The organism is Porphyromonas cangingivalis, assembly GCF_900638305.1.
In the GTDB taxonomy this organism is placed as follows: domain Bacteria; phylum Bacteroidota; class Bacteroidia; order Bacteroidales; family Porphyromonadaceae; genus Porphyromonas_A; species Porphyromonas_A cangingivalis.
Genome location: NZ_LR134506.1, coordinates 1556643 through 1614313, shown reverse-complemented (window position 1 = coordinate 1614313; position 57671 = coordinate 1556643). Strand labels below are relative to the sequence as shown.

At 49.4% G+C, this 57671-nt stretch carries 44 protein-coding genes and 2 tRNA genes (2 of these 46 cut by a window edge); 25 read left to right on the top strand and 21 right to left on the bottom strand.

Annotation, left to right across the window (positions count from 1 at the left end):
• A protein-coding gene (locus EL262_RS06675) for a phosphatase PAP2 family protein (RefSeq protein ID WP_078735678.1) crosses the window boundary here: on the top strand, positions 1-744 show its 3' portion. It extends 552 nt beyond the left edge of the window; only the last 744 of its 1296 coding nucleotides appear in the window; its start codon lies beyond the left edge, outside the window; the stop codon is at positions 742-744.
• Between the two features lie 74 nt (positions 745-818).
• Positions 819-3458: a DNA mismatch repair protein MutS gene (mutS, locus tag EL262_RS06670; RefSeq protein ID WP_025837305.1), complete on the top strand. Its 2640-nt coding sequence runs from the start codon at positions 819-821 to the stop codon at positions 3456-3458.
• A 170-nt stretch (positions 3459-3628) separates the two neighbouring features.
• Here mutS and mnmC2 read toward each other — a convergent pair whose 3' ends face one another.
• Positions 3629-4303, bottom strand: coding sequence for a tRNA (5-methylaminomethyl-2-thiouridine)(34)-methyltransferase MnmC2 (mnmC2, locus tag EL262_RS06665; protein ID WP_078735679.1), 675 nt, complete (start codon positions 4301-4303; stop codon positions 3629-3631).
• A complete protein-coding gene (locus tag EL262_RS06660; RefSeq protein ID WP_025837307.1) occupies positions 4300-4701 on the bottom strand; it encodes a MerR family transcriptional regulator in 402 nt (133 codons plus the stop codon). Before EL262_RS06660 ends, mnmC2 begins: the two co-directional genes overlap by 4 nt.
• Positions 4702-4817: 116 nt before the next feature.
• On the opposite strand from EL262_RS06660, the gene alaS reads away from it, so the two are divergent.
• Together alaS and EL262_RS06650 are read left to right on the top strand one after the other, a co-directional pair.
• On the top strand, positions 4818-7451 hold the full coding sequence (alaS, locus tag EL262_RS06655) for an alanine--tRNA ligase (protein WP_078735681.1): 2634 nt from the start codon (positions 4818-4820) through the stop codon (positions 7449-7451).
• A 24-nt stretch (positions 7452-7475) separates the two neighbouring features.
• Complete coding sequence (locus EL262_RS06650) at positions 7476-8546, top strand: 3-dehydroquinate synthase (protein WP_036853411.1); 1071 nt, start codon at positions 7476-7478, stop codon at positions 8544-8546.
• Here the strand turns inward: EL262_RS06650 and EL262_RS06645 are convergent.
• Entirely contained in the window at positions 8448-8831 is a 384-nt protein-coding gene (locus EL262_RS06645) for a hypothetical protein (RefSeq protein ID WP_126464387.1), read from the bottom strand. The two genes, EL262_RS06650 and EL262_RS06645, sit on opposite strands and share 99 nt — an antisense overlap.
• A 365-nt stretch (positions 8832-9196) precedes the next feature.
• Here EL262_RS06645 and EL262_RS06640 point away from each other — a divergent pair, with 365 nt between their 5' ends.
• From EL262_RS06640 to EL262_RS06600, 9 genes are all read left to right on the top strand, one after another.
• Positions 9197-10180: a polyprenyl synthetase family protein gene (locus EL262_RS06640; protein WP_025837314.1), complete on the top strand. Its 984-nt coding sequence runs from the start codon at positions 9197-9199 to the stop codon at positions 10178-10180.
• A 47-nt stretch (positions 10181-10227) separates the two neighbouring features.
• Positions 10228-10974 carry a 2,3-diphosphoglycerate-dependent phosphoglycerate mutase gene (gpmA, locus tag EL262_RS06635; RefSeq protein WP_025837316.1) on the top strand — a complete coding sequence of 249 codons (747 nt, stop codon included), beginning with the start codon at positions 10228-10230 and terminating at the stop codon, positions 10972-10974.
• 304 nt (positions 10975-11278) lie between these two features.
• Positions 11279-12172, top strand: coding sequence for an SGNH/GDSL hydrolase family protein (locus tag EL262_RS06630; protein WP_025837318.1), 894 nt, complete (start codon positions 11279-11281; stop codon positions 12170-12172).
• A 22-nt stretch (positions 12173-12194) separates the two neighbouring features.
• On the top strand, positions 12195-13643 hold the full coding sequence (locus EL262_RS06625; protein WP_078735682.1) for an MBOAT family O-acyltransferase: 1449 nt from the start codon (positions 12195-12197) through the stop codon (positions 13641-13643).
• Positions 13644-13761: 118 nt separating this feature from the next.
• Positions 13762-15132 (top strand): DHHW family protein, encoded by a 1371-nt coding sequence (locus EL262_RS06620; RefSeq protein WP_078735683.1) that lies wholly within the window; start codon positions 13762-13764, stop codon positions 15130-15132.
• Between the two features lie 166 nt (positions 15133-15298).
• Positions 15299-15372, top strand: a tRNA-Arg gene (locus tag EL262_RS06615).
• Positions 15373-15445: 73 nt separating this feature from the next.
• Positions 15446-15519 (top strand) — tRNA-Arg (locus tag EL262_RS06610).
• A 218-nt stretch (positions 15520-15737) separates the two neighbouring features.
• Complete coding sequence (locus EL262_RS06605) at positions 15738-17315, top strand: DNA/RNA non-specific endonuclease (protein ID WP_025837321.1); 1578 nt, start codon at positions 15738-15740, stop codon at positions 17313-17315.
• Positions 17316-17370: 55 nt separating this feature from the next.
• Positions 17371-18924, top strand: a complete 1554-nt coding sequence (locus EL262_RS06600) for a fimbrillin family protein (RefSeq protein ID WP_025837323.1) — start codon at positions 17371-17373, stop codon at positions 18922-18924.
• A gap of 301 nt (positions 18925-19225) precedes the next feature.
• Here the strand turns inward: EL262_RS06600 and EL262_RS06595 are convergent, their stop codons facing one another.
• Together EL262_RS06595 and EL262_RS06590 are read right to left on the bottom strand one after the other, a co-directional pair.
• Positions 19226-21082, bottom strand: coding sequence for a biotin/lipoyl-binding protein (locus EL262_RS06595; RefSeq protein WP_025837324.1), 1857 nt, complete (start codon positions 21080-21082; stop codon positions 19226-19228).
• Between the two features lie 69 nt (positions 21083-21151).
• On the bottom strand, positions 21152-22474 hold the full coding sequence (locus tag EL262_RS06590) for a PhoH family protein (protein ID WP_025837326.1): 1323 nt from the start codon (positions 22472-22474) through the stop codon (positions 21152-21154).
• A gap of 262 nt (positions 22475-22736) precedes the next feature.
• Between EL262_RS06590 and EL262_RS06585 the strand changes: the two genes are divergently transcribed.
• The 10 genes from EL262_RS06585 (at position 22737) to EL262_RS06540 (ending at position 30659) form a co-directional block, all read left to right on the top strand.
• Positions 22737-23321 carry a hypothetical protein gene (locus EL262_RS06585; RefSeq protein ID WP_025837329.1) on the top strand — a complete coding sequence of 195 codons (585 nt, stop codon included), beginning with the start codon at positions 22737-22739 and terminating at the stop codon, positions 23319-23321.
• A 326-nt stretch (positions 23322-23647) separates the two neighbouring features.
• Positions 23648-24208: an FHA domain-containing protein gene (locus EL262_RS06580; protein ID WP_025837331.1), complete on the top strand. Its 561-nt coding sequence runs from the start codon at positions 23648-23650 to the stop codon at positions 24206-24208.
• A gap of 41 nt (positions 24209-24249) precedes the next feature.
• On the top strand, positions 24250-24936 hold the full coding sequence (locus tag EL262_RS06575; protein ID WP_025837334.1) for a bifunctional nuclease domain-containing protein: 687 nt from the start codon (positions 24250-24252) through the stop codon (positions 24934-24936).
• Entirely contained in the window at positions 24929-25666 is a 738-nt protein-coding gene (locus tag EL262_RS06570) for an RsmE family RNA methyltransferase (RefSeq protein ID WP_025837335.1), read from the top strand. Before EL262_RS06575 ends, EL262_RS06570 begins: the two co-directional genes overlap by 8 nt.
• A gap of 26 nt (positions 25667-25692) precedes the next feature.
• A complete protein-coding gene (locus tag EL262_RS06565; protein WP_051522663.1) occupies positions 25693-27078 on the top strand; it encodes a DNA recombination protein RmuC in 1386 nt (461 codons plus the stop codon).
• A 54-nt stretch (positions 27079-27132) separates the two neighbouring features.
• Complete coding sequence (locus tag EL262_RS06560; RefSeq protein WP_078735684.1) at positions 27133-27798, top strand: hypothetical protein; 666 nt, start codon at positions 27133-27135, stop codon at positions 27796-27798.
• A gap of 23 nt (positions 27799-27821) precedes the next feature.
• Positions 27822-28490, top strand: a complete 669-nt coding sequence (locus tag EL262_RS06555) for a hypothetical protein (RefSeq protein WP_126464386.1) — start codon at positions 27822-27824, stop codon at positions 28488-28490.
• A gap of 237 nt (positions 28491-28727) precedes the next feature.
• Positions 28728-28907, top strand: coding sequence for a hypothetical protein (locus EL262_RS06550; protein ID WP_025837346.1), 180 nt, complete (start codon positions 28728-28730; stop codon positions 28905-28907).
• Between the two features lie 192 nt (positions 28908-29099).
• The gene (locus EL262_RS06545) at positions 29100-29750 is read left to right on the top strand and encodes a porin family protein (RefSeq protein WP_025837348.1); all 651 of its coding nucleotides are present in this window, start codon (positions 29100-29102) and stop codon (positions 29748-29750) included.
• A gap of 297 nt (positions 29751-30047) precedes the next feature.
• Positions 30048-30659, top strand: coding sequence for a nitroreductase family protein (locus EL262_RS06540; protein ID WP_051522664.1), 612 nt, complete (start codon positions 30048-30050; stop codon positions 30657-30659).
• A gap of 493 nt (positions 30660-31152) precedes the next feature.
• Here EL262_RS06540 and EL262_RS06535 read toward each other — a convergent pair whose 3' ends face one another.
• From EL262_RS06535 to EL262_RS06490, 10 genes are all read right to left on the bottom strand, one after another.
• Positions 31153-31551: a DoxX family protein gene (locus EL262_RS06535; RefSeq protein ID WP_025837351.1), complete on the bottom strand. Its 399-nt coding sequence runs from the start codon at positions 31549-31551 to the stop codon at positions 31153-31155.
• A 45-nt stretch (positions 31552-31596) separates the two neighbouring features.
• Positions 31597-32316: a pirin family protein gene (locus EL262_RS06530; protein ID WP_025837353.1), complete on the bottom strand. Its 720-nt coding sequence runs from the start codon at positions 32314-32316 to the stop codon at positions 31597-31599.
• A gap of 219 nt (positions 32317-32535) precedes the next feature.
• Positions 32536-33702, bottom strand: a complete 1167-nt coding sequence (locus tag EL262_RS06525) for a TlpA disulfide reductase family protein (RefSeq protein WP_036853417.1) — start codon at positions 33700-33702, stop codon at positions 32536-32538.
• A gap of 17 nt (positions 33703-33719) precedes the next feature.
• Positions 33720-35366, bottom strand: a complete 1647-nt coding sequence (locus EL262_RS06520; RefSeq protein WP_078735685.1) for a PKD-like family lipoprotein — start codon at positions 35364-35366, stop codon at positions 33720-33722.
• A 39-nt stretch (positions 35367-35405) separates the two neighbouring features.
• The gene (locus EL262_RS06515) at positions 35406-36227 is read right to left on the bottom strand and encodes a hypothetical protein (protein WP_025837361.1); all 822 of its coding nucleotides are present in this window, start codon (positions 36225-36227) and stop codon (positions 35406-35408) included.
• Positions 36228-36238: 11 nt separating this feature from the next.
• Complete coding sequence (locus EL262_RS06510) at positions 36239-37681, bottom strand: RagB/SusD family nutrient uptake outer membrane protein (protein WP_078735686.1); 1443 nt, start codon at positions 37679-37681, stop codon at positions 36239-36241.
• Between the two features lie 16 nt (positions 37682-37697).
• On the bottom strand, positions 37698-40859 hold the full coding sequence (locus EL262_RS06505) for a SusC/RagA family TonB-linked outer membrane protein (RefSeq protein WP_078735687.1): 3162 nt from the start codon (positions 40857-40859) through the stop codon (positions 37698-37700).
• Between the two features lie 554 nt (positions 40860-41413).
• Complete coding sequence (locus EL262_RS06500) at positions 41414-42496, bottom strand: hypothetical protein (RefSeq protein ID WP_036853419.1); 1083 nt, start codon at positions 42494-42496, stop codon at positions 41414-41416.
• 144 nt (positions 42497-42640) lie between these two features.
• Entirely contained in the window at positions 42641-44122 is a 1482-nt protein-coding gene (locus tag EL262_RS06495) for a RagB/SusD family nutrient uptake outer membrane protein (protein ID WP_025837368.1), read from the bottom strand.
• A gap of 23 nt (positions 44123-44145) precedes the next feature.
• The gene (locus tag EL262_RS06490; protein WP_078735688.1) at positions 44146-47370 is read right to left on the bottom strand and encodes a SusC/RagA family TonB-linked outer membrane protein; all 3225 of its coding nucleotides are present in this window, start codon (positions 47368-47370) and stop codon (positions 44146-44148) included.
• Positions 47371-47929: 559 nt separating this feature from the next.
• Here EL262_RS06490 and uvrA point away from each other — a divergent pair.
• Together uvrA and EL262_RS06480 are read left to right on the top strand one after the other, a co-directional pair.
• Entirely contained in the window at positions 47930-50752 is a 2823-nt protein-coding gene (gene uvrA / locus EL262_RS06485) for an excinuclease ABC subunit UvrA (protein WP_078735707.1), read from the top strand.
• 18 nt (positions 50753-50770) lie between these two features.
• Complete coding sequence (locus tag EL262_RS06480) at positions 50771-52036, top strand: DUF2851 family protein (protein ID WP_025837372.1); 1266 nt, start codon at positions 50771-50773, stop codon at positions 52034-52036.
• Positions 52037-52175: 139 nt separating this feature from the next.
• Here EL262_RS06480 and EL262_RS06475 read toward each other — a convergent pair whose 3' ends face one another.
• The 6 genes from EL262_RS06475 to EL262_RS06450 form a co-directional block, all read right to left on the bottom strand.
• Positions 52176-52811, bottom strand: a complete 636-nt coding sequence (locus EL262_RS06475; protein ID WP_126464385.1) for a hypothetical protein — start codon at positions 52809-52811, stop codon at positions 52176-52178.
• Between the two features lie 738 nt (positions 52812-53549).
• Positions 53550-53789 (bottom strand): exodeoxyribonuclease VII small subunit, encoded by a 240-nt coding sequence (xseB, locus tag EL262_RS06470; protein ID WP_025837374.1) that lies wholly within the window; start codon positions 53787-53789, stop codon positions 53550-53552.
• Between the two features lie 47 nt (positions 53790-53836).
• On the bottom strand, positions 53837-55306 hold the full coding sequence (gene xseA, locus EL262_RS06465) for an exodeoxyribonuclease VII large subunit (RefSeq protein WP_036853423.1): 1470 nt from the start codon (positions 55304-55306) through the stop codon (positions 53837-53839).
• Positions 55307-55355: 49 nt separating this feature from the next.
• Positions 55356-56204 (bottom strand): DNA damage-inducible protein D, encoded by an 849-nt coding sequence (gene dinD / locus EL262_RS06460; RefSeq protein WP_025837376.1) that lies wholly within the window; start codon positions 56202-56204, stop codon positions 55356-55358.
• A gap of 244 nt (positions 56205-56448) precedes the next feature.
• Positions 56449-57033 (bottom strand): RdgB/HAM1 family non-canonical purine NTP pyrophosphatase, encoded by a 585-nt coding sequence (rdgB, locus tag EL262_RS06455; protein WP_036853424.1) that lies wholly within the window; start codon positions 57031-57033, stop codon positions 56449-56451.
• Positions 57033-57671 carry the 3' portion of a YitT family protein gene (locus EL262_RS06450; RefSeq protein ID WP_036847841.1) on the bottom strand. The gene runs 246 nt beyond the window's last position, so the window shows 639 of its 885 coding nt (coding positions 247-885); the start codon falls outside the window, past its right edge; the stop codon is at positions 57033-57035. Before EL262_RS06450 ends, rdgB begins: the two co-directional genes overlap by 1 nt.

Genomic DNA, 57671 nt, shown 5'->3' with positions numbered 1-57671 from the left:
GGGATAGGTTATGGCGTGGCGACCCTCACGGGGATGTCACGCATCGCCAACAACCGTCATTGGGGTACCGATGTCCTTGCCGGTGCTTCGGTAGGGCTTTCGTCCGTGTACTTGGGCTACTTCCTCTCTGATTGGATTTTTGGGCGAAAGAGAGTTTGTCTGACGAAGCCCTTTGCTCTCGGCGAATCCTCTCCTTTCCTATTGAGTCTGGACAACGCACGGACCGGACTCTTCAAGAGGGTCGGAGCTTTTTCGCCCGACAGGCCGATGCTATCTCTTGGTCTTTCGGCTCGTGTGCCGGTGTATAAGAACCTCGGTACGGTGGTGCAGGCCAGGATCTTCAGAGGCGAAAACAGCGAACGCCACGAACACCTCAATGCCCATGCGCTCCTTGTCGGTCTGTCGTACATGAGACCCATCCTCGGCGGACGGATGTGGTGGGATCTGGAGACCGGTGCAGGCTATCTCTCTGCAGGTCGTGTAGGCAAGATCTTGACAGTAAGTGCCGATGGGATGGAGATCGAGGACTATACCTGTGCATCGGCCATTGTCAAGATCGGTGGAGGACTGACCCTCGTCACCCACCGTACCTTCGGGATGAGGGTGGGGGCAGGTTATCTCTTCGCGCCCTCGGCTCTCCCTGCCGAAGGGCTCCTCGGACGGCACAACAACGGCTATGAGGTCGGGCTCAGTCTATCTTACCTGCTTGACATCCATTCCCACATGGCCAAACGGACGAAGTAGACCCTACGAAAAAAGGTTGTACAACTTTCTTTTCAACACATTATCGAGAATACAAGAAGAAAAAACATATACTTATGTGTGCTAAGATCGCAGAGACACCGATGATGTCTCAATACAATGCCATCAAACAACGACATCCGGATGCCATCCTTTTGTTTCGTGTCGGGGACTTCTATGAGACCTTCTCTACCGATGCGATAGAGGTGTCGGGGTTGTTGGGGATCACCCTCACGAAGCGCGCCAACGGCTCTGCCAGCCATGTCGAACTCGCAGGCTTCCCTCACCATGCCTTGGACACGTATCTCCCTAAGCTCGTCGCCCTCGGCAAACGTGTCGCCATCTGCGATCAGATGGAAAACCCCAAGCTCACCAAGAAGCTCGTCAAACGTGAAGTCACAGAGCTGGTGACTCCCGGCTTGACGATGAACGATACCGTCCTCGTCTCGAATACGAACAACTTCCTTGCGGCCGTTGTCCTCGGAGCCGGCAAGGCCGGTGTGGCATTCCTCGATCTTTCGACGGGCGAATTTCTCACCTCTCAAGGTTATGTCGACGACATCGACAAGCTCATCCACAACTTCAATCCCAAGGAGGTTCTCATCAAGCGTGGCACGGAGCATGAGATCACTCGCCACTTCGGTGACAAGCTCAACATCTATCCCCTCGAAGACTGGGTCTTTACCGAAGATTATGGTCGAGACCGTCTGATGAAGCACTTCGAGCTGCACCACCTCAAAGGGCTCGGCATAGAGACCAACACCCTCTCCATCATCGCCTGCGGTACGATCCTCTACTACCTCCAAGCCACTTGTCACGAAGAACTCGGACACATCACCTCTCTTCGTAAGATCGAAGAGGACCACTTCGTCCGTCTTGATAAATTTACCCTCCGCAACTTGGAGATCCTCAACCCCATCTCTGACGAAGGGGTCTCTCTCATCAATGTGCTTGATGCCACTCGCACCCCCATGGGGGGGCGGCTCTTGAGGCGTTGGACGGTATTTCCGCTGCTCGATCCTGTCGAGATATCGAAGAGGCAGACGGCAGTCAGAGCACTCCTCGACATGCCCGAAGAGGCAGCCCGACTCGATGATCTCCTTTGTGGTATCGGGGATATTGAGCGTCTCTCCTCGAAGGTTGCCGTATCTCGCATCAACCCTCGTGAGATGCTTCAGATGGCGACAGCACTTCGCATCATGCGCCCCATCAAAGATATGCTCCAGGCTTCCACAGTCTCTTCGCTCAAGGATCTCGCCATCACGCTCGACCCTTGTGACGAGTTGGCACAGAAGATAGAGGACTACATCAATCCCGATGCACCCATAGCCCTTGGACGTGGTGCCGTCATCCGTGATGGTGTCAATGCCGAGCTCGATGCCCTTCGCGAGATCTCCGGTGGAGGTAAGGATTATCTGATGCAGATCCGTGCACGTGAGTCGGAGCGTACAGGCATCCCCAACCTAAAGATTGCCTTCAACAATGTCTTCGGTTACTTCATCGAGGTCCGCAACACCCACAAAGACAAGGTCCCCGAAGATTGGATCCGCAAGCAGACTCTCGTCAATGCCGAGCGTTATATCACACAAGAACTCAAAGAGTATGAGCAAAAGATCCTCGGTGCGGAAGAAAAGATCCAAGCCCTCGAAGCCGAGATCTTCGCAGGCCTTATGAACACCCTCGGAGGGTATATGCGCATCCTTCAGAGCAATGCCATGGTGATCTCCACCATCGACGTGCTCAATAGCTTTGCAAAGATTGCGAAGGCCAACGACTATCACTGCCCCATCGTCGACAACAGCGAAGTCATCGACATCAAGGAGGGGCGTCACCCTGTCATCGAACGCCTCCTCCCTGCCGGTGAGGTTTATGTCCCCAACGATGTCTATCTCGACACCGACGGCACTCAGATCATCGTCATCACGGGGCCCAATATGTCGGGTAAGTCAGCACTCTTGAGACAGACTGCTCTCATCACCCTCATGGCTCAGATCGGTTCGTTCGTCCCTGCACGCTCGGCAAGGATAGGTATCGTCGATCGCATCTTCACCCGTGTAGGAGCTTCGGACAACATATCCCGAGGAGAGTCCACATTCATGGTCGAGATGACCGAGTCTGCCGCTATCCTCAACAACCTCACACGTCGCAGTCTCATCCTCATCGACGAGCTCGGTCGTGGTACCAGCACCTATGACGGCATCTCCATCGCAAGAGCCATCGTCGAGTACCTTCACGAGCATCCCAATGGTCGTGCCAAGACCCTCTTTGCGACCCATTATCACGAACTCAACGAGCTCGAAAGCATCTATCCTCGTATCCACAACTTCAATGTCTCGGTCAAGGAGAGTGACGGTAAAGTCATCTTCATGCGCAAGCTCATCCCCGGTGGTAGTGAACACAGCTTCGGTATCCATGTCGCACAGCTTGCAGGGATGCCTCGCCCCATCGTCTCTCGTGCCGAGGAGATCCTTGAGACCTTGGAGACAGCAGCGGCTAAGATGCGTTCGGAAGAGTCTCTGTCGATCACGAAGATACCCTCGACCACAACCCCGGCGGCCGAACAGCCCTACCAACTCAGCTTCTTCCAGCTCGATGACCCTGTCCTCGGGCAGATACGCAGCGAGATCACAGACATAGACATCAACAGCCTCACCCCGCTCGAAGCCCTTAACAAACTCAACGAGATCAAGAAAGCCCTCACCGGCAAGAGCAACTGATTATCGACCTCCTGCCCACATGAAAAAAAGTCGTAGGACTTGATGAGGAAAGTCGTACGATTTGGTGGCGAAAGTCGTAGGACTTGATTTCGGCACTTGTACGAGTTGATTTGGGATGCGTGTAGGAGGTCTCTGTGGGGAGACGAGAGGGCGGATGGCGAATGTGGAGACTATGGTTTGTGACAGACGAGGATCTCGCGCTTGCCTCCCGGAGGACCGGGCGTGCGGAAGACCTCGAAGCCTACCGACTGAAAGGCTCTGCGGACTGCCCCCTTGGCGCAGTAGGTGGAGAGGTAAGCACCCGAAGCACAACAGTCGTAGAGACGTCGGAGCTGTTCGATTTCCCAAAGTTCGGGACACTTCTCGGGCGAGAATGCATCCATATACACGGCAGTGGCGAGAGGTGTGGGAGGGGTGACCGAGCGTGCATCGGCTTGGATCTTGTGGAGTCTGAACCTTGGGGTGATCTCCACCACTTCGCCCCAAGGAGCTGCATGGAGTCTGCGGAGCCATGACCTTTCGGTTTCGTCAAAGGAGTTGGCAAACGCCACTGCGAGTTCGTCCGAGATAGGGAAGAGTTCGTATGTCGTGTAGAGGACCTCGTAGTCGGGATGTCGCTCGGTATGGAGGAGTGAGAGCAGGGCGTTGAGCCCTGTGCCGAAGCCTATCTCAAGGACACTCTTGGGGCTTGTCTCGCCACGAACGAGCGCATTGTCTATGAAGACATGGAGTGACTCGGCTCTTGCACCGAAGCAGGAGTGATAGTGTTCGTCGAGGGCTTCGTTGTAGAGGGTAGTACTGCCGTCTTGGGTGCGCTCGATCTTGTGTGTCGGGGATGCGGTCATTGGGTGCTGTCAGATGGACGTGTGGGCTTCTGTTCCATGAGGAGTGTGGCACTTTCGGAGATCTTTCTCAACCTCTCGGCGATGTTTTTGAGGTGATCGATGACTTTGACCTCGATTTCGGTGGTGTCCACGTGCAGACGAGAGAGGGCTGCCTTGAGGGTGAAGCCTTTGTCATAGATGAGATAGTTCAGTTTGTCGATGACGATGAGATGCTCACGATGATAGTAGCGAGTGCCCGAAGCCGAGCGTCGGGGTTTGAACGCACCCTCCTGCTCCCAGTACCTGATCGTCACCTCAGAGATGCCGTACATCTGTGCGACTTCGCTGATGGTATAGCAGAGCTTCATGTCGGTCTTGTTTTTCCAGTCGACCTGTACTGTTTTTTTCTTCGTTCTCATCACTATACATGTATCTATATTATAGAGACAAAGATATAAATTTGTAACTTTGCATAGAGCCTTTGGTAGGCTCTTATTTGACTCATTTTGCGCAACAAAAACAGAATACAACATATATGTACACTTCGAAGCAGATCAGACAGCTGTTCTTGGACTTCTTCAAGTCCAAAGGACATCATATCGTACCATCGGCACCGATGGTCATCAAGGACGACCCTACACTCATGTTTACCAACGCCGGGATGAATCAGTTCAAGGATGTCATCTTGGGCAATACTCCTATCAAATATCCTCGTGTGGCAGACTCTCAGAAGTGCCTCCGTGTCAGCGGTAAGCACAACGACCTCGAAGAGGTGGGACGTGACACGTACCACCACACGATGTTCGAGATGTTGGGCAACTGGTCGTTCGGAGACTACTTCAAGAAGGAGGCCATCGAGTATGCGTGGGAGCTCCTTGTCGATGTGTACAAGCTCGATCCCGATCGTCTCTATGTCACCGTCTTTGAGGGTGCGCCCGAAGAAGGATTGGAGCGAGACAATGAGGCAGAGGCATTTTGGCGTCGTGTCCTTCCTGCTGATCGTATCATCAATGGCAACAAGAAGGACAACTTCTGGGAGATGGGCGACACAGGGCCTTGCGGTCCTTGCTCGGAGATACACATAGACCTCCGCAGTGATGCCGAACGTGCGGCAGTACCCGGTGTCTCCCTCGTCAACCACGACCACCCTCAGGTGATCGAGATATGGAACCTCGTCTTCATGCAATACAATCGCATGGCGGATGGTCGTCTGGAAGCACTCCCCAACAAGGTCATCGACACAGGTATGGGCTTCGAGCGTCTCTGTATGGCTCTCCAAGGCAAGACCTCGAACTATGACACCGATGTCTTCACACCCATGATTTCTGCGATCTCTTCGCTCGTACATGTCCCTTATGGCCATACCGAAGCGCAGGACATCGCCATGCGTGTCATCGCAGACCACATACGCACGATAGCGTTTTCGATCACGGATGGTCAACTTCCGTCGAATGCCAAGGCGGGCTATGTCATCCGCCGTATCCTTCGTCGTGCCGTGAGGTATGGATATACCTTCCTCGGTCAGAAGCAGGCGTTTGTCTACAAGCTCGTACCCGTCCTCTTGTCTTCGATGGGTGAGGCTTATCCCGAGCTCGTTCAGCAAGAACAAATCATCACAAAGGTCATCAAGGAGGAGGAAGAGTCCTTCTTGCGCACACTGGAGACCGGTATACACATCCTCGACTCTTATGTCGAAAAGGAGATGGATGGGGGCAAGAAGTCTTCTGTCCTCCCCGGGTCAGTCCTTTTCGAACTGTATGACACTTACGGCTTCCCCGTGGACCTCACCGAACTCATCCTTAGAGAGAAGGGGTTGACTGCCGATGTGGCAGGCTTCGAGACGGAGATGCAGAAGCAGAAAGAGCGTGCACGCAACGCCGCTGCCATCGAGGCGGACGACTGGGTCATGGTAGGCGAGGGCGATGTGGACTTCGTGGGCTACGATCACAATGAGAGCAAGACCCACATCGTGCGTTACCGCAAGATCAAGAAGAAGGGTAAAGACCTCTATCAGGTCATCTTGACGCATTCGCCTTTCTATGCTGAGATGGGTGGACAGATCGGTGACCGTGGCGAGCTCCGTGGTATGGCGAACCAAGAGGTCGTCTATGTCGAGGATACCGTCCGTGAGAACAACCTCCCCATCCATATCATGACGAAGCTCCCTGCGGATCTCACTCAGGAGTTTCACGCGAGCATCGACAGCCGTCGTCGCCGTCGCATCGAGAGCAACCACTCTGCGACACACCTCATGCACCTTGCGTTGCGCCAAGTCCTTGGCACTCACGTAGAGCAGAAGGGGTCGTTCGTGTCCGACGATGTCCTCCGCTTCGACTTCTCACACTTCTCCAAGATGACGAGAGAAGAGATCCGCAAGGTCGAAAACCTTGTCTCTGATATGATCCGTGCCAACTTCCCCATCGACGAACGCCGCTGTGTACCGATGAGTGAAGCGAAAGAGATGGGGGCGATGGCGCTCTTCGGTGAGAAGTATGGTGAGGAGGTACGTGTCATCCGCTTCGGTGACTCCATCGAACTTTGTGGGGGGACACACGTCCCTGCGACAGGAGTCATCGGTAGTTTCCGTATCGTCAGCGAGTCATCCATCGCCGCAGGTATCCGTCGTATCGAAGCTGTCACGGGCGAAGCTGCGGACGCTTACAACGACAAATTACAAGATCTGATCTACGACCTCCAAGGGCTCTTCCAAAACTCGCCCAACCTCAAACAAGCCGTACAGAAGCTCATCTCCGAAGATGAGCAGATCCGCAAGGAACTGCGTGAAGCCATGGATGAGCGTAAGGAGCGTCTCAAAAAAGAACTTCTCGCTGCGCCAAAGGTGGTCGGCGATGTTCACGTGTATGTAGTACCGTTCACACTCAAGGCAGATATCGCCAAGGACATAGCATTTGCGGTCAAAGCGGCAGAGACAAAGGAGTTTGTCTACATCGCCAATAGCATCGATAGCGACAAGTGCACACTGACCCTCATGCTCAGCGAAGGGCTTGTCGCTCAGGGACACAATGCTTCGAACCTCGTGAGAGCTGCAGGTAAGTTCATCCAAGGTGGAGGGGGCGGTCAGCCGGCCTTCGCTACAGCAGGAGGGAAGCGTCCCGAAGGGCTCAGCGAAGCGAACAACTTCATCCTTGCCGAACTCGGACTTCAATAATCTTCAGACGATCCCACCACAGCGATGATGCACCAACAAGTACAAGTGGCAGACCTGCCCGGAGTGGCAAGCGCACTGTCGACTCATATCGACGGCCAGGGGTACGAGAGACTGATCATCGTGGTGGACGAAAATACGGAGAGACACTGTCTCCCCTTACTCTCCGACGGGAGCGGTATGCCGACACTGTGGCATACCGCTCCCGTTGTCGTCATCCCCTCAGGAGAGTCAGGTAAGGACATCGGTACGGTCACGATGCTTTGGACCAAGCTCACCGCACTCGGTGTCACTCGTCGTACAGCACTTGTCGCCCTCGGTGGAGGTGCACTCACGGACGTTGTAGGCTTTGTCGCTGCGACCTATAAGAGAGGTATCGGACTCATCAACCTCCCGACGACCCTCCTCGGAGCCATAGATGCCTCGATCGGTGGTAAGACAGGGATAGACCTTGAGGGGGTAAAAAACATCGTTGGTGCGTTTTATCCCGCATCGTTGACCCTGATCTGTCCTGCGTTCTTTGACACCCTTCCGACAGCCGAACTCCTCTCCGGTTATGGAGAAGTCTTAAAGTACGGTCTTCTCTGCGGTGCTCCACTTTACGGACAAAGCTTGAGCCGGAATGCAGGGCAAATTTCTCACGAGATGCTCCTTGCCTGCATCGAGCACAAACAAAAGATCGTTGCCGAAGATCCCCTTGACACAGGCATCCGTATGACCCTCAACCTCGGTCATACCGTCGCCCACGCTCTCGAAGCCCTTATGGTACGCCGATCTCGGCCACAAGTTCCTCACGGTATCGCTGTCACTGTAGGACTCATCACCGATCTCTACCTTTCCGTGCGTCGTCACAACCTCGACCGCAACACCCTCTACTCCTTCAGCAACTACGTTCGGGAGGAGTTTCCCCACGTGCGCTTCACCTGCCATGACTACGATGATCTCATCGACATCATGCGCCACGACAAGAAAAACTCCGGCGATCTCATCACCACCATCCTACTTACCAAGCCCGGTGAACCACTCATCACGAGAGACATCTCTCGCCAAGAGATGGAGGGAGCTCTCGACTTCTACCGTGACTTTGTCGGGGTGTAGAGGCACCGATGCTTCGACAAAAGACAATCCGTTTCGCTTTATCCGAAAAAATCGGCTCAATACAAGGGCTTCGAGCACATCGGTAAGATAAGACCGGGAGACCTCTTCCTGCTCGTGGGTGGTACAGACAGACTCATCGGAATAGATCAGATCAAAGAGCCTCAAGAGACCTACACCATCTCCCGAATGAGTGCCGGATATCATTTCATCGCCAATGGCCTGCTTGTCGGCATGGAGAGTCTCAGAGACTGACACGCCTTTGTCAATCAGGGTATTGAACAGCATCCCCAAAACCGTATATACGGCTTTGGGGATGCAGTTTTGTTCATAGAGAGCCGCTTTTTACCCAAACATGGTCTCCAACCTTACAACATACGCACCAATGTTGCTGAGTCCACAGGAGTCATAAGCCCCTTGAGTTACTACTCAATGTTCATCAAAACAATAGATCAATATCTTTTTTCCGACAAGCAACAGAATGTTTTCTGTCCCGTGCCGGAATACATTCTGTCTCCGAGCAGAATAGGTTGCCTTGACGGACTGCCGAAGTCGGTTCGCCAATTATTCTCGAAGAAGTGGTGCTAAATAGGGGGCTTTTCTGTAAATTTGTAGAGATACACATAAGTGTCCACAGAAAATTAGACCAAACAATGAGTTTTTATTCCTCTCTACCTGACAGTGTTCATCGCTCATTAGAATTGTTTGAGAAAGAATACTATGCTTCTCTCACCAGTGCGAGTGCAGAGATCCGTAATGCCGTAGAGATACTGTCCAAGTCCGCAGGCAAGAGGATGCGTCCGATGATGCTCATCCTGACCGCCGGATGTCTTGGAGAAGTCGATGCCCGGGTCATCAACGGTGCCGTCTTTGTGGAGCTCCTACATGTCGCCACCCTCATCCACGACGATGTCATCGACGAGAGCGGACTACGCCGTGGACATCCTGCGCTACATACGCTCATAGGTAGTCACAAGGCTGTACTCATGGGCGACTATGTCCTCGCCACTGCAATGATGAAGGCGGCAGAGACAAAAAATCACGATGTCATCAACGCCCTCGCCTTGCTCGGTCGTATGCTCATCGAGGGAGAGTTCCTTCAGATGAATGCCGCACGCAAGGGCTTCCCTACCGAAGAGGCTTACTACGATATCATCAATAAGAAGACCGCTTCACTCATGGCAATGAGTGTCTATATAGGAGCTTCGCTTGTCGGACTCAAAGATCCGATCAAGCTCCATGCGCTTTCCGAAGCGACCACGAAGCTCGGTATCGCCTTTCAGATCAAGGACGACATCTTCGACTACATATCGGATGAGACCATCGGCAAGCCGATCGGTAATGACCTCCGTGAGCACAAGGTCACCCTTCCGCTCATCCATGCTCTTACTAAGGACGGAGACATCGCCGACCGTCAGGAGATGATCGACATCCTCGATCACGAAGAGCTCTCGTCCTCTCAGATCCGTACCCTCATCGACTACGTGATACGTGAGGGTGGTGTTGCTTATGCCGAGACCAAGATACAGTCGCTCATCGATGAGAGCAAGGCTCTCTTCGACACGCATTTACCCGACTGTGAGTACAAGTCTGCACTCATGTCTCTCTGCGACTATGTCGGCAGTAGGGAGAAATAATCACCTAAGACAACAATCAAGAACAACATAAATACAGTAGAATAAGGATGAAAAGATTAGTACTTATCCGTCACGGCGAGAGCCAGTGGAACAAAGAGAACAGATTTACCGGTTGGACAGATGTGGATCTTACCGAGAAGGGTGTCGAAGAGGCGATCAAGGCAGGTCGTCAGCTCAAGGCTGAAGGCTTCCACTTCACACTCGCCTTCACGTCATATCTCAAGAGGGCTGTCAAGACCCTCAATAATGTACTCGATCAGATGGATCTCGACTGGATCCCCGTGCAGAAGTCTTGGCGTCTCAACGAGAAGCACTACGGTATGCTCCAAGGCCTCAATAAGGCTGAGACCACCGAAAAGTACGGCGAAGATCAGGTGCTCATTTGGAGACGTAGCTACGATGTCGCTCCTGCTCCACTCGACAAGGCAGATGAGCGTTCGCCATTCCAAGAGAGCCGTTATGCCGGTGTAGATCCCAAGGATCTCCCTCTCACAGAGAGTCTCAAGGATACAGTGGATCGCATCCTCCCTTACTGGGAGAGTGACATCAAGGCTTCGCTCAAGGAGCATGATGATGTCATCGTCGCAGCTCACGGTAACAGTTTGCGTGGTATCATCAAGGTCCTCAAAGGTATCTCGGACGAAGGTATCATCAGTCTCAATCTCCCTACTGCGATACCTTATGTCTTCGAGTTTGACGACAACATGAACCTTGTCAAGGACTACTTCATCGGCGATCCCGAAGAGATCAAGAAGCTCATGGATGCGGTGGCCAACCAAGGCAAAAAGAAGTAATCCGCCCACAGACAAGAGTCAATACAAGATGAGGGTGTGTCAAAATCTAAGTTTTGACACACCCTCATCCTTTTTTTGAGCGGTTGCACACCTTTTGGTATCGACATTTGTGCAAAAAGATGGTGTGGCAGAATTCATTTGTGACGGTTCTTGGGGCTTTTTTACCCAAAGAAGTGGCTGCGCTGAGGTAGAGCGTTTGACGGAATGTGAAAAAACATTATTTTTGTGGGTGTACGCCCCTTATGGGCAGAGAGTGGTCTCTCGATGAGAGAGGCGGAGATTTATTACATTAGTCTGTACGCGTATGGATACATACAGTCTTCTCACTTGTCGTGCCTCCGGGGGGAGCGAGTGCCGACTCAAGTGTCTCTACTCCTTTTGTGTTTTCATCGCTCTCCTGATGACCTTCCGACCCTTTGCCTCGATGGCACAGGTGGCGGTCTGTTCGCCTCATGTCGAGCCCTTGCATATCGTCCTCCTGGGGGACTCCAACACAGCTCTCGGGGGCGATCATTGTGACCTGCCGAAGGGGTGGAGCAGGTGGTTTGTCGAACGCGTGAGACCGACCTCTTGCCGAAGTTATGCCCGTAGTGGAGCGACTTGGACGAACACTCCGAAGACCAAGGTCAATACGACCGAAAACATAGGACGGATAGGGGATGACAATGTCATCTTCAACCAGATCCACCGCCTGATCAAAGCATACGAAGGCCAACTTCAGCCCTATCCCGATGTGGTGATCGTCGCCGCGGGGACGAACGATGTTTGGTTCGGGAAGTATCGTCCCGATGCTTTCGGACGGAGTGTCGAGGAGGCATTCGTGCCCGATGATGGAGCCATGACGGAGCGTCGAGCATCGGAGGTCGTGTCGCTGACGGAGTCGGTACGGTATGGTTGTCTTCTGCTTCGGAAGCATTTCCCCAAGGCTCTGCTCATCGTGCTGACACCTCTCCAGACGACGGCCGTAGAGGGGGATGGTATCGAGCGTGCAGGAGATCTCATCGAAGGGGTTGCCCTCCGTATGGGGATGCCGGTCGTCCGACAAGATAAGGTCTGTGTCGTGTCGAGCAAGGCAGAGGCAAAGAAGCGTCTCTATACTTACGATGGCACACATACGAGTCCCCTCGGTGCTCGTAAAAACGGCGAGATCTTGGCTGATCTCATCCGCCCGATGATAGACAAGCACTTGGGGCGTTGATCCACACTATAAAAGTATTGCTATGGTATTCTCGGATCTTTTCTTCCTCTTTGTCTTCATCCCTCTCTTCGGATTGCTTTATCTCCTTGCAGGTCGTGTCGACAGATTGAGGGTCAGGGAAGGAGCTACTGCACGTATCAACGGCTTCAAAAATGCCGTCATCGTCCTCTTTTCACTCTTCTTCTATGCTTGGGGCGAACCTGTATATGTCTTTGTGATGCTCCTCAGCGTCTTCGTCAACTTCCTCTGCGGACTTGCGATCGAGCGTTATGAGAAAGGACAGAAGACAGCCCTCATCCTCGGGCTTATCTACAACCTGGGAGCACTGGGCCTCTTCAAGTACGCCGGCTTCTTCGCCGATATCCTGAGAGATTTTGGTCTCGATGTCTCGCCTCCACCATTTACCCTGCCGATAGGGATCAGCTTCTACACGTTTCAGTCGATCTCTTATCTCGTCGATGTGTACCGTAAAGTGTCTCCTGCGCAGCGTAAGTATAGGGATCTTCTCTTATATATATCCATGTTCCCTCAACTCGTCGCCGGGCCTATCGTCAGGTATGGTACCGTGGCGGAGGAGATCACCGAGCGGAAGGTGTCGTCGAAAGACTTTGCCGAGGGAGTGTATCGCTTCTTCATCGGCTTGGGTAAAAAGGTCATCATCGCCAATCAGTTGGCTCTCATCAGTGATCGCTTCCTCGCCGGAGATATGGAGGGGCTGTCCACGGCCGGAGCATGGGTAGGGCTGTTGGCGTTCTCGTTACAGATCTACTTCGACTTCTCCGGCTATTCCGACATGGCTATCGGTATAGGGCGATGTCTGGGCTTTCACTTCCTTGAAAACTTCGATCATCCCTACTGTTGTCGCTCGATCACGGACTTTTGGAGGCGTTGGCACATATCGCTCGGGACATTCTTCCGAGACTATCTGTATATCCCCATGGGCGGAGGACGGAAGCATCAGATCTTCAACCTCTTCGTGGTGTGGTTCCTCACAGGGATGTGGCACGGTGCGAGCTGGAATTTCATCCTTTGGGGGCTTTACTTCGGCTTCTTTGTCACCGTCGAGAAGTTTACTCTCCTTCGCATCGAGCACAGAGCACTCCGTCCTTTTATGCACGTGTACAGCCTCATTGTCATCGTGCTGGGTTGGGGGCTGTTTTACTATGTCGATCCGGCGCAGCTGCAGACCTTTATCTCTATCCTCTTTGGAAAGTCGACGATCTCCGGTGACCTCAATGCCACCAATGCCTTGGTGGATAACTTCTGGCTTTGGGTCGTAGCCATCCTACTCTGTCTCCCCATGCGGCGTTGGATCGAGGTGGGTGCCGTCAAGATCCTTGGAGAGCAGTCGGAAGTCCTTGCAGTAGGGCAGCTTGCCCTGCGTACGCTCCTTGTCCTTGGGGTATTGACTCTGTCGGTGGCACTCCTTGTCGGTGCTACAAATAATCCGTTCTTATACACCCGATTCTGATGAATGTCCCAAGAGATCCACATCTGTATGTCCCGAGCATGGTTGCCTTGTCAATGTGTACGCTTGGCTCGGCTCTAAAAGGCATACATACGTTGATAATAAATATCTCCCATCTCCGATGAAATACGCCAAACCTTTTCTTTTTGTTGTCCTGTCTGTGTTTTTGGCCTTGACGATCCTCTTCAACTTCTTTCCCCGAAGTCGTTTCTCGGAGCTGGAGAAGAGGGAGCTCGCTACTTTCCCGATATTTGACTTTGACAAGCTCCGCACGGGACAGTATACCAAGGAGGTGTCTACATGGTTCAGCGATAGTGAGCCGTACAGAGATCGATTTATGACCCTTAGTTTGCTCTTCAAAGACAAACTCGGGTTGCCCAAGAGTGAGACCGGGGTCAAGCTCCATGGTGTGACTGCCCGACCGATAGAAGATCTCGCCGAGGTGCATCCCGAACAGGAGACAGACGTCGAAGAAGTCGCTCCAAAGACTGACCCCTCTCTCCCCGAACCTCCGAAAGACGTCCCTCAAGAGACCTCCGAAGATACGAATGTGGAAGACATCGCCAAGCTCTCGAACAATGGGATCATAGTCTTTGGCAAGGGGGAGAATGTACGTGCAATCATGGCTTTTGGCGGAGGGCGAAATGTGGGATCGGTCTATGCTAAGGTGGCGAACACTTATCAGAGTACTTTTGGAGATGGTGTCCGGGTCTACTGCATGGTCATCCCTACTGCTGCTGCGTTCTATTGCCCCGATCGGGCAAAGAAATATACCGCACTTCAACGCCCCGTCATCGACTATATCCACTCGAAACTCTCACCTGAGGTGACGGTCGTGGATGTCCACGCTTCGCTTTTGGCTCATACCGAAGAGGATATCTATCTCCGCACCGATCATCACTGGGCTCCGCTCGGAGCGTACTATGCTGCGCGACAGTTGGCCGAAGTGGCGGGTGTGCCTCTGCCTGTGCTGGAGACTTTCGAACGTAAGGTGGTCAAAGGCTTTGTGGGTACGATGTATGCCTTCTCGCAGGATATTTCTGTCAAGAAGGCTTCTGAGGACTTTGTCTATCATGTCCCTCTCGGGATCACTTATGAGACGACTTATGTCCAATACCTGTTGGATGAGAATTTCAAAGTCATCGGGGAAGAAGCACCACGTAAGGGAAAGTTCTTCCACCACTATAAGGACGGCAGCAGCGGAGCGTACTCCACCTTCATGGGGGGCGACAGCAAGATCACCAAAGTCAAGACCTCCACCGACAATGCACGTCGCCTTATGATCCTCAAGGATAGTTTCGGCAATGCCCTGCCGGGATACCTCTTCGGCTCGTTTGAGGAAGTGCATGTCATAGATGTCCGTTATTTTACCCGTAACATGATCAAGTATGTCGAGGAGAATGCCATCACGGACATCCTCTTTGCCAATAATATCTTCAATTGTGTCAATAGTCGCCTCTGCAATCGCTATTTGACTTTCCTCAAACAGTAGAAATAATAAATAAACAACACTTTTCTTCTGCGTATTGTGTTGGTTTATAGTTGTATGTGTATTTCAGCCTCTGTGCGTAGAGGTTGAAAAGTTTGTCTCTATTGTGAATTGGTAAAAAAGTTGTATCTTTGCAGACAGAATAAGCAGTATCATCTGCTTGGGTGTCGGCCGCGTAGCTCAACTGAATAGAGCATTTGACTACGGATCAAAAGGTTACAGGTTTGAATCCTGTCGCGGTCACTTTAGTATTTATTTTATATGCACTTTCATGTGGCATTATCGCTTATCTGTATAGTGAAGTGCGAAATGTGATGGCTACGTAGCTCAACTGAATAGAGCATCTGACTACGGATCAGAAGGTTACAGGTTTGAATCCTGTCGTGGTCACTCCTTATCGAAATGTGAATCCCAAGTTTTTTGGGGTTCACATTTTTCTTTTTTTTTGACACAACTGTGTTAAGATCCTAATTTTGTGTTGAATAATTGAAAAGTTTTATTTAAGTTTGCGAGCAGAATACAAGATCAATCTAACGCATATCTTCAATCATTATTTGACAATATCCCTCTGATGGGCAAATAGATACAAGATGAGAAACTCTTTCTTCATGTGTAAGCAACCAACGCTCGCACTCCTTTTCCTGACGATGCTCTTGTCGAGCTGTCAGAAGTGGTCTCACGAAGAGGTTGCACCCCTCCCCACGTACATTTCTTTTGGTTCTTCTGTCGAAGGTGACGAGCTCTTGAGAGCTTCGGGCACGGCTTTTGATATCGATGATCGTATCGGGATCTTCGGCTACGAGGCCGGGACAGAGACGGCATTTGACCCTCTCGTGAATACAGAATTTGTGACAAGTGGAAATGGACTTTTTGCTCCTGTGGGGCGTCGCATCCTTTATCCCGAACAAGATAAGAGGTATGACTTCTTGGCCTATTATCCTTATAGAGAGTTTTCGGGAGGTGCTTCTATTCCGCTCGATCTGAGCAAACAAGAAGACTTCATGTACAGCGACAACCTTAAAAATGTCGCAAAGGGGACTTATAGCGAGAACGAGCTTGTCTTCAAACGCAGGATGGCAAAAGTCATCCTCAATCTTTCGGCCGTCAATGAGGGGACGAGCATCTCCTCCGCTTCCGTGGTGTTCAAGGAGGTGGTCTCCCGTGCAAACTTTGATCTCAAGACCGGTGCCCTCTCTCTCGGTTCCGAAACGGCAGACATCGAAGCTCGCACTTCGCCTGTGGAGCGTGGTGTCGAGGCTTCTGTCATCCTCTTTCCGGCTCCGGCCAAGAGCACAAAAGTAGAGATCCGTGTCGGGGGCAAGTCATACGATTGGGTCTTGGATAAGGAGTTGAAGGCGGGATTTAACTATCGATTTAACATCAAGGTCGATGGTGTCGATGTCATAGTCACCCAGCGTAGCGAGTATGAAGAAGTGCCCGTCTACACCAAGGGTGGCGCAGCACCCAACAGCATCAAGGTACTACACTTCATGAATGCCAAATGGCTTTTGCGTAGCACAAACTTTGGGCCTCGCAACTTCATGGTCTTGTACGATAAGAAAAATAAACTTCCATACTGGATCGCTCACCCCTTGCATCCAAGTTATATGGATAAGACCATTAAACGCACTGATAAGTGGCAGTATGATCCTGCGATAGCCAGAGAACTTCAGCCGAACCTCAAAAATGCGTTTAATCATACACCTCGTGGGACCATCGCAAGAGGACACTTGTTTCCCAGCGGTGATAGGACTCATGACCGACTGGCAAATGAGATGACGTTCTACTACACCAATATGGCTGCTCAGTACAGTAACTTCAACTCCGGTCAATGGAATAGCCTTGAAGGTGCTGTGCGGAAGTGGGCGCAAGAGTATGGAGATACCGTATATATCGTGACAGGGGTCATCCTCCAACAACCGATCAAGGAAACAACAACAGACAAGGATGGTAATGTCTTCCCTGTCCCTGACTATTACTACAAGGCCATCATGAAGAAGCCTCGAGGTAAAGCTCCTAAGTGTCTTGCGTTCAAGATGCCCAACAGCCCTGCAAATACCCAAAAGTATGAGCAGTCGGTTATCTCTGTGGAGGAGCTGGAGCGCATCACCGGATTTACGTATTTCCCTTCTGTCACTGATCCTGCTGCCAAGAGGATCAAGTCAATACAAGAATGGAAGAAATAAAACTCTTTAGACGAACGATAATAAACTAATTACTAATCAATAAAATCAAAGAACTATGAACAGACTTAAAACTCTTGCTTGGCTTCTTGTCGGGAGTATGGCTTTTGCCTCTTGTGACAAGGCTGATAACAGCATCACAGAACCCCGAGCGAAAGTCGAATTTACCTCTATCGTCAATAACCTTCGTGTCGAGAACGACAGCTGGACTACCGGTGATGAGGTCGGAGTGTTTGTGCTCAATGCCGGTCAGAAAAACATCCCTGCAGGGATTTATGACGGGAAGGCAAACGTGAAGTATAGTGCAGAATCTAATGGCGTATTTACCGAAACAGGGACTTCAATCATCTTCCCAAAAGATGGTTCGGCTCTCGACTTTATCGCTTATGCTCCATATAAAACCGATATCGAAAATGGCATCTACAATATCAATGTTGTAGATCAATCTGATCTGTCAAAGTTGGACTTTGTTTATAGCAACAACGCAACAAACAAAAACAAGACAACGCCAAGAGTAAATCTTGTCTTTGACCACAAACTTGCCATTTTTGAAATGGTGCTTCAGGTCATCCCCGGTGCTAACATCTCATTGGATGAAGCCAAGGCGGTATTTGAGTCCATCTTGACGACTGCGACATTCAACCTCGCAACAGGAGAACTCACTCCGGGAACAGAGTCTGCGCCAATGAACTTGGTGGTAAAGAAGATTTCCGACTCAAAGGCTGTCATCTCTATGATACTAATCCCCGGCACAAGCCTTGAAGAGGCAACCATGAAGGTGACTCTCGGTGGCAAGGAATACACTTGGAAGCCTGAGACAAAACTCATCGAAGCAGGTAAGAAGTATGTCGTAACCACTTCGGTCGGTAGTGTCGAAGGAGAGATCAAGACGATCTTCGGATCCAGCATCACTGACTGGAATGTAGAAAATATCGAGGGTGGTACGCTTACTCCAAAAGATCCGGGCAATAATGACTCCGGCTCTACTCCCGGCGCACCCGACAATGGTGGTGGCTCAGGTGATCAAGGCAATGGCAATGATCAATCTGGTAATGGTGGCTCTGATAACCCTGGCACCCCAAGCCCAACACCGGGTCAAGCCGAACTTTTATTTGCCGGTGCGGACTTTGAAGATGAAGCTGCGTTCAAGGCTCTTCTCTTGCCAAAATTCCCACTTCCTGCATACGCTACTTTTGCAGATGGTGGTCGAACCGGCAAGGCTCTTCACATCCAAACTAAATCCTCAACCGTAACCAAACCAGCGTTTATCTTCAATATCCAAGGAAAGAATAAAAATCTTGCAGGGAAGAAGAAGATAACATTCTACATCAAGGGAACTGCAGGAGAGTCTCTTTCTGTGTTGGTTTATCAAAAGGGAGGTGAGAAATCAAAGATATTTAATCTCGAGGATGTAACTGCCGACAAAACTATATCTCCAGCAAAGCAACATAGATATGGTGGCACAATCGACACTGGGGGCAATTGGGTAAAGATAGAACTTAATATCGCTGAGTTTGCTGGAGAGATTGCACAGACAGGTAACTTCTTTGCTGTAAAGATAGGTAAAAAAGTAGCCTATAATCTCTTTATCGACGACATCACTGTCGAATAAGATGTAAAGACAACCATGCAAAGGGGCTGTGTCGAGACTTATCTTCGGCGCAGCCCTTTCTCCATACTCCTCCTGCTATGGAAGTCAATTTAAAACTAGAAGAATATTTTTCGGAGTGCCTACAGAGTTATAAGTATAAACGAGAACGGACTCTTCTCATATTACATCAGGCTTCCGATATGCAGGGGTTGAATGGAATATTTACCCTGTTCTAATCCTCATCGTGTAGCAAAAAGATGCGGTGCCGTAGCTTGATGATGGGCCATGGCACCGCTCTTTGTTGGTTTATATCGTCAGATGTTTACTTCTTCTGTGCACGTGGTTTGGATACATAGGGGGCATCCTCCACGCGTACGATCTTTGTCTTTGTTTCTTCGGCTTCGGGGACGAAGTCTTCGACCTCATCAAGGTAAGCGATGACATCGCCCTTGCGAACTGTTCCGCCCTGTGGCACGACCACCTCACGGATGCGACCGGAGATAAATGTGTGTACATCTTCGGGATAAGACATCGGAGTCATCACGAAGCACATCTTACTTCCGGCTCTGAATGATGTGCCTTCCATAGGCATAGCCGATCGGTCATCCATGTCGACATCCCAGAAGACCTGTCCCGATGCAGGAGCGGTGACAGCGACATACTTCGCTCTTTTGACAGCTTTGATGTCCTCGGGGCTGAGTCCTTGTTCTGCCATCTTGGCATCCTTGAGCTTGTTGAGATCGTTGTAGAAGCGTTCTTTCGCCACTCCACTCTTGTAGTCTCTGTATTGACGGTCGTGCATGGCGAGTTCGAAGAGCTCTTCGTCATCCTGCCCGAAGTCCCATCCCTCTCTCTTCATCTCGTCTCTGTATTCGTCGAGCTTGTCCGGGAAGTTGGTTTGTGGATCCACATCGGTGAACTCGTAACCCTTCTCCTTTGCGAGCTCGATGATCTCAGGCGCAAGAGGACCGGGCAAGCGTCCGGCCTTGCCGAGGATCATGTCCCAAGTGTTTGGGTCGATCGCTTGCCAACGACCTTCACCACGCTCCATGTTGTAGACATTCATGAGGGCAACATTCTTGACATATTGGCTGAATGGGGTCACGAGGGGTGGATAGCCGAGCTTAGGCCATACATACTCGACTTCTTGGAAGAGTTTGACCAAGAGGTCGTCGATGGACAACTCCGGTGTGCCGTTGTTGCGGTGGTGCATGTTGATACCTGCGTGGACCCCTTTGAGGTCTGCCATCATGGAGCCCATCATACCTCCCGGCAGACCACAACCCACGAGTAGAGAAGACATCTTGAGATTGTTGTCATCCATGAAGTAACCGAGGAAGTCGTCGATGAACTCTTGCGTGAGGGCACGAGCCTTCATGTAAGCGTTCATGTTGATCTCGGGGACATCGAAGCCGGCATCCTTGAGCATCGCTTGTATGGTGATCACATCCGGATGGATCTTCCCCCAAGCGAGGGGCTCGATAGCGACGTCGACGATGTCGGCACCGTTGCGACAGACTTCGAGCATCGAAGCCACAGAGAATCCCGGTCCTGTGTGTCCGTGGTACTCGATGATGACATCGGGATACTTGTCCTTGATCGCCTTGACGATCTTACCCAATGTGGCCGGACGACCGATGCCGGCCATATCCTTGAGACAGATCTCGGGTGCTCCCGCCTCGATGAGTTGGGACGCTATATTGAAGTAGTACTCCACCGTATGGATCGGAGAGTGGGTGATACAGAGCGTGGCCTGAGGGATCATACCCGCTTCCTTCGCATATTTGATCGAAGGGATGATGTTGCGCACGTCGTTGAGACCGCAGAAGATACGGGTGATGTCGACACCCTGAGCCTTCTTGACCTTGTACATGAGACGGCGGACATCGGCAGGCACGGGATACATACGCAGACCATTGAGACCACGGTCGAGCATGTGCGTCTGTATACCTGCATCCTTGAGAGGTTTGGTGAAGGTGCGTACTGCCTTATTGGGATTTTCGCCGTAGAGGAGGTTGACTTGTTCGAATGCACCACCGTTGGTCTCCACTCTGGAGAAGCACCCCATCTCGACGATGAGCGGTGCGATACGAGCGAGCTGATCAGCGCGAGGCTGGTACTTACCTGAGGATTGGAACATGTCTCTATAGATGAGACTGAACTTGATAGACTTTTTCATACCAAAAATCAAGTGTAAAAAGATTATATATCAGACACTACCACGTATTTCCCTGAACGCAGTGAGGTGTCACAGTTTTTTTGCCGCTATGTCGCTAAGGCGCGAACGCTCGCCCTGGACAAGGTTGACATGAGCGAAGAAGTCTTCTCCTCTCATGCGTTCGATCATATATGCCAAGCCGTTGCTCCGTGCATCGAGGTAGGGTGAGTCGATCTGATGGACGTCACCCGTGAAGATCATCTTGGCATTTTCGCCGGCACGTGTGATGATCGTCTTGATCTCCTGAGGCGTGAGATTTTGCGACTCATCGACGATACAGACCACGTTCGCAAGGCTTCGACCACGGATGTAAGCGAGGGCTTCGATGACGAGCTTTTCGTCCGTCAGGAGAGCGTCGATCTCACGGACACGCATAGGGTTGCCGAGTTGGGCCTTGATGACATTGAGATTGTCGAAGAGGGGTTGCATATAAGGCTGCACCTTCTGCTTGTAGTCGCCGGGCAGGAAGCCTATATCTTTGTTGGCCAACGACACGATCGGACGAGCCAGATAGATGTGCTGATAGTCATCCACCATCGAGAGTGCGGCAGCAAGAGCCAAGAGGGTCTTGCCCGTACCTGCCGTCCCTGTGAGTGCGATGAGCGAAATGTCGGGATCGGTGAGTACATCGAACGCAAAAGCCTGCTCAGCATTACGAGGTGTGATGCCCGAGAGGGTCTTCTTCTCCACGGCACGCACCCTTTCCTTTTGGGGATCTATGCGCGCAAGTACGGAGCTCTGTCCGCTGTCGAGGATGAAGGTCTGGTTGGGGATAGGGTCGAATGGCAAAGAGATACGAGACAGCTCGATCCCCTCACCTTTGGCCTTATATATCTCGTCAATGATATCTGTGGGGATCCCCTCGACCTCTCTGAATTCGCCCGTGATGATGCTCGTGTCGACCACCTTGTCCGATGTGTAGTCTTCGGCACGGAGACCCAAGGCGAGTGCCTTGATACGGAGGTTGACGTCCTTGGTGACAAGGATTGTGGGGATCGAATGATCTCTGTCCGCAAGGGTGAGAGCAGCAGAGAGGATGCGATGGTCTGCGGTGTCGCCGGCAAAAGCCGCCTTCACTCGCTTATCGAACAGTCCGTTTGTCAAGATCGACAGACGGCCACCATCCTCATTGATCACCACTCCATCGGTAAGGAGTTTGCCCGAAGCCTTTTCGTCCAATAGTCGTGCAAAAGCCCTGGCATTGAAGTGTATCTCTTCCGACCCTTTTTTGAACCTATCCAGCTCCTCCAATACCGTTATCGGCACAAAGAGGTCATTATCCTGAAATTTCTGGATACATCTGTACTCGTGTAGTATGACATTTGTGTCAAGGACGTAGTTCTTCTTAGCCATGGCAACACTATATTCGTTTGTGGATAAGCCCGATGGCACGATCTTCTTCTCTTTGGAAGTTCAAAGTGCTCAGACACAAAGATAAAATTTTACTTTGAATTTCGATTCTTTTCTTCATTTATTTTACTCCCTCCTCCCACGTGTCGTGGCCGGTATGCGATTTGTCGCACCCGGTCGCGACTCTTTCGGGGTTTCTTCAGGGTCGCGAAGTCTATTGGACAAAATGGCGTATATTGCGGGACAAAGACAAAATCTACCAAACATGAAGTACCTGCTCATATTCAGCCAAAACGGACAAGAGACACCACTCGTGCTCTTCGACAACATGGAAGCCGCACGGGCGTTCGTCCGACAGATCCCCGGCTACCGGATGACCGAGGAGGAGGGCGAAGACTACAGCTTCACCTATGAGACATTCAGTCCCGATGCTCTCCCCGACCATATCGAGATCGAACAAAACGGCAACCGTGTGCCGGTGAGCCGATTTATGTTTCGTGACAAAGAGGATGTCGAGATCCTATGGCGAGAATTGCCTGATATGTCCGAGCCCGACCAAGGGCTCGTCGATGGTCAGACCCTTGTCGATGCTTATGTCATCCCAAACGAAGAGGTCGAGCGGTACATCTCTCGTAGAGAAGAGGTCTTCCTCAGAGTCTCGGCCCTCCTTAAGGGCAGAGGGTGCGATGTCGATCGGAGTTTTCGAGGCTCGGAAGATGGCGAAGCCGTCATCTACCGTCGCTCGGACGAAGAGGACTGGCACTTCCTCACCCACATGGATCCATGCTTCGTGGACGAAGCCCCCGAGGACGAGCACGAGTTTGAGGCATGGGTGGATGACCTCTTCTGATCGTCCGGACTCCCTCTCGTCCCCCTTCTTCTTTCCGAGGGTAACGAAGGTCAAAGGATGGTACAAATCAAGTCTAACGACCTTCGAGATCAAGTCTAACGACTTTCATCATCAAGTTTAACGACTTTTTTTCGGGACGTGAGGAGGAGTGTCAGGTCATCCGTGCGACGACTTATGGAGTTTGTGATGCGGAGTCTTGTGGGACAAGGCCTTGAGGTGGCCGACCTTGGGGCGGTCGGTGCGAGTGCGCGACCTTGGCTGTGGGGAAGGGGTTTATTTTCTTGGGTGAGATAATTCTTGTAATTTTGTCACTAAAGAGAAAAAGAATGGAAAAGACCAAATGCCCTTATTGCAGAGCCAATATCGAAGTCATCGCACCATCCGTCAAGGATCATGGTGCGGAGCTGAACTTGTGCCCCAACTGTCACAAACCCATCGCAGTGTATTCGTGCCGTGCGACATCGATGCAGCACTCCGACAGGTCTGTCAAGGCGGTCGTCGTCACGCCTTCGATAGATCAGGAAGCAGACCCTTGGCTGGAGATCGTCGAGAACCAGTTCACGATCCCTCAGGACTATTCGATCCCCATGGGGACAAGCATCCTCGGGCGACAGAACAAGGACTCTGCGGCTGACATACAGGTCTTCACCGCCGATCCGAGTATGAGTCGCAACCACATCAAGATCGTGCGACGCAAGGAGGTGATCTCGGTGATGGACAATGAGAGCAATACGGGGACCTTCGTCAATGGTCGTCTGCTCGCTCGTGGCGAACAGGTACATCTCCGTGATGGTGATGTCCTCAGTCTCGGTGCACTTTCGGTCATCGTCCATCTTCCCTCGTTGGTCGAAGAGGAGGAGTTCGATCTGGCCGACTTCGACCTGTAAGGCTTTTTCGTTTTGAAGACCAATAGCGTAAGAGACTAAAGATGAAAGAAGTGAAGATGTGTCAGGTGACCGTCATCGGTGTCGGACACAGCAACAATAAGGAGAGAACGATGGCGATGGTCCTTCGTGAGATCGCAGAGCCACATCGCCACATGCCCGTGTTCATCCCTCGTCACAGGGAGGCGACATTCATCTCGGCGATCAAGTGGTACGCTCGCAATGAGGCGGTGGATCACGATGTCGTGGATGACTTCGCCATGGCGGTGGGCTATCGCATACGGAGTGTGTCGATACACACAGAGCGTTCGGGGGCATTGACGGCTCAGATGATGGCACTCGGAGAGATGGGTGAGCGGGTCACGTTCACGGTCACCATGCACCAAGGTGTCCTCCACGCCTACCTGCGCAACCTCCCCATATACATCGAGGAGGACGTCCTCAACACTGCAGAGAAGCAAGTGAAGTACAAGGGCTATGACGAGGTGAGCGAACTTGGGCTGGATGTGCAGAAGGAGCGTGTGTCCAACAGCCTTTTGGGGCGTTGTATCACTCAGGGCGTGATGCCTCTCGAGGTGACAGATCCGACGGCTGAGGAGCGTCTCCACGAGAGCACCTATGAGGAGCTGGAGATCCTCCACAAGCTCAGCATCGACAAAGAGCAATACGAATGGGCAAAGATCATCTGGGCCGAACAAGAGGCTCGTATCAAAACCTCAGGCAATGAGTAAAAAGCACAACAACAAGATCTCCGAAGACACGACCTACTTCTACGCTCCCGAGGTGGTGAGCACGGGATTTCTCCCCCCCGAAGAGTCGGCTCATGCCATACGGGTGCTGAGACTCAAGGAGGGGGATCGTATCCTTGTCACCGATGGCAAGGGCTTCCTATATGAGGCCGTCATCCTGTCGGCAGACAGCAAGGGGACAGCCGTCGCGATCGAGCGCACGGTGGAGACCTTCGAGCGCACACGGCCTGCGGTACACCTCGGCATCGCCCCTACGAAGAGCATCGACCGCATCGAATGGATGTTGGAGAAACTCATCGAGATAGGGCTCGACCGTATCAGTCTCATCTGTACGGATCATACCGTTCGTCGTCATGTCAATGTCGAACGGCTACAAAAGATCATGATCTCGGCGATCAAGCAGTCTCGCAAACTCGTCACGACCGAGATCCTTTGGCACGACAGTCTCAAGGACTTCTTGACGACCTTGCCCGACAACGCTCGCCGGTACATCGCTCACTGTGATGAGAGTGGTGTGCGACAAGAGCTCCGGGAGGCTTTTGTCCGGGGCGAAGACTCCGTTTTTCTCATCGGGCCTGAGGGCGACTTCTCGCCGAAAGAAGTCGAAGCGGCAAAGGCATCGGGCTTCGTCCCTGTCATGCTGGGCAAAGAACGCCTGCGTACCGAGACTGCAGGACTTTATGTGGGCTTCTTACATCACTTGTACAATTAACCCGTCTAATCCTTTCTCTGCGTCTTATGGCTTGGTACATTATTATCACAATCCTTTCGATTATTATTGTGGTGTTGGTTTCTCTTTTCGTCCGCAAGAACACCCTGGCGGACTCTGCTCTCTCGGCTCTACATGAGGTGGAGCGGGAGCTCTCCTCGGTACGTACGGAGGCGACGTTGGCACAGAGTCGGTTGTCGGAGATGAACGAAGAAGCACGTGCCCTACGCACGGCTTTGGAGGAGAGTCAGAAGAAGACCGAGGATGCTCGAATAGCTGTTGCGACCGTGAGTGAGGAGCGTGAGGGGCTTCGTCGGAAGTTGGCCGAACTGACCGAAGCGCAGGAGCAACAACGAGAAGAGCTGCGTAAGGAGTTCAGCCTCATAGCAGAGAAGATCATCGAGGAGAAGAGCAACAAGGTCACAGAGAAGCAAAAAGAGGACCTCAAGGTCATCCTCTCTCCGCTGCAGGAGAAGATAGAGGCGTTCAAGAAGCAGGTGGCAGAGTCCTACGAGACCGAGGCCAAAGAGCGTCATACCCTTGCTCACATCATCAAGGAACTTCAGGATCAGAGTAAAAACCTCTCCAATCAAGCCAATTCGCTCACCGAGGCTCTCCGTGGGCAGTCCAAGGTACAAGGCGACTGGGGTGAGCTCATCCTCGAACGCATCCTTGAGGACTCGGGACTTACCGAAGGCAGGGAGTACAAACTGCAGGAGTATATCACCGATGAGCACGGCAATAAGCTCACCAACGATGAGACCCGTCAGCGTATGCGCCCCGATGCGATCATCCACTTCCCCCGAGAGAGGGATGTCATCATCGATGCCAAGGTGTCATTGACGGCTTATGCCGAGTTTCACGAAGCGACCGGCGAGGAGGCTCGAAACTCAGCCCTCAAACGTCACTTGGACTCGGTCAAGAACCATATCGAAGAGCTATACAGGAGGGATTACAGTGCTTATATGGAGAGTTCGCCCGACTTTGTCATCATGTTCTTCCCCAACGAAGGGGCTTACAACCTCGCCATACACGGTCAGAGCGACCTTTGGCAGATGGCTTACAAGAAGAAAGTCCTCCTCATGGGGCCTGCCAACCTCATCGGGATGCTCAAGATCCTCTACGACCTCTGGAGTAAAGAGACTCAGATCCAAAACATACAGAAGATCGTCGACAGTGCAAACAAGATGTATGAGAAGTTCGTCAACTTCTCGGACAACTTTGCAAACATAGGCAAGAAACTCGAAGAGGCTCAGAAAACGTACGACCAAGCGCGCGGACAGCTCTCCTCGGGACGTGGCAACCTCATCCGACAGATGGAGGGGATGCGTAGCATGGGGCTACCCTCGACCAAGAGCATCAACTCTTCGCTGCTCCAAGATGCCAAGGTCGATGAAGAGTTGGACGAAGAATGACCGAAACAGACACACAAACAAGAAAATATCCACCATTAACATGACAACACTACTATGAGACAACATTCGCTTTTGACCCTCTGTGTCTCCATCCTACTGCTCATGGGAGCGGTGAGTTGTACAGGCACGAATAAGAGATCTGACTATGCTTCGACAGCTCAGGCTGTCGCACTTCCCGAACTTGCCGAAGGACAGCTCGTGGAGTTTGAGGACGACACACTACGCATCGTTGATGCCACTCCTGAAGGCACTGATCAAGCCATCTTTCTTATCCAACCTAAATGGGCAGGCTTTGCCCCTTTCGAAGTCAAAGGGGCATGGGCATTTTTGGCTTTTGAAGCAAAGACACCTGGTCATCTTTTGTTGAGTGAAGGCACAGGGGTAATCCGTGAACTCCAAGCTTTTGATCTCCTCACGGGGAAGATGACAGGCAAGTTTGAACAGTACATGAGTGGCCCTACCATCGAAGTCGAGAACGACAATCAGATCCTGTTCTATGCTTACGGAAATGATTATCCCCAAGCTCAGTGGGATCCTGCTACCGGAGAATGGACATTCTCCAACGATGTCCCCGAGCACCTCAAGGCTTCGGTCAGGGCACTTGATTCGGAGTTGCAGGACTTTGTTTTCACAGCCATGGCCTACCGTAAGATCCGTATGTATCTTGACAGCGGACGGATAGAAGAGCTCGATGAATACAAGTGGGGTTATATGCAGTGACACTTATTTCAATCAGATTTGCTATGAAAACGAACGTACTACTCCACGGCTTCATCCTATTGATGTCGACAGCCCTCATCGGCTGTGCAGGAGGACAAAAGAGTGGCTCCGACTCCCATGACGGATCGGAGACTTCGGTCGAGCTCCCGGTACTCACCCAAAGTCAGACCATCGCTTTCGAGAACGAAGACCTCCGTATCCTCAAGTCGGGAGACGGAGCTGATGATATAGACTCGCTGATGATCCAAGCCAAGAGTACCGACTTCACCTCATTTGTCATAGAAGGTGTAGAGCTCGAAGTCGAAGATGTCGTCAGTGACCATCTCATCTTGAGTGATGGCGAAGATGATGTGGTGACCCTCGAAGTGTACAACCTCCGTACAGCCAAGCGTATTGCTCAGGTCGATCAGTACATGAGGGGACTCATGACGGTCGAGGACGACAACCGCATAAACGTGCTGATGTTCGACAAAGAATACCCTGTCGTCGAATGGATCTCCGAGACCTCAACGTGGAAGTTTCTCAACGAGGTCCCTCTGAGTCTTGCGAACGAACTCCCCGCCCTCAAAGAGAAATATAAAGACCGGATCAAAGAGAACTTCCGTCTCATGGCCTATCGCAAAGTCTGCATCCACCTCAAAGAGCGCAGGGTGGAGTACCTCAACGAATACGAATGGGACTACACTTATTGATCTGACGCATGGCCGATGGTCTCCCTCTCGGAGCATCCTCGGTACCTCTGATCCTGCTGTGTTTGTCTCGAAATCCCATCCGAAGAGGGTGTGCCGAAATAGAAGTCTTGGCGCGCCCTCTTTTCTTTTATCCGCAATGCAGAGAGATAATGAGGGGAGACTTTTCTATGAAAATACGCCGATTTTTATTATCTTCGTCAATAACGTATGATTGAAAATTGATTTGGTTATGAAGATTTGAACAAAGCTTTTTGGACCCTTATAGTGATCGTTGTCATCGCCCTCCTCTTCCTCGTTGCGAAGGGTATCATCTGGATTTCGAGTGCGATCCTCAAGATTGCGGTATTGGTGGTCTTGGCTCTTGTGGCTATCGGCATCTTGTTTTTTGTCTGGCGCAAGGGTGGTAGCAACGACTAAACACCTTATTTCCTCAGCCTGTGGAGCGGTGTCCGTGGTGTTTTAACATATATTGGGCGGCTCTCAGGCTTGAACATCGCTTTTATCTCTATATTTGCGACAGGTGCATCACAAGATGTGCCGATTTGAAACAGCCTTGGGGCGTGCGTTGTGCGCTTTCGAGGGAATGTACAATCTAAAAAAAGAAACAACATGAAGAAAATTTTGACTATTGCATTTGCTCTATTCTGTATGACCGCAGTGGCACAGAATCGTCCTACTTTCATTGTGCAGGGTGGTTATCAAGGTGCCAACTTCACCGGTGACAAGGACTCTAAGTTGCATCATGGCTTCCGTATAGGTGCCGCTATCGACTATGCATTCGTGACTTCGGACACTTATGACCTATCCGTACAGCTCGGAGCCAACTATTCGATGAAGGGTGCAGGCAAAAATTACTTCTCGATCAAAGGCAAGACAGCGGACGCAAAGACTACACTCCAGTACGTGGATGTGCCCATCTTGCTCAACAGCAGATTTAACCTCTCTGACTCTTTCAACGCATTTGTCAACTTCGGTTCATACCTTGCTTATGGTCTCTCTGCCAAGGAGTCGTTGGCCGAAAACATCATCGGAGTTGACCTTCAGACCAAAGCAAACCTCTTCAAGACCGGTCGCACCGGTTCGGGAGACCCTGTCTATAAGCCTTTTGACTACGGTGTACAAGTCGGCGCAGGTGTCGAGATGAACAAGATCATGCTCGGTGTGGGTACACAGTACGGTTTGACCAGTGTCTACAAGGACAGCGATAATGGCAATAGGAAGAACATCAGCTTCTACGCTTCAGTAGGTTATAGATTCTGATGCTGACGGCCTTTGCACCTTGAGTGCAAGCTGATATATAACAGGGTGTGTCGAAATGAAAGATTCGACACACCCTTTTTCTTTCTTGGCGACTGTCACAGATAGCTTGGCTTTGGACAAATATCTTCGAGAGTGCCGGCATCGTATCGAAGACTCGGATACTTCCTTTTGTCCGAAAAACGCGATGGGGTCAACTCATCTTTCTTTTTTATCTATTATGTGTGATCAAAAAACATTATTCTGTGTGTATTTGTTATATGCTCAGTACGGCACCCTAATTGTGCCTGAATCAGAAATATGACAACTAAAATAGAAATGCTAAAGGATGCCCTTGCGCATCGTCACTCTCACTACGGACTTCGCCCTGAATGGGTAGCTCCACGCGAAACTGTCGAGGACCTTATCGGTCATGTCTTGCAGACTGTACCCTCGGCTTTCAACTCTCAACCTGTACGTATGGTCCTTCTCACCGGAGAAGCTCACACTGCACACTGGAAACTCGTAGAGGATGCTCTCATCTCAATCATGGGACAAGAGGCTTACGAGGCTAATACAGCAGCCAAGATCCGTCAGGCTTTTGCAAGCGGTATCGGTACTGTCCTCTTCTTCGATGTCCCTTCTGTGACAGAAGGTCTGCAAGCATCATTCCCTGCTTATGCAGCAAACTTCCCTCTTTGGGCACAGCAGGTACAGGGCTCACACCAGCACGCAGTATGGATGGGTCTCGATATGCTCGGCTTCGGTGCAAGCCTCCAGCACTACATCGGTATGGTCGACTCTGACATCAAGGCGTTGGCAGGTGTAGATGCTTCTTGGGTATTGAGTGCACAGATGCCTTTCGGTGCTCCCCTTGCTGAAGCTGAAGGTAAGGAGAAGCTCCCTCTTTCTGAGACCTTCATAGTGAAGTAAGTAGGGCTTCGCATAGATCGATAAAAAAACAGGGTGGGTTACTTTCTTGTGAGAGTAACCCACCCTGTTTTTTTTATCGATGCGATAAGTCTGTGTCTGCGACTCGCTTCGCTGTGGTTAGAGGATTCAGCCGGTCTTCGGATCAGCTCTTTCTTACCTACGAAGTGAGATCACTACCGGATAGCCTCCGAAAAAAAGTCGTTAAGATCGATAACGAAGGTCGTTAAGATCGATGACGAAAGTCGTTAAACTTGATTTTGACCATCGAACGAGGTTATCGGTCGATAAGGTTAACGAGTAGTGCTCTCCCCCAAGCGTGTATGGTTAGTTGTCCCTTTTTAGGCCGGTATCTGTTCGGGTTTCAGACTCTTCCTGCGAGGGATGATCACGAAGGGCTATGTTAAGTGTAACTTCCGGGTATGCAAAAAAAAGATGGAGTGCCAAGGTCTGACCTTGACACTCCATTCTTTTATTGTTTTTGTAGGGAGACTGATCAGTCCCACTTGTCTTTGCTTGATACTGCGTACTTACCGCCACCGGTGAAGAAGAGTGCAAGTGCTCCGAATAGGAATAGTCCGGGGAGCTCTGCTGCCCAACCACCGTATTGACCCAAGCTCACGACAGAGTGACCGCCGAGCCATATGATCGCAATACAGTTGAGTACAAACACAAGGGCTGCAAGTCTTGTCCTAAATCCAATGATGAGCAGGAGCGGTGCAATCACTTCTCCAACAAATACTCCGTAAGAGATAAATGTAGGTAGGCCTTTTGCCGCAACCATTCCCTGGATGGGTTCAATCCCTCCGATGAGTTTTGCGATACCGTGTAGAAGCATCATGATACCCACCGAGAGGCGCATGATCAGAAATCCTAAGTCTTTGTTTTTTTCCATTTTTTTTCTTGTCTGTTTTTATAGGGTTTGTTTGTTGAGGGGGCTTTATAGGGTCATAGGAACCTCCATCAGTAGCACCTGAGTGTCGGGGGCATCGGATATGATAGACAAGTTGTCTACATCCCAGATCCCAAATCCGTCTCTTGTCGAGAGGGCTTGCCCTGATATGGTCGCTTTACCGCTGATGACGAACGCATAGACACCGTTGCCTTTGGACTTGATGTTGTATTCGGATGATACGCCTTGGTCAAACTTGCCAAGGTGGAACCAAGCGTTTTGGTGTATCCATACCCCTTCGTCATCTGCGTTGGGCGAAAGGATTTGTTGGAACTTGTTCTTCATCCCATCGATATTCATAGTCATCTGATCGTATCGGGGAGCGACATTTCTCTTGTTGGGGAAGATCCATATCTGTAGAAACTTTGTCAAGCGATCGCTGTTTCTATTGTATTCGCTGTGCTGGATGCCTGTCCCCGCACTCATGACCTGGATATCTCCCTGCTTGATCACCGCAACATTGCCGAGGGTATCCTTGTGCTCGAGATCTCCTTCGAGAGGGATACTGATGATCTCCATATTGTCGTGTGGGTGTCTGTCAAAGCCTTTCCCTGCCGCCACGGTGTCGTCATTGATCACGCGTAGTACGCCAAAGTTCATGCGCTCAGGGTTGTAATAGTTGCCAAAGCTAAATGTGTGAGCCGATTGTAGCCAGCCCCAGTTTACCTTACCTCGTGTGTCTGCTTTGTGGATTACATAGTTTGCCATCTTAATCAATCTTTTTTGAAATTTCTTTTTCGTTTGAACTTACCTATTGACCATTGGTGGTCATATTTTCTATAAAAAATAACTCCCCCGATTTGTTCAATATTCCCTCATCTCAAGGCAGAATAAGGTAATAACACCTCTGACTTTCGGTAAAGTTTGATGCAAAAAAAGAGATGGTAACTACCATCTCTTTTTCGCTTGTCACATAGGATTGTATACTTACTTTACATACTCTGCTACGGCTTCATAGATACGAGGACCTCGCATGTCACGCTCTATGATGCGACCATTCGGGTCAATCAGAAGAATGAGAGGAATCCCCTGCACATTGTACATGGTATTCATTGCTTTGATCTCCTCATAAGGCATTAATAGTGAAGGCCATGTCAAGTTATCTTCTTTCATTGCCTTGATCCAATCTTCTTCGTTCATATCGAGGGAAGCCGCCAAGACTACGAGTTTTTTGTTTTTATTATCTTCGTAAGCCTTTCGGATGTTGGGTGTTTCTGCTCTACACCAAGAGCAGCCACTGCTCCAAAAGTCCAAAAGGACATATTTGCCTCGGAAGTCCGACAACTTTATAGAGTGACCATTACTATCTATTCCCGATATTTCGGGAGCGATAGCACCGACGACACTTTTTTCAGCTTCTATGAGACGGTCGTTCATCAGAGTATAGTAGAATGTGCTCTTCGCCTCTGCATCAAAAGAGTTTATTTCATCCTTTACCCTATTGATGTCATCGAGTGTTGTATGAGACTTCTTCAAAAATATTTCGTTATAGTAGAAATATATACCCAATGGGTTTTTGAGTTGACGAGCGGTGATATCCCTTATGAAGGACTTTTTAGACTCGTCTCCCTTCGCATAGTATGGGATAGACATAGATTTGATTCGATCCATCGCATCGTCATCTTGAGCTATGCGTGCTTGATAGAAGAGATTGTCCAACGAATCTATCACCTGACGCTCCGAAGCCACATACAGCTCATCCGAAAATGCTTGATACTCATTGGCCAGTGGAGTGCCAGAAGCTTTGATAGTAAGAAACCGGTGAGAGGATAGAGAGATATCTACCTTTGTCTTGCCCTGTTGGAGGAATGCATATACAATGGCATTGTTGGTTGGTGTATCAGTGACGACATAGAAACCATAAACACCCGATGGCAAACTGTCAACAGTGTACGTGAACTTACCTTCACGAACATGTATGGTATCTATCGGAAAGACTTGGTCATAGGCTTGATGGACAGCTTTGCCTATGATGATTTCGGAAGTCTCTACACCCTGTATTTCCCCTTCGAGGACTATGCCTTTTATTTTTTCATGCATACAAGCCGTGAAAAGGAAGGCTGAGCAGAGTATTGAAAATATGAAACGTTTCATTATTCTTGAATATTGATTTAAATAAATACTACAGATTTGATAGGTCCAAAACCTTTATGGACTTGTACATTGTCATAAGCCCATTTACTTTCTTCGACACTTCCGGTATTATCAAGATGAAGGACTACGAGTTCGCCCTTGTCTTGTATGTTGAAAGCTATACCAAGGAGTCGATCTGGATCGGTTTCGATGATTTGTTTCATAATCTCTGGTCTATCTATATAAGCTTCCACGGCCATACGTATATCTACACCTTGAGCATTGGAATCTTCGTGCTCGTAGATGACGGTATTTTGTCCATTCACAATGTTGTGTTTGTAAACCTTGTTCCCATCCACATAGAATATAATGTTGGCATAATTATGTCCAGAGGTCATTCGGGTGTTCTCATTGATGCTTTGGGGTTTAGGAAATCGGTAAGCTCCCGAGATGGGTGCTTCGATAGCGGATGATAGTTCACGTCCGCGTATCGTATATACAAGGCTGCTATCCGGGCTTATGAGATAGGCATAGAGTTGATATTGCTGGAATGTTGCCATACCGCTCTTCCCATATTGATATCCTGGGAAGATTGACACAGCTCGATATCCTTTGGGGATCTTATTAGGACTTTTAGCATTTCCTTCATGTTCTCTGATTGGCATCATTGTTAACCTGACAGAGGGCGGATTTTGGGCTTCTTGTTCGTCCCAAAAGTTTTTAGTCATATCGACAGCAAGGAAGCGAAGCCCCTTTTCATCATACCCTACACCGGCATTTGTGCATACGCCAAACTTGGTTATATACACAGGTCCAGAGACAGAGGCAGGATCTGGTACTGCTTGGTACATCACCGGGCTGTAATAATTGTTGTGGAAGATATTCCCATTAGATGCCATAGCATAGCCAGTATCTCCAGCTCCACTGCCGACAATCTTGGCTGGATCGAAGTTATTTATTTCTTCGACATTTATTAGTTTCTGCCACGGTTTGAAGTTTTTGAACTTTTCGCCCGGAGCAATTAATCCCCCTTCAGAGAGCTCCGTAGTAGAGAGATACAACTGTGACGGAAAAGAAAACAACCAATAGTCCATAAATGGTTCGGTACTTATCTGTCTGACACCAAGATGTAGGGGCTTCCCTTTTAGTGAGGTCCCATTTTCTTGAGTATAGGTGTCATGTTGGATGATGTATTTTCCAGCATGATATTCGACAGTGCCTATTTCAGCATGACCATCTGTCTCGTGCAAGACCGCCCAAGATGCGGTATAAGGGTCAATGAGGCGGAGTGTAGTGAAGCGCAAAGTCTGTGCCTTTGTAGTCATATCTGTGACATATAGTCGCACGGTATATTCCGATCCCAACTGATCATTAGGGTCTTCAGAATTAGGGTTGAAGTGAATGGTCACAGACTTATCCGTACCAATGGCAGTCCCTTTCTCTTGATCGTTCTTAGAGATGAACCACTCGTATTTCAGTTCTTTCGCCTGTCCATAGGTGTCTATAGTAGGGGTGATAGTGCAGTAAAAGTCTGTTTTTTCCTTCTTATACACATACTGTTGCTCCAGTGTGACAGATATATCGAGGATGTTTTCGTCATAATCATAGTTCCCTTTATCCTTATAGCAAGCAGAAGACATAAGGAGTATAGAAACGAAGAGAGGTAGTATTCTTTTTTCTTTCATAATACTTCAGGTATAAATAAAAATCAAATATGATAGGCTTCACTCTTGAGTATTGCCCGACATTACTTCTGGAAGGGTCACAAGCGAACCATCTGGTTCTTTGAGGGGAGTCTCAGGGTGAGTGGTATTGTACTCTGCGAGCTTTTTCTTGAACTCAGGCAAAGCTCCTTCAAGCCCGTATTCCTTCTGGTCAGGATATATATGACTGTACACCACACGGTCTATGAATGGTATTTGTTGGATAGGAGGTATAGAGACTAAAAAGCGATGCTTCACAGGCCCATACTTGCCCAAATGCTTTTCAAAGGAATCTAAGAAGTCCTCTTCCGTAAATTGTCTGGCTCTTTCGTGTGTTTTCACTGCTTGATCTATGATCGTTAGTCGCACATCTTGTCTCCCTTTGACTCCAGCAACGACATCACTCTCAGCATAGTCAATAGCAATCTTTGCTCCCATAAGTACATCATATTTATCTAAGGATAAAATTCTTAGTTTAAACTCAGTCGAATTCTTCCCCGGTTCGAAGTAGACATCCGGAATCTCCATTTTCATCGGCTCCGTGTTCTTGACCGTTTGTGCGATGACTTTCACCCTTAGGCGTTTTGTGGGAGTATGGCCTTCTATGGATAGTTTGACAGGTATTTCAAACTTCTCTAAAGGATATCCAAACTGTTGCTTAGCAAAGTACTCGAATAGGTTGATATTGACCTCAAAGTCATCGTTGTCTATGTCTACACCACCGAAACTTTTGAAGACTACACCTGTATCTCCAGAGAAAGTTTCCACATTTTCTTCTTTGCAGGCGTGCAACAAACATAAGGTTGCACATAGCAAGAGCAGTAGTTTATATTGTCGTTTCATAAAGTCAATTCTTATTTATCTATATTACCAAAAGTTATCTCATCATCAGGTATGGTGAATCTGTAATTGTGTTCCTTCATATCCTGTATTGGACAGAATTGAAATGTCTTGTATCCATGCCTTTTATAAAAGAACCATAACTGTCCTTCAGCGTAAAATTCTTTACGATACTCTTTTTCTATGTTTAATAGTTTAGTCTCAGGAGAATCGAATGTCTCAAGGGTCTCTAGGGCTCTTGCTTTGCGTACTTTTGAGAGATGTCGAGCACTTTCTTTCAAGTCATCTGATGCTTCTGCCAAGATATAGTACATCTCTGCCAATCGGATGAGTGGCATTGTATTGTTGAGTGCCAAAGAGTAATTGTCTTGCATATATTTCTGTGTTACGCAATATCCTGCAGAGATAGTAAATCCACCGATTTCTCTCATCCTGATGTCATTGATACCATCGACTTCTACATCAAAGATTTCGTGAAGACGATCACGGTCACCTGCTGTTGTGTGCGAAAACTTAGACGGTAAAAACTCATTTAGGACAGTTGTAGGGAAGACTTTATCGTCCATGCTGAGAGCAAATATCAGTTCGTTAGAAAGAAGATGATCTTTTGCGTTATTAGTAACAAAAGTGAAGATCTTTGAGCCATCGTTTCTTTTGGCATTGATAACCTCTTGTGCTTTTTCCTTTGCATTTGCGATGTCTCCTTTGTAGAGATATACACGAGCCATCAAGGCTTTGACGGCATATTTGTTCATTCGTTTTGATCTTCTTGTTAAGAACGGATTTTCAGGGATTCCTTCGAGTGCATAGTTAATCTCCATTTTGTCATTTTTGAGCAGAGTTTCTGCTTTGACTAAGTCGGCTAAAATCAGATCCAGAACTTCTGTCGCTGGGAGAAGTTGACGTGTCTGTCTATCGAAAGTAAGACGATAAGGTATTGATGGAGACTGAGGGTTGTCTTTATATATAGGTCCGAACATCCTTAAGAGGTCAAAGTGCAAAAATGCTCTCAATCCTAAAGCCTCACCAAGGATAATATCTTTGAGTCCGGGAGTGGTGATGACTTGCCCTTTGGTATTGATATTCTTTATTAGGTTGTTGATATTGGCAATGATATTGTATGACTCATGCCAGAATCTGTTAGTGTAATTGTCCTTTTGTGTCGTGCCACTTACAAATGAGTAGAAGTCTGGACGATTGAGGAAGAAGAGAGGTCTATCCTCGGACATCACATACCTTTGTGCAAGCATATCGATAAATCCATATGTTAGCTCTTTACCATAGAGATTAGATGCGCTCATCTTAATGTATGCTGCGGTGAGAGTCTCTTTGAATCCTTGTTCATGTTTGAAGATACGCTCTTCTTTAACATTGGATTTAGGTTCCACTTCCAACCACTTCGTACAGGAAGAGAAGAATAGAAGTGTGCTGAGTATTATTATGGTTATCTTTTTCATAATACTATAATTATATTTAGAATGTTAGATTGAGAGACATTGATGCTTGCCGAGCAAGAGGATATGTAGTGCCTCTTTCGATTTTGATGGTTGAGAATCTAAACAAGTCTTCCAAATGCATGCCTATGGATGCTGCTGTCAAACCCATCTTTTTGAGCATAGGGAGTTGTTCAGTATCAAATCGATATTGAGCGTTGATGACATTGAATACTATTTCATTATTCTTCATCAAGAATCGTGTCGATGCTTTTGTATTGGCTCCTTGTATATTTACAGCTTTGAAGCGAGATACATCACCTGCTTTTTTCCAACGTTCGGTGTAGGCTCGTTTGTCTACATTGTATCGCAAATCAGCATTTTCGACTTTATCGACGAGAGTGTAGTTGTATAGCATACCCCCGTAAGAGTAGCGTGATGCCAAAGACAGACTAAGCCCTCTCCAGTTAAGATTTAAACTGACTACCCCCGTAACCTTAGGTTCGGTATCTCCGACAGGTACCATATCTACGGGATCCCATCTGTAGGAACGTTCACCTGAACGGGTTAGAAATATCTCTTCTCCTGTCTGAGGATCAATGCCAAGTGAGCGCACCGCCCATATCATGGATTGCGAATACCCTTCCTCATATCGTGGTAGAGGACGACTATTCCCTCGCTTATCACGTCTCAATACTTCCTCATTACTTGCCTTCAAAGCGTTGGATATTTTCGCTATTCTGTTTTTGTTGTGGCTTGCGGTAGCCACAATGTTGAGATTTAGCTGTTGCGAAGGAATATTGATTGGCATGACACGGATAGTTGCTTCGACACCCTTGTTGGAGATGTTCCCAAGATTTTCGGAAATAGTCGTAAATCCTATTGACGGAGCTATCGTAAGGGGAAGAATAGTATTGTAGGTATACTTGTCGTAATATTCTAGTCGTCCGCTGAGAATCCCATTAAAGAGATTGAAGTCGAGGCCTATATTCAGAGCAGAGGTAGTCTGCCACTTCAAGTAGGGATTACCTAAGCCTATAAGTTGCGATCCGATTACATCAGAACTGTCATAGATGCGAGATAGACCATTGTAAGAGTACATTTGCAACGCTTGATAAGGAGTGAAGCCCTGTGTCCCTGTGATACCGTAACTCGCCCTAAGAACGAGTTCCCTAATCCATGAGGAGTCTTTCAAGAAGGATTCCTTCTCGATATTCCATCTTGAACCGACAGACCAAAATGGAGCAAATCTATTATTGGCACCAAACTCCGAAGATGCGTCCACACGTATATTGGCATCTAAGGCGTAACGTTGATCGTAGGTATAACTTACCGTAGCCAATACCCCAAAAGAGCGAGAAGTCCGCTCGTCTCCGGACAATCCTTTAGTCATTGCACCAAGAAATACTTCATCCATATACTCGTTAGGAAAACCTGTTTGATGTATCCCTATGGTATGCAACAAATCTTCTTTGATATTGAAGTGGGCGAAACTAGAGATGAAATGCTTATTGGTAAACATATTGTTGTAACTCATCGTCAAACTCACATCATAACCCTTCCTCTGTGTTCTGTTCCATACGAAAGAGCCTTTGCTTTTAATATCGTGAATGGCTACGAAGTCTCCATGCTGGGCTGGTTTGAATGCACTGTTTTCAGACAGACCTCTGCTTATAGTTGCATCGAGAGATACTCTTATACTCTCCAAAGGTAGGTATTCGATCTTCAATGCATTACGAACGTCAAAGGCTTCGTTGCGATCGAAGGTATTGAGCAGAGTATTGTACATAGGGTTGTCTATGATACGACCATACTGTACACCATCTTTGTATGTGGCTGTCTCAAGGAGACGAGGGATTTGGCCATGGGTGTCATACTTACGATAGTAAGGATTGAGTCTTGCATAGTCGTCAAAACTACCATAACGAGACGTGCGATCCGAGTTGCTCTGATCCAAGAATAAGATATTACTCAACAATATTTTGCCTTTTCGATATCGGATGTCTATGCTTCCACTTTTGCCATATACACCGGTGTATTTCATTACCCCCGGAGCGTCATTGAGTCCTGCATAGATTTTATATCTTAGAGCATTGTCTCCTCCCTCAATGCTCAAGGCATGGCGATGGTTGAATACCGGACGTACAGGTTCTGATAGCCAGTAAGTATTGACGCCACGTAGAACCTCCAGTTCTTTGTGCTTTAAATCTTCGAGTATGCCTTGTGACTGAAGAGCTTTGTAACTCTCGTTATATACGCCTGCACGTTTCTCAATATCAAGTTTCTCTGCTGCGTTGACGAGGTTGTAATCGCGAAGATCCGGTACCAGGCCTTTGTAGTTGCCTGAGTACGTCACTCTTAGAGCCCCTCCTACTGGAGCTTTGGTCTCGATGACCACCACTCCGTTTGAAGCTCGTGATCCATATAGCACCATCGCTGCAGCATCCTTAAGGATTGTTACACTCTCTATCAATGTAGGATCTAGATCTATGATTTTTGTGACACTTACACCAATGATACCATCGAGGACAAAGAGTGGCTGATTAGGGCGTGTATCGACATCTCCTCTGAGGATAACCTTTTCGTCTGTCGAATAGTCCCCCATACTGGACTTGCCTCGGAGGTTAAAGTCGGGAAGTCCACTAGGATTGGAGCCGACAGTGAGGTTGCTTCCAAGTCGAAAGCCTGGATCAAGAAGTTCGATTGCCTTGAGTACATTTCCGGAGGTCATCTGTGTTATCTCCTTGCCGGTCATCGTATTGGCTGACCCTGTAAATCCTTCTTTTTTGCGTTGGAAGATACCGGTGATGACAACTTCGTTGAGCAGTTGAGTATTTTCCTCAAGGACTATCTTGTTTGATGTGTTGTACGACACCTGCACTTCCTTCGTTTGGTAGCCCATATAGGACAATATGAGCGTGGGCGTAGGCGTAGGCAAGTCTCCTTTGAATAAAAACTCTCCATTGATATTGGTACGGAATCCTAGTTTGGTCCCCTTGATACGTACTGTCACACCGATAAGGGGCTCTCCTTTTTTGTCCACAACGACACCTTTGAGAGATACTGTGTACTGTTGAGTATTTGAGGAGGCCGGCTTTTTATCTCCTTTTATGTTCTGTGCTGATAGTTGCCCTCCGAAGAGCAAGGAGAATACCCCTAAGGCTACCCATCGCACCAATTGTTTTGAGTGTTTAAAGTGCATAGTTTTAATCTATAGGTTTAATTATTATAATTGTATTGCAAAATTAATTAAAGTCGACGATGCCTTCTTTGAAAAGAAGTTAATTGTAGGCTTGTCGTGCTGCAATATAAGTTAATGTTATTTTTTGCTAGCCTTCATCTTAATAGCGTTGAAATTTATTATTTCTTGATGATATTCCCGGGTGTTTTAAAAAAGTGTTTGGGGTGCTTAAATAATACCAGGCGGAAGTAAGGAAATATGTTATTAAAAAAAATCTGTAAGCTGATTCTTTTTATATTTTATAAGATGATCATAAAAGTCAACTTTTAAATCGTTCGGGTTCAGAGTCTCGTAACAGCTACATGAAAGTAATGTCAGCAATTCAAAAGGATCATTCAGGTAGTCAAATGAGGTAATGAACAGAGTGTTGTTTTTTATTGAGTTCACGTTGAATTTGAAGGGGTTGGGGGAGGAAGACTTGCCTTATCAAAAAACGAGAGCCGCATGGTAGAAGTGCTACCATACGGCTCTTGTCCTTAGTGGCTGAGATAAGTCAGGCCATGTGAGGGGTGATATTAGTTGTTCAACCCCTGCTGGCGATATGGACAGTCCTTGATCACCTTACGCATACGCTCGACCTGATCCACGGATATGGTGAAGCAGGATGAGTAGTCGTCCATGATGTTGTATGAGTAATAGAGGAAGGGTCGTTGATTTTTTTTATGTGGTGTCGACTTGAGTCTCTTGATCTCGCCTTTGAGGTAAGTATAAGTATCGGGACAGTAATCGACATCCTCTTCTTCACCGGCAGAATCTGTAGAAGTAGAAAGAAGTCCGTAAAAACGTCCCACTTGTTGCTCAAATCGTCCTCCTTCCGGACCCGATATACTTTGATAAAAATCTCTGTAGCTTATTACGATACCGGCATTGATCGGGTCGATATTTCCGTCAAGTTCATCGGCACTATCGATCTTCCATAGGTTAAGTCCGGGGATATCATCGGGATTGCCAAGTGTATAAGCCGGAGCAACTTTTGAAGGGGCTAACCCTTTGCTACGAGCCGTGATCCAAACCGTCAGATACTTATCCACATCCACCATTTGGTTCTTTTTTATATATGCCTTCATATCCAAACTTTCACTTTCAGAGAGATCTACCTTTTGGAAATCATGGAGGTAGAACTCCATACCTGAGTCACGACTACTCGGAGCCTTGAAGAATTGATTGGAGAAAACCTTATTGGTTCGCTCCAGCACCTGCTCGATCACCTTCTCATTTAACGCTGTCGTATAGTGAGCTTCCATAGGAGCGTAAAGAGCTTTGATAACAACCGGAACTCTGATTTTCGGCAGAGCTTCAGTAGGAACATCTTTGAGTGTCACAGTCACCGGATTTGCCTCAATCTCACCGAAAGTCGCTTTGAAAGTTATTTCATCATCCTTCGAAGTCGTGGAGAATAATTCATCAGCCTTGAACGTTTGCCCATCTGATGCTTCGATCTTGATCTCATTGAGGGGAATCCTATCGGCCTGAAATACTCTTTCGTTTGTTTTATCTCCATCTTTGGAGTAATATCCTCTGACATAGAAACTCAACTGTGCCTTGCCGTCCCTCAATAGCACAGGGCCATTGGGAGAAAGTTCTATACGAGTAATCAAATCTGTGCTTGCTCTTTCCAGTCTAAAATCTTCACTTTGTCCTTTGCAAGAGGAAGAAACCAAGACAACTATACATAAGGATAGACTCCATATAGTCCGATTCACTATTTTCATATAATTCATAATATGTGCAAGATTATTATTTTAAAAACCTGTCCATCCCGGATTTTGAGGGATGGGATTCTCGATTCGCTCTTCCTTGTTGGGGATAGGCATACAGAAGTGGTGGTCATTGTCCTTTATCTCAAATACCTGATCCTCCTGCCCTGCTCTTCTGAGAGATCGCTTGAAGCCGGTCTGAAGTCTTGTGAGATCGAGCCAACGCATGGTGAAGTCGAAGCAGAACTCTCTGCGACGCTCGTCCAAGATGTTCTGAAGGACTGTCTTAGACTCATTTCGTTGGTAACCCTCATATCTGCTTGATGCAAACTCTGTCAGTTCTCTCAGCGCAGAGGCTTCATCGCCTTTTCTTGCATAGCTTTCGGCGATGATTAGCTTCATCTCAGCTGCGGTAAAGAACTCGTACATTGAATAAGAGTATATGAATGTCGCCTCATATTTCACGACTCCGAGCCCTTTATCAAACTCTCTGAAGTTCCTCTTATAGCGTTTGTCGTTGGGCTGAAAAAGTTCGAGTAGCTCCTTGGACGGATATTGGGGGATCTCGTAGTAGGGGACTCCCCAGACATATTCCATCTCGTTGGTGCTCTGAATAGCGACGAATAGGGCATGCTTCTTCTTTGTCGTACTGCCGAAGATCTGTGGACTGTCGGCAGATGTCGGCAATACCGGACGGAGGATGGTGTAGTTCAATCCGCTGTCGAGTACCTTCTTGGCATGGAGGATGGCCTTGTCGTAGTCGTCCGACTGTTTTGCACCCGATCCCCCTTTGTGCAGATAGATCTGTGCAAGGAGAGCGTGTGCTATACGCTCGTCGTAGAAGATATTGTACTCGCTTCTCACCTTGAATGAGTAGCTGAGCACTTCGTTGAGTTCAGAGATCAGGAAGTCATAGTTCTCAGCCTGTGTCTTTCTCCTGCTGTCGTATGATCCGACGGCATCGGGGTCGGTGTTGAGTGGCAAGCCGAGCTGAGCCTCATTGTATGGCATGAAGTACTGCATGAGGCGGAAAAAGTACCATGCACGGAGGATCTTTGCCTCTGCTGCGATTTGTTCGTCTCTCTCTTTGTCTCCTGAAGAGTTCTTCCGGAGCTCTGACAAGATCATATTGTAAAACCCGATGCTTTTGTAATATGATTCCCAAATTTTCCCAGGCGCAAATTCGTGATCCCACTTAAGGCATGGAAGAAAGTCCGCACTGTAGTTTTGGGTCAAAAAATTCATATACTGGTTAATATCAAAGTCATCACTATAGAGATGAGCGTAAAGATATTCATCGGTATTATCCTTATAAAACGGACTTATACCAGAGCGACTAAGATAGTTTATACCCGTATAAAAGCTTTTCAGATGTGCCCCCAAGAGCGCCTTGACGTCATCGTATGTGGATATTGTCAACTCATTCGTTGGCTTCACCTCCAGAAACTTCTTACATCCTGTAAAGCCAAAGGAAAGGATGAAAAAACATAAATATAAGCTGTAAATAGCAAGCTTTTTGATATTCATTTCAGGTAAATCGTCTAATGGGGTTATAAACTAATGTTGAGAGACAACGAGTATCTGCGTGAAGCAGGATAACCACCGGTGCTGCCTCTAAGAGCCGGGTCGAGACCCTTGTAGCCGGTAATGGTGAAGAGGTTGTTCGCTGTCAGAGAAAGTCTTGCAGACTCAAGCCCGATCATCTTCAAGAAGTGTGTGGGCAGATTGTAACCCAACGTGAGGTACGTACAGCGTAGGTAGTCTCCTCTCTCAAGGTGTCTGTCGAAGAGGAAACTACCGTATGCCTGTGCATACTGTGTCATCGCAGGGAATGGAGCGATGTCTCCGACTCCACGCCATCTGTACTCATCGTTTATACTTCTGTTGTATGGAGTGAAAGAGCCGAAGGTACTGAACGATGGGATGTGATGGCCACCTTGATACTCCATACTCATCGACAGTACGAGTCTGTCCCAAGTGAATGATGTCGAGAAACCTCCTGAGAACGGTGGGTCAAATACACCCAAAGATCTCAACTCAGGTGTCTTGACTTCCTGACTGTCGCCTCTGATGAGGTCCATGTCCTGAGTCTCGCCATCCTTGGTGTAAGCCAGTGTATGTCCTGTGCCCGGATCGATGCCTGCAAACTTGTAACCAAACCATTCGCCTGTCGAATAGCCTTCCACGAAGAGAGCGTTGTTTTCGTATCCTGTACCACGGTATCCTGAAGGGATGTCGGCAAGGGACTTGTAACCGGTGACGGTCACCTTATTTTCATTTATGGCAAAGTTGGCTTGAGCAGACCAGCTGAACTTGCCCGACTCGATGATCGTACCCGAGAGGTCAAATTCCCAACCCCTGTTGGTCAGGTTTGCGACGTTTTCGGTGATACGGCTTACCCCCGAAGACAGAGGGCGGTGGCGTGAGTCAAGCAGGTCGAAGACTCTGTTGTTGTAATAGTTGACATTGAGTCTAAGTCTGTTGCTTAGTGCGCTGATCTCAGCACCGAGGTTGAAGTCCTGCTTGGTCTGCCACTTGATGCTGGGGTTTGCGTAGTTGAAGTTCGATGGGATCTTCTGTCCGTCGTATAGGACATTTTCGTCGACATACATCACCACGAACGGAAGTGCATTCTTGTCGATGCTACCTGTGTATCCATAGCCGAATCGCAAAGAGAGAGCGTTGACGATGTCATTCTTCTTGAAGAAAGACTCTCTGTGCACATTCCAGCGTCCGGAGACGTTCCATAGTGGAGTGAACTGATTTTGGTTGCCGATGACGTTCGAACCGTCGTATCTGACAGATCCGCTCAAGATATATTTGTCGAGATAAGAGTAGCTACCGGAGAGGAATAGAGATGCCAGTTTGCTCTCGAAACGACCGGTAGAGCCGAGTGCTTTGAAGTTGATGTTTTTGACCTCTATGTCATCTGTCAGCTCGGGGTAGCCGATCACTCTGTGGGTCTTGTCGAACGTAGGGAATGTGACACCCGAAGTGTAACCGATCATGTGAGAGATCTCAGAGCCCGCCATGAAGTCGATGTTGTGCGCAGAGTCCCAGTCCTTGACATATTGGAGGGTGCTTCGCATCGTATAGCTGTTCGACGCATAGGAAGCCTCTTGGAGAGATCCTCTTGCCTGCTCTTCAGAGATCCCATAGAGGGATTGGAGCCAGTTCGAGCTGAAGCTTGTGTAAGTGTTCTCTTGTATTTCCTTGCGAGACACCGATACAGAAGCATTTACAGTACCATGAACCATTGCCGTAAGGCCTTCGAGGGGAGTGTCCCACTTGAGTCGGGTATTGAGCTGAGGCTCTATACGTCTGGTGTAGTCGGTGTTGTTCATGATCTCCGACATCACGTTCAGCTTTTTCCATCTCAGACCCGGAGAGATGGCACTGTATCGGGAGCTGAGGAGGTAGCTCATATCGTAGCCGTCGGGGGTCTCATAGGGATTGGCCCTCAGGGCGTACTGAAGCGATCCTATGGCCGATGCCGAGCGTCTGTCCTGTACATAGGTCGCAGCGATGTCTGTCTGTAGCTCAAGCTTGCTGGAGAGAGAGTAGTCGACCTTGCTTGAGAAGCGGAATCTCTTGTGGTTGTTGTTGTACTCCGTACCGTTTTCGTCAGAGAAGTTTATCGCAGTGTAGTGTCTTGTCTTGGTGCTACCACCCGAAGCACTCATGCTGATCTGTGTGCTGAAGGCCGGACGGTATATCTCTCTGAACCAATTGGTGTTCGTACGTGCCATCCTTGCAAGCTCTGCCTCACCTTCGGCCGCAGAGAGGGTACCCCTTCCGATGCGATAGTAGATGTCGGCTGCTCGTCCGATCGAGCTGTCGTCGGTGTCGTGGAAGACCTCTCTCTCGAAGCGGATCTTCTGTTCCGAGTTCATGAGAGGAAGTGTGTTCTGAGGTCTTTCTACGAGTCCGAAGTGAGCTGTCACGTTGAACCTCGTGGGACCCTCTGCCCCACGCTTTGTCTTGACGACGATCACACCATTGGCAGCACGTGCACCATAGATAGCCGAAGCCGCAGCATCCTTGAGGATGTTTATCGATTCGATATCATCGGGAGGGATGTTGCCGATACCGTTTTGGAAGAGCATCTCTTCCAACGACGATCCGTTGGAAGCCTTGGGAGGCTCACCCTGCATCGGCATCCCGTCGATGATCCATATAGGCTCGGTGTTGCCCGTGAGGGAGTTTGCACCACGGATACGTATCTTCGCTGTCTCTCCGGGACGTCCCGAAGTGTATGTGGTGACACCCGACACCGCACCTTTCAAGATCTGATCCATGGACTTGACATCAAGGTTCTTGAACTCCGAAGAGTTGATGGTCGATGCACTACCTGTCATACGGTCTTTTCGGATCTCACTATATCCTGTGACGACGACCTCGGATAGCTCTGTCTTATCTTCTTTGAGAATGACTTCGATGACATCCTCGCCTTTGACCTTGACAGTCCCGGGCTTCATGCCGACGAAGTACACCTCCAAAGTGGCTCCCATGGGTACTCGTCTCAGCAAAAAGTTACCATTGTAGTCAGAGACAGTACCTAAGTTCAGGCCCTTGACCTGAATCTTTGCCCCGGGCAGTGGCTCTTTCTTCTGATCGAGCACTCGCCCTCTTACAGTGACCAGTCCTTGCTGTACCTGCTGTGCCGGCCTCTGCTGTGAAAATACCGGTAATGTCGTACCCACACCCACAGCAAATACGAATGCCGTGGCAGCGAAAGACATCACCATCTTGTTTGACCTTTTTCTCTTGTCCATAGATCTTTTAGTTAGGAAAAAATGGGGTTGGAATGAAGTGAAGTAAAAAAACGATAAGATTTTAGAAATACTTTGGTAATATTTTGTTAATTATTAACCCCCCTTACACACCTTAGGGGGCAATATCTGCAAAAGTACAAAAAAAACATACACCGAACGAATAATATTCGTCATGGCCTCGAAATTTGCTATGTGTCGAAAAAAGAGATGATTACACACCCCATCCTTGATGGATCATGAGACGGAGTATTTCGGGCTCATGTTTATACATTCGGAGAGGGGATAATCATACAAAAAAAGAGGGTGGCTTTGTGCAGATCCGAGCCGCAGATTTCGGTCGTTGAAGGCGACAAAAAAAGTCGTTAGATTCGATGACGAAAGTCGTTAAACTTGATGATGAAAGTCGTTAAACTCGATTTCGAAGGTCGTTAAACCTTTCGAGCCCCCATCCTGATCAGAAAAAAGAGCATCCGACTCATGAACTCCCCGATCCTTGTATCGTATGCTTTTTGTACCTTTATGGGCTATCCCTCACAAATGGATGGCACAATCATAAATGATGAGTAAAGGAAACGAATATATAGAAGTCCACAGGGCAAGGGTCAATAACCTCAAGGATGTGTCGGTCAAGATCCCTCGGGATCGGCTGGTCGTGATCACGGGATTGAGTGGCTCGGGCAAGAGTTCGCTCGCCTTTGATACCCTCTATGCCGAGGGACAGCGCCGTTATGTCGAGAGCTTGAGTGTGTACGCCCGCCAGTTTGTGGGCAAGATGGCCAAGCCGGAGTGCGACTACATCTCCGGCATCCCTCCCGCCATCGCCATACGCCAGTCGTCCGGAGGAGGGCGTTCGCCCCGATCCACGGTAGGTACCTCGACGGAGGTGTATGACTACATGAAGATGCTCTTCGCCCGTATCGGCAAGACCATATCTCCCGTGAGCGGAGAGGTCGTGCGTCGTCATACCGTGGCGGATGTGCGCGACTTTGTGGCCATTCTGGACGATGGGACGAAGTATATGGTGCTTGCTCCGGTGATCCTTCCCGAGGACAGGACTCTTGTGGCGCACTTGCGACTCTTGATGCAGATCGGTTACAGCCGTATCGCCGTCAAGGATGAGGTGATGCGTATAGGAGACCTTGAGGATGAGTATATCGAAGGCCTTGAGCCGGAGGATGTGTCCATCGTCATCGACAGACTTTCGGCAAGTCGGGACAACGAGGCTCTCTCTCAGCGTCTCGGAGATGCGGTGGAGACCGCTTTCTTTGAGGGTCGAGGCAAGGCTACGATCCTCTACGAGGGAGGCTCCAAGGGGTGGATGAGACGCTCCTTCTCGGATGTCTTCGAGGCTGATGGCATCGTCTTTGAAGAGCCTACGGACAACCTTTTCAGCTTCAACAGCCCTGTCGGTGCTTGCCCCGTATGCGAGGGCTTCAGCAAAGTCATGGGGATAGATGAGGATCTCGTCGTGCCGAACAAGAGGCTCTCGGTCTACGATAACGCTGTCGTGTGCTGGAGAGGGGAGAAGATGTCGGTGTGGCTCACCGAGTTCATCTCGTCCGTGGAGAAGTACGACTTCCCCATCCATCGCCCCTACAACGAACTCACCGAAGAGCAAAAAGACCTGCTATGGCATGGAGCTCCGGGTGTGTACGGGATAGATGCCTTTTTCGAGTACCTTGAGACACAGACGTACAAGATGCACTATCGGATCATGTTGGCTCGATTCAAGGGGCGCACCACCTGTCCCGAGTGCAAGGGGCGAAGGCTCAAAAAGGAGGCTCTCTATGTCCGCATTGCCGGCAAAAACATCGCTGACCTCGTGGAGATGCCGATCTCCGAACTCAACAAGTGGCTCCGAGACCTTTCTCTTGACGACCACGACATGAAGGTCGGGGAGCGACTCCTCGATGAACTTCGTCTCAGGGTCGCTCTCCTCGATGAGATAGGGCTCGGCTACCTCACTCTGGATCGTCTCTCCAATACTCTCTCGGGTGGTGAGAGCCAGCGTATAGCCTTGTCCACCTCTCTCGGTAGCGGACTCATCGGTTCGTTGTACATCCTTGACGAGCCAAGTATAGGTCTCCACTCCAGAGACACACATCTCCTCATCGACATCGTCCGCAGGCTGGCGGACATGGGGAATACCGTCGTCGTCGTCGAGCACGACGAAGAGATGATCCGGGCGGCGGACTTGATCATCGACATAGGCCCCGGTGCAGGGCGTGAGGGAGGACAGATCGTCTACCAGGGCAGTCCCACGACTTTGCCCCCTGCCTCTGACAGTCATACCGTCGAATACCTTTCGGGACGAGCGTGTATACCTTGGCCGACACAGCGTCGCAAGTGGGATCGTTCGATGCTGGTCAAGGGGGCATACCTCCATAACCTCAAAGGGGTGGACATCGAGATCCCTCTCGGGGTGATCACGGTGGTGACCGGAGTGAGTGGCTCGGGCAAGAGTTCGTTCGTCAGGGACATCTTCTACGAAGGCATGAAGCGTCTCTTGGACGGTGCTCCGATCGAATCCATCGCTTGTGAGCGCATCATGGGCAACCTCAGCGATGTCAAGGCATTGGAGTATGTCGATCAGAATTCGCTCGGCAAGAGCTCACGCTCCAATCCCGTGACCTACATCGGAGCTTACGACGAGATCCGAAAGCTCTTCGCGGCTCAGCAGTTGTCAAAACAGATGGGATACACACCGGTCTTTTTTTCGTTCAACAAAGAAGGCGGACGATGCGAGTACTGCAAGGGCGAGGGTGTCGTGAATGTCGAGATGCAGTTCATGGCGGACATGCAGATCGAGTGTGAGGAATGTCATGGCAAACGATTTTCGGAAGATGTGCTGGAGGTGAAGTTCGAGGACAAGAGCATCTACGACATCTTGGAGATGACCGTGACAGAAGCCATAGACTTCTTCTCCGCCCATAAGGCCGAGTATGTAGAGTGCAAGCGCATTGCAGGGCTCCTCCAAGCACTCAAGGATGTGGGGCTCGGTTATGTCAAGCTGGGGCAAAACTCATCGTCACTCTCGGGCGGAGAGAGCCAGCGTGTCAAGCTCGCTTACTACATCGCAGGGGTCAAGAGGGACAAGACGCTCTTCATCTTTGACGAACCGACCACCGGGCTTCACGTCCACGATGTGCACGTGCTTATGGAGGCTTTCGACGCCCTCCTGAAGAAAGGGCATTCGCTCCTCATCGTCGAGCACAATATGGAGGTCATCAAGTGTGCCGATCACATCATCGACTTGGGTCCCGAGGGGGGCAAGGATGGGGGACATCTCGTCTTCAGCGGTACACCTGAGGGCTTGATGGCATGCGAAAACTCTTATACGGGTAAGTATCTCAAAGAGAAATACGACAGCGATCACCGATAGCCTGACAGACAGTCTGCCATGACCGAACAACACCTGCATTATATCTGGAAAAACCGACTCTTCGATGCCCTCCTCTTCGGCGAAGAGCAGGTGCGTGTCCTCAAGGTCGGACGACAGAATATATGTGACGGGCCGGACTTCGAGATGGCGCGGGTTGTCTTCGGCGGACTCGAATGGTGCGGAGCAGTGGAGATACACCTCAGAGCTTCGGATTGGGTAAAGCACGGACACGACAAGGATCCACGCTATGACAGCGTGGTGCTTCATATCGTCATGGAGGCAGATGTCGAGGTGACCAATACCAAAGGAGAAGTCCTCCCTACTGCCCTCATACAGATATCGCCGACACTCATCCACCGGCTCAAGGATATGGACATCACTTCGGATGCCCTCCGTTGTACGCCAGAGATGGCTGAGGTCCCCGAAGTCAAGTGGCACAACATCCTCGACAGACTCACCGTAGACCGTCTCCGGGGGAAGATCATGGCTCTTGAGCAGAGGACGGATGACGGCAGTTATCACACTCTCTTTTATCACACCTTGATGCGTTATCTGGGTGCACACGCCAACAACGATGCCATGGCGCTCGTGGCACAGCATCTCCCTTATATCTATCTGAAAAAACACGCCAACGACCTCATCCCTCTCGAAGCCATGCTGATCGGTCAGGCCTCGCTCATCTCCGATCATCCACGAGACGACTATGAAGCCCGATTGAGGGACGAATACTTGTTTTACGCCAAGAAGTTTGAGCTCCGACCCGTGCCCCAAGGCATCTTCCGTAAGCTCCGTATCCGTCCTTACTCTTACCCTGCACGCCGGCTCGCCATCGCAGCTTCGTTGATGAAACAAGAGGGGGACATCATGACTGCTGTCTCCACCCTCGACTTTGCGACCCTCGAAGCTCTTCTTGCCTCTTCTCCATCCGAATACTGGTGCCGACACTACGACTTTGGGCACGCTTCGACACGTCTCATGGGCGGAGTGGGTGCGAGCACAGTACGCTCTCTCCTCATCAATGCCATCATCCCCACGGCTTACCACTACCACACCGCCCAAGGTCACCGGTCCAAGGCTCTTGAGGCCATCGAATGGCTGACAACACTCGCTGCCGAGGAGAATCACATCGTACGTCTCTTCGCCCGACACGGCGTCATCGCTCGCCACGCCTCTGACACCCAAGCCCTCATCCATCTCTACAACAACTGTTGCACCCAAGGTCTCTGCCTCTCGTGCCCCATAGCGCCCGAGATCTTCCGTGCCCTCAGGCAAGGAGAGAAGTAGGCTGTCTCTCCCTTATACCACACACCGATACAAAAAAAGGTCTGTGGCAAAGAGGGATGACCACTTGCCACAGACCCTTGGAGGTGTACGTAAGAGTATTTATGTCCGAAGCCCTTGTAAGGCTCTTTGTGGGGATGTCTCAAGAGATGTTGATGATCTTGCAAGTCCCCCTGTCGTTCCCTAAATCTGTACCGATCTCAAAAGTCTCTTGTCGAAGCATCCGGTCAAGAGCTTCAAACTTCTCTTGGTCATCATAGTTGATAAAGAAAATGAAGCAAGAGTCCGCCGGTATTGCCGGCTGGTTGGCGGCATTGAGCACTTCTCTCCTTCTTTTTCTTTTGCGTTTTCGGACTATCGGTAGGGCTTCAAGTTCGGTGCGTATCTTGTTGTAGACTCCGTTGGGGCTTATGTCGGGTTGGACTTGTGATGACCATAAGTCGTTCATCATTGTTTCGAACTCTTCCTCCCATCCATCTTCGTTCAGGATCATCCATTCATCCCCTTCGTCCTCCGGAGAGCCGGGAGATGCAATCAATCGTCCTTTGTGGAAAGCGAAGTGACCACCCCCAAATACATAATCCATGTATGGAAATGCCTTCTCATCCAAGGTTCGTCTGATCTCCCTCATCATTATGAGTGGCGGGATGTCAAACTCCCCGAGTAGTTCATCGGGTATGTTCTCCTCTCCTTCTCCCATCACGGAGTTGATTCCAAGTGTCTCGTCACCCATGGTAAGATCTGTAAGGCAACGCATAAAGTAAACAGCTGTTTTCATGTCAGTCCTTCTTTTTAAGTTAACTAATTTCTTCTCTTCTTCAAGCATGAGCAGGCTTACACCCCCAAAGGTGATCCTCTGCATACCACAAGGGCAAAAGAGACTGTGTTTTTCTAAAATGCTCACCGTACATTCATGCCTTCGCACGGTGATCAAGTCCCACAATCCCCCCTTGGCCTATACGGCTAATATAGCCAATGTTTTTTACATATAGTTTTTTGTACCGGTATTATTTGATTGTCCGAAGCAGTGGCCTCCGAAGTGGGTTCCTTCTTTGCATCCGGATTGATTTTGGGTCGAAATCCCTTTTGTGACTCGCTGTGGTAAGTCTGTGCGTTGTTCAATGGCTTGATAGACAGATTGGAATGCTTTGTCTTGGTGTAGATTGCTTTCTATCCTTTGTCTGTAGAGGGATTGAGGGTGTTTTGAATGTGTAAAAAGTTTACAAGTGTAATGTGCTTTGTCGTTGAGTGTGTTCAATATGAAAGTTAATTATGTCTTTCAAAATGAAAAAAGACACTTTTTAGTCGAAAATAGTTTCATAATTAAAAAATAGTGTCTATATTAGCATCGTGGTTTTTTCATAATAGTATTAGATTTAAAAGGTTAAACAAGGGATTGGGGGTTGTCGTGAGACAGTCCCCAATCATTTTTTTGCATAAAAACGAAGAGGGCTATCCTAAGGAGTTTTTCTTTTGACTCCTTGGGATAGCCTTTCTTCTATCTATTTGTGAATTGTCAGGGACGGATGTTCTCGTCGTCTTGCAGATCATCGAGGATGTCATCGACTTCTTTGCCGACTTCGGTGATCTTGACCTTGCAGTGCTTGATGAGTGATGCTACTCTTCGGCTTTGTGCGATGACTTGATCGATGGGTAGCTTCTCATTTTCGAGACGACGGAGGATATCTTCGGCCTCTTGGAGAGCTTCGTCGTAGGAGAGCTTTGATATGTTGTCTGTTTTGTTTTTGGTTGCCATTACGATGATAGGGGTTATGATGTTATTGTGTCAGACAAAAGTGCGGGTCACTCTTCCGGAAGTATGTCCTTGACTTCTGCTGTCGCTTTCCCATCCGGGAGCACGACAGTGAGGGTCGTTGTGTGACTGAGCTGATTGACCGAGAGGAGCGGAGCTCCCTCTGCCATGACGGGTAAGAAGCCTCGACGCATGATGTGCGTGGGGTCGTAGGTCTTGGCGACGGTTTCCAGGTGTTCGAGGAGTTGTGTCTGTCGTGGGCGGAGTGCTTGGAGCTGTGTGGTGAGACGATCTCTGCATCGGTCGGTCTCATAGTTGCCCGACGAAAGACGCTCACGAACGGAGAGGGTGAGGCGGTTTTGTTTGGTGGCGAGCTGAGACTTCTCGTTCGAAAGAAGCCGGTGGGCAGTCCTGGCAAAGCTACCGACAAGGCTGTGAAGTCTTGTCTCCGATCGGTGGCTCAGGCTCCTTAGTGGGATGCTCAGTGCTGTGGACAGACGGTGTAGTCTCCGTGTCTCATTGAGGGTGAGACTGTAGAGGGATTGGCGTAGGTGTAAGAGGGTATGATCGAGGATCTCTTGAGCTTCTTCTCTGCGCTCCGAAAGGAGGGTCTTGATCCCCTCTTCGACATCGAAGAGACGAGTGAGGGCTTCTTCGACCCTTCTTACGATGAATTCTGCCAGTGCCGTCGGGGTCTTGAGCCGTGTGTGTGCGATGAGGTCTGCGACACTCTCGTCTCTCTCATGTCCGATCCCCGTGAGTACAGGTAAAGGCATCTGTGCGAGGTGGGAGCAGAGTTCGTAGTCATCGAAGGCACTGAGGTCCAGTCGGCTTCCTCCTCCTCGTAGGACGAGTAGGGCATCGAAGTCCTCTCTTTCGTCATAGATAGAGTCCAGCGCAGCAAGTATCGAAGGGGTGGTCTGTGCGCCCTGCATGATACAAGGGAAGAGCTTGATGCGTAGGAGGTGAGAGATGCCACTTTGTTCGATGTGTTGGCAGAAGTCTCCCCAGCCTGCTGCAGTATCGGATGAGATCACGGCGAGACGGAGAGGAAGGAGAGGCAGGGAGAGGAGGCGGTTCATGTCGAACACCCCTTCGGTCTGAAGGCGTTCGATGGCGAGACGCTTGAGGCGTTCGAGATTGCCGAGGGTGTACTCTGCATTGATGCCGAGGATGGTGAGTGATAGACCATAAAGTGGTGTAAACTCGACCCTGACCTGAAGCATGAGTTGCATCCCTTTCTCGATCTTACCTCCGGTGATGCGCTCGAACTCGCTCATGACCGACCTCGCGACACCTGCCCAAAGGTTGCCCTGCACTTTCGCAACGACCTTGCCGTCCTGCATCTCCCCAAGCGTGAAATAGTAGTGTCCCACACGGCTGTGGCTCAGCTCGATGACCTCAGCCACGATCCAATATGTGCCGTCGTACGTGCTCTTGACGAGCTGTCGGATGTGCTCCAACAGTTCGGACAGGGGATAAGCCTGAGGCAGTTCTGTTTGTTCGACGGGTAGTCCCATGGGTGAGTAGTGATTATAAGCGTTTTCTCGAAGAATGTCTCAAGATGATTTACTTTTTCCTTTTTAGAGGTTTAGGCTCCTTTGCACTCTCGATCTTCTTTATACTGTCAGCTGTGGGAAGATCCTCGGGCATGGTTCCACCAAGCTCACGTATGGTATCTCTCACTTTTTTGCCAACTTCAAAGTGAGTTTGATTGGCTTTATGCTTGCCTTTGATGTCTTCCCTTCTCAGTTTCTCTTCGGTTTGCGTTGCGCGAAATAGATTTGCCGCCAACTCGGTGCTTCCCATATGATCCAAGATCTGCTGACTTTTCTTCAAGCCCTTTCTTGCGTGTATCGCCTTTGCATCCAACCCTCCGTAGAGTCCCATGTAGCCGTGATTTTGGAAGATGGCATAGTCCACGGGCTGAATGACTCCGGCGTCTTTTGCCGCTGCGGCAAGTTGGGCATTGTGCTTGGCCATCTCGTTGCGGAGGAAGAGTCGTTTTTCATCCTCCGAGCTTAGTCGGTTGTACTCCTCCATTTGCCTTATTTCATGCAAACGGGTTTGTATTGCAAAATAGGTCTGACCCAATGCTACGATCTCTTTGCTCGGGTCTGCATTTTGGACAATCAGGTAACAGGCATAACGAGAGAGTCTTACACTATCTGTTTTCCTCTCTGCTCCTGAACCGATGGGGACCATTTCGAGGATGTCCTCGAAATGGTCAGTGAGCTTTTGACCACTGTTGACACAAGCTTCTTTAGCTCTCTCGATGACAGGTTGGAAATGTCTGTATTCCGAGTACTCCAAGGCTTTTGCCATGGTACGAGCACTCCAAAACTCGTTGCCCTGCTCATCGACCTGACGGATCTGCTCAAATATGGTCGGTGTATGTTTGGATACCTCTTTTGTCATACTCTATGGGTTGCTATGTGTGATCTGCTCTTCAACGTCAGTTGTTCGACATAAGGGAGCTTCAGCCGATGTTACAGAAAAAGATTACTTTACAGCGGTTTGTGGTATATCTCTGATCTCGGTCTCATGAAAAAAGGTTGTCTGACTTGATCACGAAGGTTGTCTGAGGTGATGCGACAAGTTAGACAATTTGATTTCGAGGATCAGGCATTGGTTTTTCTCAGGAGTAAGTTCTGAGCAGGCGTTACTTTCGGGGAAGCTGTGACAAGTGGCGAGCAAGGGCTTGGATCGCTCTGCCTCGATGGCTCATGCCGTTTTTCTTCTCGGTGGACATCTCTGCAAAACTTTCGGTGCAGCCTTCGGGGCGAAACACGGGATCGTAGCCGAAGCCTTCGACACCGGCCGGTGTGAGCATGATCTCGCCTGCCACTTCACCATCGAAAAGGTACTCCTTGCCGTCGATGACGAGAGAGACGACGGTGCGGAAGCGTGCCCTGCGGTCTTCTATGCCTTCCATCTCTTTCAGGAGCTTTGCCATATTTGCCTTGGCATCATGACCGGGGCCTGCATACCTCGCCGAGTAGACACCGGGTGCGCCATCGAGGGCTTTGACTTCCAAGCCAGTGTCGTCGGCAAAACAAGGAAGCCCGTACCGTGTGAACACGGTACGGGCTTTTATGGATGCATTCTCTTCTAAGGTCAGACCGTTCTCCTCTATTTCGTCGAAATCTTGTAGGTCTTTGAGAGAAACAACGTCCACAAGGTCCCCAAGGATGGCTCTCACCTCTTGGAGTTTGTGGTCGTTATGTGTTGCAAAAACGAGCTTCATCACTTGTCCTTGATGCTTTGGAGGTCTTCAAACCCACGGCCGTAAGCACCACGGACGAGACTCTGTGAGATGAATGCCTGAGGGTCTACGCTCTTGATCGCACGGAAGACCATTGTCGACTCGGACTTCTTTGCGATGACCATGACCAACTTCTGCTTTTCGCCTGTAAATGCGCCTTCAGCTTCGAGGAAGGTACAGCCTCTGTTGAGCTCTTGCATGATGACATCTGCGACCTCTTTGTGCTTCTTGGTGTTGATGAAGAACTGTACGCTCTGGCGATAGCCGTTGAGGTAGTAGTCCACAGTGAGGTTCACGACGATCACTTCGACGAGCGAAAGGATGATCTTGTCTGCGTCTCTGAAGAGGTAGTAAGAGATACCGAGGATGACGAAGTCGATGAGCATGAGCGCACGACCGATGGTGACGTTGCGGTACTTGTTGATGATCGCAGCGACGATGTCGGTACCCCCGGTCGAACCATTGACGGAGAACACCATACCGAGCGAAAGACCGCAGAGGATCGCACCGAGGACGACCGCCAATACGGGTTGGTCAGCCAAGAGGGGGCCATGCTTTGCGAAGAAACTTTCGTAGAATGGGATCGTGATCGCCAGTACAGCCACGCTATACACGGTCTT

Excerpts from the sequence above, each read along its gene's own strand:
- mutS (WP_025837305.1), top strand. The coding sequence starts at position 819 with ATGTGTGCTAAGATCGCAGAGACACCGATGATGTCTCAATACAATGCC.
- mnmC2 (WP_078735679.1), bottom strand. The coding sequence starts at position 4,303 with ATGACCGCATCCCCGACACACAAGATCGAGCGCACCCAAGACGGCAGT.
- EL262_RS06660 (WP_025837307.1), bottom strand. The coding sequence starts at position 4,701 with ATGAGAACGAAGAAAAAAACAGTACAGGTCGACTGGAAAAACAAGACC.
- alaS (WP_078735681.1), top strand. The coding sequence starts at position 4,818 with ATGTACACTTCGAAGCAGATCAGACAGCTGTTCTTGGACTTCTTCAAG.
- EL262_RS06650 (WP_036853411.1), top strand. The coding sequence starts at position 7,476 with ATGATGCACCAACAAGTACAAGTGGCAGACCTGCCCGGAGTGGCAAGC.
- EL262_RS06645 (WP_126464387.1), bottom strand. The coding sequence starts at position 8,831 with ATGCTGTTCAATACCCTGATTGACAAAGGCGTGTCAGTCTCTGAGACT.
- EL262_RS06640 (WP_025837314.1), top strand. The coding sequence starts at position 9,197 with ATGAGTTTTTATTCCTCTCTACCTGACAGTGTTCATCGCTCATTAGAA.
- gpmA (WP_025837316.1), top strand. The coding sequence starts at position 10,228 with ATGAAAAGATTAGTACTTATCCGTCACGGCGAGAGCCAGTGGAACAAA.
- EL262_RS06630 (WP_025837318.1), top strand. The coding sequence starts at position 11,279 with ATGGATACATACAGTCTTCTCACTTGTCGTGCCTCCGGGGGGAGCGAG.
- EL262_RS06625 (WP_078735682.1), top strand. The coding sequence starts at position 12,195 with ATGGTATTCTCGGATCTTTTCTTCCTCTTTGTCTTCATCCCTCTCTTC.
- EL262_RS06620 (WP_078735683.1), top strand. The coding sequence starts at position 13,762 with ATGAAATACGCCAAACCTTTTCTTTTTGTTGTCCTGTCTGTGTTTTTG.
- EL262_RS06605 (WP_025837321.1), top strand. The coding sequence starts at position 15,738 with ATGTGTAAGCAACCAACGCTCGCACTCCTTTTCCTGACGATGCTCTTG.
- EL262_RS06600 (WP_025837323.1), top strand. The coding sequence starts at position 17,371 with ATGAACAGACTTAAAACTCTTGCTTGGCTTCTTGTCGGGAGTATGGCT.
- EL262_RS06595 (WP_025837324.1), bottom strand. The coding sequence starts at position 21,082 with ATGAAAAAGTCTATCAAGTTCAGTCTCATCTATAGAGACATGTTCCAA.
- EL262_RS06590 (WP_025837326.1), bottom strand. The coding sequence starts at position 22,474 with ATGGCTAAGAAGAACTACGTCCTTGACACAAATGTCATACTACACGAG.
- EL262_RS06585 (WP_025837329.1), top strand. The coding sequence starts at position 22,737 with ATGAAGTACCTGCTCATATTCAGCCAAAACGGACAAGAGACACCACTC.
- EL262_RS06580 (WP_025837331.1), top strand. The coding sequence starts at position 23,648 with ATGGAAAAGACCAAATGCCCTTATTGCAGAGCCAATATCGAAGTCATC.
- EL262_RS06575 (WP_025837334.1), top strand. The coding sequence starts at position 24,250 with ATGAAAGAAGTGAAGATGTGTCAGGTGACCGTCATCGGTGTCGGACAC.
- EL262_RS06570 (WP_025837335.1), top strand. The coding sequence starts at position 24,929 with ATGAGTAAAAAGCACAACAACAAGATCTCCGAAGACACGACCTACTTC.
- EL262_RS06565 (WP_051522663.1), top strand. The coding sequence starts at position 25,693 with ATGGCTTGGTACATTATTATCACAATCCTTTCGATTATTATTGTGGTG.
- EL262_RS06560 (WP_078735684.1), top strand. The coding sequence starts at position 27,133 with ATGAGACAACATTCGCTTTTGACCCTCTGTGTCTCCATCCTACTGCTC.
- EL262_RS06555 (WP_126464386.1), top strand. The coding sequence starts at position 27,822 with ATGAAAACGAACGTACTACTCCACGGCTTCATCCTATTGATGTCGACA.
- EL262_RS06545 (WP_025837348.1), top strand. The coding sequence starts at position 29,100 with ATGAAGAAAATTTTGACTATTGCATTTGCTCTATTCTGTATGACCGCA.
- EL262_RS06540 (WP_051522664.1), top strand. The coding sequence starts at position 30,048 with ATGACAACTAAAATAGAAATGCTAAAGGATGCCCTTGCGCATCGTCAC.
- EL262_RS06535 (WP_025837351.1), bottom strand. The coding sequence starts at position 31,551 with ATGGAAAAAAACAAAGACTTAGGATTTCTGATCATGCGCCTCTCGGTG.
- EL262_RS06530 (WP_025837353.1), bottom strand. The coding sequence starts at position 32,316 with ATGGCAAACTATGTAATCCACAAAGCAGACACACGAGGTAAGGTAAAC.
- EL262_RS06525 (WP_036853417.1), bottom strand. The coding sequence starts at position 33,702 with ATGAAACGTTTCATATTTTCAATACTCTGCTCAGCCTTCCTTTTCACG.
- EL262_RS06520 (WP_078735685.1), bottom strand. The coding sequence starts at position 35,366 with ATGAAAGAAAAAAGAATACTACCTCTCTTCGTTTCTATACTCCTTATG.
- EL262_RS06515 (WP_025837361.1), bottom strand. The coding sequence starts at position 36,227 with ATGAAACGACAATATAAACTACTGCTCTTGCTATGTGCAACCTTATGT.
- EL262_RS06510 (WP_078735686.1), bottom strand. The coding sequence starts at position 37,681 with ATGAAAAAGATAACCATAATAATACTCAGCACACTTCTATTCTTCTCT.
- EL262_RS06505 (WP_078735687.1), bottom strand. The coding sequence starts at position 40,859 with ATGCACTTTAAACACTCAAAACAATTGGTGCGATGGGTAGCCTTAGGG.
- EL262_RS06495 (WP_025837368.1), bottom strand. The coding sequence starts at position 44,122 with ATGAATATCAAAAAGCTTGCTATTTACAGCTTATATTTATGTTTTTTC.
- EL262_RS06490 (WP_078735688.1), bottom strand. The coding sequence starts at position 47,370 with ATGGACAAGAGAAAAAGGTCAAACAAGATGGTGATGTCTTTCGCTGCC.
- uvrA (WP_078735707.1), top strand. The coding sequence starts at position 47,930 with ATGAGTAAAGGAAACGAATATATAGAAGTCCACAGGGCAAGGGTCAAT.
- EL262_RS06480 (WP_025837372.1), top strand. The coding sequence starts at position 50,771 with ATGACCGAACAACACCTGCATTATATCTGGAAAAACCGACTCTTCGAT.
- EL262_RS06475 (WP_126464385.1), bottom strand. The coding sequence starts at position 52,811 with ATGAAAACAGCTGTTTACTTTATGCGTTGCCTTACAGATCTTACCATG.
- xseB (WP_025837374.1), bottom strand. The coding sequence starts at position 53,789 with ATGGCAACCAAAAACAAAACAGACAACATATCAAAGCTCTCCTACGAC.
- xseA (WP_036853423.1), bottom strand. The coding sequence starts at position 55,306 with ATGGGACTACCCGTCGAACAAACAGAACTGCCTCAGGCTTATCCCCTG.
- dinD (WP_025837376.1), bottom strand. The coding sequence starts at position 56,204 with ATGACAAAAGAGGTATCCAAACATACACCGACCATATTTGAGCAGATC.
- rdgB (WP_036853424.1), bottom strand. The coding sequence starts at position 57,033 with ATGAAGCTCGTTTTTGCAACACATAACGACCACAAACTCCAAGAGGTG.